Raw genomic sequence first — 56,951 nt, 5'->3', positions numbered from 1 at the left:
CGGCCTGCTCGCGGCCGCGGCGGCCGCGGCCGTCCTCGCCGGTTGCGGCACCAGCACCGTCGCCTCGGGCGCCGCGGCCACCGCGCCACTGCCCAGCGCGGCCGGCCCCGCCGAGGTCTCGGCCTCGCACCACGACGCCGACGTCGCGTTCGTGCAGGGCATGATCCCGCACCACGCCCAGGCCGTTCAGATGTCCCGGCTCGCCGCCGACCACGCCTCCTCCCCCCAGGTCACCGAACTCGCCTCGACGATCGAGGCGGCGCAGGACCCGGAGATCGCGCAGATGCAGGGTCTCCTGCGTGCCTGGGGTCTCCCGGCCGCCCCGACCACCGTCACCGGTGACCCGGCCGGGGCGAACCACGGCGGCGCCGGCCACGGCGGGATGTCGGGGATGATGACCGAGGACCAGATGCGGCAGCTCGGACAGGCCCGGGGCCCCGGGTTCGACCGGATGTTCCTGCAGATGATGATCGAACACCACGACGGCGCCGTCGAGATGGCCACGACCCAGCTGGCCAACGGTCAGAACGCCGAGGCCAGAGCCCTGGCCCAGAAGATCATCGACGCGCAGCGGGCCGAGATCGCTGCGATGCGCGACCTGCTCGCGACGACCTGACCGCGTCGGGCCCTGCGGCCCACCGCTGCTCGTTCCCGGCCGGGAGGAGCACCCTCCTCCCGGCCGGCCCCCACCCCTTGTCAAGGAGCAACTCCCGTGCGCCAGCCGCTTCGGCTCGCGATCCTGACCGCCGTCCTGCTCACCGGCCTCACCATGGCCACCGCCTGCGCCTCCGCCGCACCAGAGCCACCGGAGCCACCACCGGTCGCGACCGGAGCCGGGCCGGGTCCCGGACTGGGCCACGTCCATGCCGTGGATCTCAACCCGGCCGACGGCCTGATCTACGTCGCCGCCCACGAGGGCCTCTACCGCGTCGGCGCCGCCGGTGGGCTTGAACGGGTCGGCGCGCCAGGGCGGGATCTGATGGGGTTCACCATCGCCGCCCCGGACACGTTCCTGTCCAGCGGTCACCCCGGACCCACCGAGAATGCGCCTGACCCGCTCGGGCTGGTGCGCAGCACCGACGCCGGCGCCACCTGGCAGCCGGTGAGCCTGGCCGGCGAGGTCGACTTCCACGCTCTGCAGGTCAGCTCCGGCACCCTCTACGGCCTGGATGCCGGGCGCCGGATGCTGCGGGTCAGCAGCGACGGCGGCACCACCTGGCAGAGCCGCGCCACCGTGGCGGCCCTGGACCTCGCGGTCGACCCCACCGATCCCGCGATCGTGCTGGCCACCACCGCGGACGGTGTGGTGGCCAGCCGTGATGGCGGGGCGAGCTTCGGCGCCCCGAGCAGCCCGCTGCTGGCGTTTCTGTCCTGGTCGCCCGACGCCACGCTCTACGGGCTCGCCCCGGACGGGGCGCTGCACACCAGTTTCGACGCCGGCGCGACCTGGCAGCGGGTCGGTGTCGTGCCCGGCGGCCGCCCGCAGGCCGTCACCGGTCTGGCGGACGGGCGGGTGCTCGCCGCTACCGCGGGGGGCCTGTTCGACTCCCGCCACGGCGGACACACCTTCGTCCCGCTCGGCCGACCCACGCAGGGTTCGTGACGGACGTCGGTCCCGTCACCGTCGGGACCTTCGGCGGGCTCGAGGTGGCCATCAGCCGATGCCCCGGCCCCGGTGCCGCGAAGACACTGAGTGCGGTCGGTCGGAGGAAAGGGTCTGACATGCACCGCCGGCGTCGGTCGAGGAGGTCTGGAACATGATGTGGTGGTACGGCCCGGTATGAGCGGTTGGGGTTATGCGCTCATGACCGTCAGCATGGTGCTGTTCTGGGCGCTGATCATCCTCGGGGTGATCGCCCTGGTTCGCTACCTGGCCCGCGGCGACCGGAGCGGTGACCAGGCGGCGGCCCCTCGGGCCACCCCGGAGCAGGTGCTGGCCGAGCGGTTCGCCCGCGGCGAGATCGACGAGCAGGACTACCTCCGCCGCCGCGACCAGCTGCGATGAGCCCGGAGCCGATCAGCCGCCGCCGTGCGCTGGTCCTGGGCGGTCTCGGGGTGGCCAGCCTCGCGGCCGGAGCCACCGGGTGGGCGATCACCGCCCAGACCGGGGGCGGCGAGCTCGCGCCCCCTATCAGCGGCGCGCCGCTGGCGGAACCCCCGATCCTGGACAGCCGCGGCGGGCGCCTGCAGGTCGAGCTCACCGCCGCGTCCGGGGTGCGCCTGGCCGGGCGCGACACCGCCGCCTTGGGCTTCAACGGCACCTCGCCCGGCCCGACGCTGCGGGTGCGGCCCGGCGACGAGCTGGCCGTGCGGTTGACCAACCGGCTCGATCAGCCGACCAACCTGCACACCCACGGGCCGCGGGTCTCCCCGCAGGGCAACGGCGACAACCCGTTCATCCGCATCGACCCCGGCGCCTGGTTCGACTACCGCTACCGCATCCCGCCCGAGCAGCCGGCCGGGACGCACTGGTACCACCCGCACCATCACGGCACGGTGGCCGATCAGCTGTTCGGGGGGCTGGCCGGGGCGCTGCTGGTCGACCACGGCCCCGACCTGCCCGTCGACCACGATCGGGTGCTGCTGATCACCGACATCACCCTCGACGCCGGCGGCCGCGTCGTCGCGCCCGGCCCGATGGAGCGGATGATGGGCCGCCAGGGCGCGCTGGTGCTGGTCAACGGCCAGCACCAACCCGACATCCCCGCCACCCCCGGCGTCCCGCAGCGCTGGCGCCTGATCAACGGTTGCGTCTCCCGGGTGCTGGCGATCCGTCTCGACGGCCACCAGCTCACCCAGGTCGCCCTGGACGGCACGTTCCTGCCCGCCCCCCTCCCCCGGGACCAGGTGCGGCTCGCCCCCGGCAACCGGGTCGACGTGGTCGTGCGCCCCACCGGACCCGGCCGCTACCGGCTGCGCACCGACGCGGTCGACCGCGGCGGCATGGGCGGCATGATGGGCCGCGGCGGCGGCGAGGCGATCAGCTGGCCGGCCACCCTGGCCACGATGACCAGCGCCGGGACACCCGTCAGCGCGCCGCCGCTGCCCGCGGCGCTGCCCGCGGACATCCCGCCCAGCGGGTCGGTGACCCGCAGCCGCCAGACCGCGTTTCAGATGGGTATGGGCGCGGGCGGCATGCGCTTCACCATCGACGGCCGCAGCTTCGACCCCGACCGCGACGACCAGACCGTGCGCCTGGGCACCATCGAGGACTGGACCATCACCAACCCCGGCCCGCTGGCGCACCCGTTCCACCTGCACATCTGGCCGTTCACCGTCCTCGCCAGCAGCGACGGCGCCGCCCCCACCGGCACCGCCCAGGACGTGGTGCTCGTCCCCGCGGGCGGCTGGGTGCGGGTGCGTATCCCGTTCACCGCCCGTCCCGGACGCAGCGTCTACCACTGCCACATCCTCGACCACGAGGACCTCGGCATGATGGCCACGATCAACGTCCAGGAATAGCCGCCCGGCCGCATACGGGCCCGCCTCATCCCGCGGCCTCAGCGTCCCGGCCGCAGCGCGCGGGCGATCGGCACCCCGGGGCGGTAGGCCAGGTGCAGGTGGCTGGGCGCGTCGAGAACCGTGAGATCCGCGCGTCGCCCCGGCGCGAGCACCCCGACGTCGTCGCGCCGGAGCGCCCGCGCGCCACCGGCGGTCGCGGCCCACAGCGCCTCGGCCGGGGTCATCCGCATCTCCCGCACGGCGAGCGCGATCACCAACGGTATCGAGGAGGTGTAGCTGGTTCCGGGGTTGCAGTCGGTCGCCAACGCCACCGTGATCCCCGCGTCGAGCAGCCGCCGGGCGTCGGGGTAGGGCGATCGGGTGGCGAACTCCACGCCGGGCAGCAGCGTGGCCACCGTGGTGCCGGCGGCGAGCGCATCGACATCGGCGTCGGTCAGATGCGTGCAGTGATCGACGCTCGCGGCGCCGAACTCCACGGCCAGCGCCACCCCCGGTCCGGCGGAGAGCTGGTTGCCGTGGACCCGCAGCCCGAGCCCGGCCGCCGCACCCGCCCGCAGCACGCAGCGGGCCTCGTCGCCGTCGAACGCGTGCGGGCTCGTCGGCTCGCAGAACACGTCGGTCCAGCGCGCGTGCGGCGCGCAGGCCCTCAGCATCTCCCCGGTCACGAGCGCGAGGTAGTCGTCGCGGGCCGCCCCAGCGGGCACCACATGTGCTCCGAGGAAGGTCGTCTCGACCGTGACCTCGCGGGCCAGCCGCAGCGCGCGCAGCTCGTCGGCGACGGTCAACCCGTAGCCGCTCTTGATCTCCACCGTGGTGGTGCCCTGCGCCCGGAGCTCGGCGATCCGCCCGGCCAGCAGCGCGCGCAGCCGCGCATCGCTCGCCTCCCGGGTGGCGGCGACGGTGGCCGCGATGCCGCCGCCGTCGTAGCGGGCGCCCGCCATCCGCGCGGCGAACTCGGCCGACCGGTCCCCGGCGAAGACCAGGTGGGTGTGGGTGTCGACGAAGCCGGGCAGCACGGCCCGGCCGCCGAGATCGGTCCGGGTGTCCGCGGGCGGGGCCTGGGCGGCCGGGCCGATCCAGGCGATCCGATCGCCGTCGACGACGATCGCCGCGTCGCGCAGGAGGCCCAGCGCCGAGCCGTCGCCCGCCCACGGATCGTTGGTCACCAGCTCGGCGATACCGGTGATCAGCCTGCTCATCCGCACTCCCGCAGCGGCTCGATCGCGGCGCGCAGCAAGGCGCCGACGTCGCCGAGCCGGTGCCGCCCACCCTCGACCACCGGCTGCCCGTCGACGATCACGGTGTCGACATCGGCGGCCGTCGCGGCATACAGAATCTGGTCCGGCGCCGCACCCGCGGTGCGCGCGGTGTCGCAGCGCACCGCGACGAGGTCGGCGCGCGCGCCCACCTCCAGTCGGCCCGCATCCGGCCAGCCGAGGCAGCCGTGGCCGGTGAGCGCCGCCAGCAGCTCGTCCGGGGCGAACCGGCCGCGCTCCCCCGACGCGAGCCGCTCATGCATCTCCAGCGCCCTCGCCTCCTCGAACGGGTCGATCAGCGCGTGCTGGTCGGTACCGAGCGCGAGCCGCACCCCGGCGTCGCGCAGGGCGCGGGCCGGCCCGATGCCGTCGGCGAGATCCCGTTCGGTGGTCGGACAGAGGCAGACGGTCGCGCCGCTGTCGCCGAGCAGCGCGATATCGGCGCCGGTTAGATGCGTGGCGTGCACCGCGGTCGTGCCCGGCCCCAGCACCCCCTCCGCCGCCAGCAGCCCGGTGGGTGTCGCGCCGTAGTACCCGAGGCAGGCCTCGTTCTCGGCGGGTTGTTCGGACAGGTGCACGTGCAGTGGTCGGGCGCGGGCGATCTCGGCGACGGTCCGCAGGGCCGGGCGCGGAACGGCCCGCACCGAATGCACGCCGACGCCGATTCGCATCCCCGGCCCGGCCGCCAGCTCGGCGACCCGCTCTGCCCACGCGTGCGGATCGCCGTCGGAGAAGGGCCGCTGCACCTCGTCGAGCGGCAGGTGACCGCCTGGCCCGAGCCCGCCCGCGAGATAGCAGATGTCGATCAGGGTCAGCCGGACCCCGGCGTCCGCGGCCGCCTGCCGCAGCGCGGCCGCCATCGCGTTCGGCTCGGTGTAGGGCACCCCGCCGGGGCCGTGGTGCAGGTAGTGGAACTCCCCGACGGCGGTGAACCCAGCCAGCGCCATCTCGGCGTAGGTGGCGCGGGCCAGGGCCAGGTAGGTGTCCGGGTCGAGCCGCCGGGCGAGGGCGTACATCCGCTCGCGCCAGGTCCAGAACGTGCCGCCGCAGCCATGGGTGCGCCCGCGCAGCGCCCGGTGGAACGCGTGGCTGTGGGCGTTGGCGAGCCCGGGCAGCGCGATCCCGGGCAGCCGGGCGGCCCCCCCGGCGTCGGCGTCCGCGGTGATCGTCGCGAACCGCCCTTCGACGATCTCGAACACCACGTCGGTGGCCGGACCCCCGGGCAGCAGTGCCTCCGCCGCGAACCAGCGGCTCACGGCTCCGCCATCGGGATCCGCAGTCCGTGCGCCGCCGCCGCCCGCTCGGCCTGCGGGTATCCGGCGTCGACGTGGCGCAGCACACCGGTGCCCGGATCGTTGGTGAGCACCCGCTCGATCTTCGCCCTGGCCAGCTCGGTGCCGTCGGCCACGGTGACCTGGCCGGCGTGGATGGACCGCCCGATGCCGACGCCGCCGCCGTCGTGGATCGACACCCAGGTCGCTCCCGACGCGGTGTTGACCAGCGCGTTGAGCAGCGGCCAGTCGGCGATCGCGTCGGAGGAGTCGGCCATCGCCTCGGTCTCCCGGTACGGCGAGGCAACCGAGCCCGCGTCGAGGTGGTCCCGGCCGATGACGATCGGGGCCGACAGCTCGCCCGCGGCGACCATGTCGTTGAACCGCGCCCCGGCGCGGTCCCGCTCGCCGTGGCCGAGCCAGCAGATCCGCGCCGGAAGGCCTTGGAAGACGACTCGCTGCCGCGCGGCCTCGATCCACCGGTGCAGGTGGTCGTCGTCGGGAAACAGGTCGAGCACCGCCGCGTCGGTGGCGTGGATATCGGCCGGGTCACCCGACAGCGCCACCCAGCGGAACGGGCCCTTGCCCGCGCAGAACAGCGGCCGGATATAGGCGGGCACGAATCCCGGGAATGCGAACGCCCGCTCGTATCCGCCGCGGCGGGCCTCGTCGCGAATCGAGTTGCCGTAGTCGAACACCTCCGCGCCCGCGTCGAGGAAACCGACCATCGCCTCGACGTGGCGGGCCATCGACTCCCGCGCCCGGTCGGTGAACTCCTCGGGCTTGCTCCGCGCGTAGTCGTCCCAGTCCTCGGTCGAGACACCCTCGGGCAGGTAGGACAGCGGATCATGGGCGGAGGTCTGGTCGGTGACGATGTCGACGCGAACGCCGCGGCGCAGCAGCTCCGGTAGCACGACGGCGCAGTTGCCGACGACCCCGACCGATGCCGCCCGGCGCTGCGACCGCGCCCGCTCGCACCGGGCGACCGCCTCGTCGAGGTCGGAGGCGAGCTCGTCGAGGTAGCGGGCGCGCAGCCGGCGGTGCAGGCGTTCGGGTTCGACGTCGACGATCAGACAGACCCCCTCGTTGAGGGTGACGGCGAGCGGCTGCGCCCCGCCCATCCCGCCGCAGCCGCCGGTGACGGTGAGGGTGCCGGCCAGCGTGCCGGCGAACCGCTTGGCGGCGACCGCGGCGAACGTCTCGTAGGTGCCCTGCAGGATGCCCTGAGTGCCGATATAGATCCACGAGCCGGCGGTCATCTGCCCGTACATGGTCAGCCCGAGCCTCTCGAGCCTGCGAAACTCCGGCCACGTCGCCCAGTCCCCGACGAGGTTCGCGTTGGCGATGAGCACCCGCGGCGCCCATTCGTGCGTGCGCAGCACACCCACCGGCCTGCCGGACTGCACCAGCATCGTCTCGTCGTCGCCGAGGGTGGTGAGGGTGCGCACCATCGCGTCGAAGCAGGCCCAGTCGCGGGCCGCGCGGCCGGTGCCGCCGTAGACGACCAGGTCGTCCGGACGCTCGGCGACCTCCGGATCGAGGTTGTTGCGCAGCATCCGCAGCGGGGCCTCGGTCTGCCAGGAGCGGGCGGTGAGCGCGGTGCCGCGCGGGGCCCTGACCGGGCGGGCGCCGTCCATTTCTGCCTCCCTTCGGCCGGCTCGTGAGCGGCGAGTACCGCTGGGGCGTTACTCGCCGCTCACGGGCGCGTCAGCGCAACGGGCCGGTGACCGACTCGGCCGCGGCGAGCGCCGCGCCCGAGGACACATAGTCGACCGCGGCCTCGATCTCGGGCGCAAGGTGGCGGTCGGGACCGGGGCCGCCGGCCCGGGCGCGCAGCCCGGCAACGACCGCGCCGGTGGCCGGCGCCGGGGCCAGCGGATGGCGCAGATCCAGCCCCCGCGCCGCGGTGAGCAACTCGATCCCCAGTACCCGGGTCAGCCCGTCCACGCCGCGCCGCAGCTTGCGGGCGGCCGCCCACCCCATCGAGACGTGGTCCTCCTGCATGGCGCTGGACGGGATCGAGTCCACCGACGCCGGTACCGCCAGCCGTTTGAGCTCGGACACGATCGCGGCCTGGGTGTACTGCGCGATCATGTGCCCGGAGTCGACGCCGGGGTCGTCTGCCAGGAAGGCGGGCAGCCCATGGCTGCGGGCGACGTCGAGGAACCGGTCGGTGCGTCGTTCGGCGATCGAGGCGATGTCGGCGACGGCGATCGCCAGGAAGTCCAGCACGAAGCCGAGCGGGGCGCCGTGGAAGTTGCCGTTGCTCTCCACCCGCCCGTCGCGGGTGACGACCGGATTGTCGATGGCCCCGGCGAGCTCCCGGGCGGCGACCTGCTCGGCGTGCGCGAGCGTGTCCCGCGCGGCCCCGTGGACCTGTGGGGCGCAGCGCAGCGAATAGGCGTCCTGCACGCGGGTGCAGTCCGGGGTGCGGTGGCTGGCCATGATCGCGGAATCGGCGAGCAGCACGCGCAGGTTCGCGGCGGCGTCGGCCTGTCCGGGATGCGGCCGCAACGCCTGCAGATCGGCCGCGAACACCGCGTCGGTCCCGAGCAGCGCCTCGACGCTCATCGCGGCCGCGAGGTCCGCGGTGCGCAGCAACCGGTGCAGATCGTGGCAGGCCAGCACCAGCATGCCGAGCATGCCGTCGGTCCCGTTGATGAGGGCGAGGCCTTCCTTCTCCCGCAGCACCACCGGCTCGATGCCGGCCGCGGCGAGCGCCTCCGCGGCCGGACGGCGCGTCCCGCAGGCGTCGCGGACCTCGCCCTCCCCGGTGAGCGCGAGCGCACAGCACGCGAGCGGGGCCAGATCTCCCGAGCAGCCCAGCGAGCCGTATTCGGGGACGATCGGGGTGATGCCCGCGCTGATCAGCGCCGCGTAGGCCCGCGCCGTCTCCGGCCGGATCCCGGTCCGCCCGGTGGCCAGCGTCGCCAGGCGCAGCAGCATGAGCGCGCGGACCACCTCACGCTCCACCTCGGGCCCGGACCCGGCCGCATGCGAGCGGACCACGCTCTGTTGCAGGCCCGCACGCAGCCGAGCCGGAATATGCCGGGTGGCCAGCGCTCCGAATCCGGTCGACACGCCGTAATGCGCGTCGGCATCGTCGGCCAGCGCGTCGATGACCGCCCGGCTGCGGGCGATCTCGGCCTCCGCCTCGGGGGCCAGCGCCACGGGCGCTCCGTCCCGGGCGACAGCGACGATCTCCGTCGCGCACAGCGGGCCGGTTCCGACGGTCACGGCGTTCATCTGTCCATAGGACACCCAACCCGTCGCCGCCGCCAGGCTCCGGAAATCCGGCCCAATATACAAGAAGGGCCGGAGCGGAATTGCTCCGGCCCTTCGTCAGTCCCTCAGCTGGCCCGTCCGACGTCGAACGGGTCGGCGACCTTCACGCTACGCGAACGCTTCTTCTTCGGGGCTTCGGCGGCGGGCTGCGGCGCTGCCGGCGGTGTGACATCGCGCCGCTCGTATGCCTCGAGGATCTCGCCGCGGATTCGTCCGCGCGAGGACACCTCGAATCCGTTCTCCCGGGCCCACGCACGGATCGCCTCGTTACGCGCCCGAACCTCGGCCGCCGTCGCCCCGGCGGCCGAGCCCGCCGCCTGCCTCGACGCGACCACAGTGGACGCACCCACCCGCCGCCGCGATCCGCCGCGCCCCGTGTTCCGCGCGGCGGCAACGAAGGGAGCCAACGCTTCGTCGAGCTTCCGGCGGTTCACCTCGGACAGGTCGATCTCATATGTCCGACCGTCCACAGCGAACTCGACGGTCTCCGACGCATCCGATCCATCGAGGTCGTCGACCAGGCGGACCACAACGTTTCGCGCCATCCAACACATCCATTCTCGAACTTGCGTGAGACACGCCACACACTCGCTTGCAGTCAAAGCGAGCGTATCAGGACTCGCGTCTTCGCAATCCTGGGGTTCGGCGATCCGGGAGCCGACAACCGATGGGCGGATATCTATTCTTTCGGCCGGTCGAGCAACCGGATTCCGATCCCGAGACCGTTCGTTCCGGCCGCCGGCCGGCTCGGCCCGGCTCGACCCCCGCCCCGCCCGCGCCGCCGGCGGCTCAATGGGGCAGGGGAAGCAGGTTCACCCACCCGGTGCAGAGCACCAGCGCGAGGAAACCCATCACCGCCCCGAATCCGGCGCCCATCATCAGCGCCTCCCGGTCCCGGATGCGCGCCCCGACGAGCGCGAACAGCAAGGAGAGCAGGGCGATGACGGCGAGCAAGATCCCGAAGACGAGCTGTTCCGCGCGGGAAGGGTCCATCGGTTCCTCCCGAAGCCTGCATGGATCGGCGCGAGATTCGGCCTTCCCGGACAACGGTCCCGCGAAACGCCGCGGAGCGCATCAGCTCGCCCCAAACGCCTGGTTGCGCCCGCCTGTGTTCTCTGTCACGATCGGGCCACGCGCACACGCGCCCCGAGCCACCACCCAGCCGAACCGCGGGATGGCCAGAAACGGCCTCCCGCGGTTCGCGCATCCGACCAGCCGCGGCGCGTTTCGGACCGCGCCATCCGGGTTATCCGATCGGCGAATCGATCGGCCGTCTGCGGGGAGAGCGCCATGCCGCAATGCGAGGTATGCGGAAACGACTACGACATGGCCTTCGAGGTGCACGCCCAGGGGGCCGTGCACGTGTTCGACAGCTTCGAGTGCGCGATCCACCGGATGGCTCCCGTGTGCGAGCACTGCGGCTGCCGGGTCGTCGGGCATGGGGCGCAGGCCGACGGACGGTTCTTCTGCTGTGCGCACTGCGCGCGTGCGGCGGGCGTGGGCGCCGAGATCCGCGACCGGATGTGACCCGCGGTCCCGGATCTCGGGGCTCAGCTGCTCGTGCCGAAGTCCTCCGGGGAGGCGCTGTCGAGGAACCGCCGGAACTGCTCGAGCTCGTCGGCCTGCTCCGGGGCGCCGGTCGCGGTGTCACCGGACTCGCCCACGAGCGCGTCGGCGTCGATCACCTCCGCATTGGCCAGCGCGGCCTCGTCGAGCACCACCTCCTCGGCCTGGATCGGCACGTCGAGGTGCAGGGCCAGGGTGACGGCATCGCTGACCCTGGCCGACACCCGGGTGCCCTCGTCGAGGACGAGCTCGGCGTGGAAGATGCTGTCGCGCAGCTCGGTGATCCGCACGTGCTCCAGTCTGCGACCGGCCGAACTGATGACGTTCGCGATCAGTTGATGGGTCACCGGACGGGGCGTGGTGACGTGCTGCCGCTCGAGCTCGATCGCGGTGGCCTCGGGCAGGCCGACACAGACCGGAAGGACCCGGTGTCGGCCTGCCGTTTCCTGAAGCAGCAGCACCGGATGTGACTCGCGGGGGTCCAGACCGACCGCCACGACGCGCATCTCCTGCACAGCATTCACCTCTCCCAGGAAACCGTACGCGTATACCCCCGATCCGGGTCGGCCAACACGCGAGTTTCCGGACCCGGGGTTGGACCGTAGCGGGCCGGGGTAGCCGGGCACAGGTGATCGCAGCCGCCGGGAGGATGAATGAGCACAGTGCCGGAGGGCCTGCCACGGGTCGTCGTCGTCGGTGCCGGTTTCGCCGGGCATCGGGCCGCGCACGAGCTGTCGCGACGCCTGGCCGGGCGGGCAGAGGTCGTTCTGGTCAACTCGACCGACTATTTCCTGTACCTGCCGCTACTGCCGGAGGTGGCCACCGGCGCCCTGGACCCGCGGCGGATCTCGGTGTCGCTGACCGCGACCCTGCCCGCGGTGCGGCTGTGTCTCGGCGTGGTCGACGCGGTGGACCTCGCGGCGGAAACCATCGGATACACCGATCCCGAGGGCGTCTCCCACCGGCTGCGCTACGACCGGCTGGTGCTCGCCATGGGCAGCGTCAACAAGCTGCTGCCCATTCCGGGCGTCGCCGAGTACGCTCACGGGTTCCGCGGGATCCCCGAGGCGCTCTACCTGCGCGATCACGTGACCCGCCAGGTGGAGCTGGCCGCGGCCACCGACGACCCGGACGAGCGCCCCGCGCGCTGCACCTTCGTCGTGGTCGGCGCCGGGTACACGGGCACCGAGGTCGCCGCCCAGGCCTGCCTGCTCACCAGGGACCTGGTCCGCGGGCGCCAGGAGCTTTCCGGGCAGCCGATGCGGTGGCTGCTGCTGGACCTGGCCGACCGGGTACTGCCCGAGCTGGACGAGCGGCTGTCGGCGACGGCGGACCGGGTGCTGCGCGAGCGTGGAGTGCAGGTGCGCACCGGCACCTCCGTGGACAAGGCCACCGCCGAGGGGGTGCGGCTGAGCGACGGCGAGTTCGTGCCGACACGGACGCTGGTCTGGTGTGTCGGGGTGCGCCCCGACCCGCTCGCCGAGCTGCTCGGGCTTCCGTTGGAGCAGGGCCGCGTCGTCGTCGACAACCAACTGCGCGTGCTCGACCAGGCGAACGTGTGGGCCTGCGGTGACGCCGCCGCGGTCCCCGACCCCTCCCGGCCAGGCCGGCTCACCGCGATGACCGCCCAGCACGCCACGCGCCAGGGCCGGCTCGCCGGGCGCAACGTCGCGGCGTCGCTGGGCTATGGCACCGCGGTGCCCTACCGGCATCGCGACCTCGGCTTCGTCGTCGACCTCGGTGGTCGCGACGCCGCGGCCAACCCGCTGCACATCCCGATGTCGGGGTTGCCGGCCAAGACGATCACCCGCGGCTACCACCTGGCCGCGATGCCCGGTAACCGGATACGCACCGCGGTGGACTGGGTGCTCGAGGCCCTCCTCCCCCGCCAGCGGGTGCAGCTGGGGCTGATCCGCTCACCTGCCGTCCCGCTCGACACCGCGTCTCCCGAGCTCCCCCGCACCGCCGGCGACGGGACCCGGTCAGCCGGGGGTGACGACAACGAGCCCGCGTGACACGTCGGCGCATCCCCGCATCGGCGGCGGCGCCGGCCTCGGTATCGTCGCCGGCGACGAACGATGCGTGAATCGCGCGTAGCCGGAGAGGAATTCTCCCGGTCTACCGCGCGTCTGCTACGCCAATCGGACTCTCGACCGAACCGAATTTGTGCTGGGATGACAAGTTCGGGCGCGAAGAATTAACCAGAGTTGCGAAGAGATCGAGAAGGGTCCAGAGCAGCATCGGATCCATGACGGCTGGGCATTCGCCGGCTGGATGGTCGCTGGCTGGGAACTCGTCAGGGGGGCCCGCCGGGCCGCAACCCGGTACCGGGAACCGCTCGGCCCGGCTCCGCGAGGCTGAGCGGGCCGAGAACTTCCCGGTCGCGCTGCGGGTGCTCCCGGCCCGGTTTCGGACCCATCTGCGTGCCGTCTACGACGTCGTCCGGGTGATCGACGACCTCGGCGACGAGGCCGACGGCGACCGGACCGCCCAGCTGGAGGCCTTCGCGGAGGATCTCGCGCTGGTCTGGGCGGGCGGAACCGCCGCGCCGCGTTCGCCGGTCCTGCGCAGGCTGGCCCCCACCGTCGACGTCTGCGGGCTGCCGCGCGAGCCGTTCGACCGGCTGATCGCGGCGAATCTGCAGGATCAGCGGGTCACCCACTACGAGACCTGGTCCGACCTGCTCGGCTACTGCGAGTTGTCCGCGGTGCCGATCGGCCGGCTGGTGCTCGCGGTGTTCGGCGAACGCGGTTCGGTACCCGATACGGCGACGATCCGGGCGTCCGACGAGGTGTGCACGGCGCTGCAACTGCTGGAGCACTGGCAGGACGTCGCCGAGGACCGCCTCCGGGGGCGCACCTACCTGCCGGCGGAGGATCTGGCGGCCTTCGGTGTCGGCGCCGACGACCTCGACGCGCCCAGCGCCGGGCCGGCGCTGCGCAGACTGCTCGCCTGCGAGACCGCCCGCGCGGTGGCGCTGCTCGATTCGGGTGCCGGCGTCGTGCGCCGGATGCGGGGCTGGGGCCGGCTCGCCGTGGGCGGCTATGTCGCCGGTGGCCGGGCCGCGGCCGACGCGCTGTGCCGCCAGGAATGGGACGTGCTGCGCCGGTCGCCCGCCCCCCGACGCCGTGATGTCGCCCGTCATCTCGTCGCCGAACTGACCCGGAGCCCTCGATGACGCCACCACGCCACGCGCCGAGCTCCTTGCAGGGGGCCTACGCGGCGTGCGAGTCCATCACCCGCAGCGAGGCGCGCAACTTCTACTACGGAATCCGGCTGCTTCCCCCGGCGAAGCGATCGGCGTTGTGCGCGGTCTACGCCCTGGCGCGGCGCATCGACGACATCGGCGACGGGGACCTGCCGGCCGCCGAGAAGGCCCGCGCGCTGGCCGAGGTCCGCACCGCGCTGCGCACCCCGCCGGACCCGGCCGATCCGGTCCTCACCGCGGTGACCGACGCCGCGGACCGCTACCCGATCCCGATGGGCGCCTTCGACGAGCTCGTCGACGGAGTCGAGCGCGACGTCCGGATGGACACGGCGGGGCTGACCTACCAGAGCTTCGAGGACATGGTCGGGTACTGCCGCTGCGTGGCAGGCTCGGTCGGGCGGCTGTGCCTGGGCATCTTCGGCTCCCGGCCGCATCCGGACGCGGACCGCTACGCCGATGCGCTCGGCATCGCGCTGCAGCAGACCAACATTCTGCGCGACATCCGCGAGGACCTGCTCAACGGCCGGATCTACCTGCCCCGCGAGGACCTGGACCGATTCAGTGCCGAGCTCGTCACCGACGAGCTCGGCGCGCTGGTGGACAAGACCGGCGGCCTGGCGCAGCTGATCACGTTCAGCGCCGCCCGCGCGCGCGAGTGGTACGCCGACGGGCTGCGCCTGATCCCGCTGCTGGACCGGCGCAGCGCCGCCTGCGCCGCCGCGATGGCCGGCATCTACCGCAGGTTGCTGGAGGACATCGCGGCCGACCCGTCGTCGGTGTACCGCCGCCGGCGGTCGCTGTCGGGCTGGCAGAAGGCCGGCGTGGCGGCGCGGGCGCTGTCCGGGCTGGGCGCGGTGCCGGGAGGCGCGACGCCATGAGCCTGCGCGTGGGTGTGATCGGCGGTGGGCTGGCCGGGATCACCGCCGCCCTGCGGTGTGCCGACGCGGGGTGCGCGGTGACGCTGCTGGAGTCCCGGCCCCGCCTCGGCGGGCTGGCGGCGTCGTTCCGTCGCGGCGACCTCGACGTCGACACCGGACAGCATGTGTTCCTGCGCTGCTGCACGTCCTACCGGGCGCTGCTGGAGCGGCTCGGGGTCGCCGACCAGGTGGTTCTGCAACATCGGTTGGACATCGAGGTCCGCACCCCCGGCCGCAGGCCGAGCCGGTTGCGCCGCAACCGCCTTCCGGCGCCCCTGCACCTCGCGGGGGCGCTGCTTCGTTACCGTCCGCTTCCGGTCCACGACCGGCTGCGGCTGATCGGCGCGGCGCTGGCGATGCGCGCGCTCGACCCGGCCGACCCCGCGACCGACGCGCGCAGCTTCGCCGAATGGCTGCGCGAGCACGGCCAGAGCGACCGCGCCGTGACGGCGCTGTGGGATCTGGTCGGGGTGGCGACGCTCAACACGACCGCGGACCGCGCCTCGCTGGCCCTGGCCGCCACCGTCTTCCAGCAGGGCCTGCTCACCGACCCCGCAGCCGGTGACATCGGCTGGTCCCGGGTGCCGCTGGGACGGCTGCACGACGACGCCGCGGGAGGCGCGCTGCGGGCCGCGGGGGTCGACGTGCGGATCTCGACGAAGGCCTGCGGCCTGGCGGCGCGGCCGCCGGGCTGGCGGCTCGCCGTCACCCGGGGAGTGGACAACAAGGAGGAGCTGGTGTTCGACCGCATCGTCTGCGCCGTGCCCCCCACGGCCGCGGACCGGCTGCTGCCCCCCGAGACCCTGCGGTGCCCACCCGGATGGGCCGAGTCCCTGGGCAGCTCGCCGATCATCAACGCCCACGTCGTCTACGACCGCCGCGTGCTCGACGCCGACTTCGTCGCCGCGCTCGACTCGCCCGTGCAGTGGGTGTTCGACCGGACGGCGGCCGCCGGGCCGCACCGCGACCGGCCGCCGGACGCGCAGTATCTCGCGGTCTCGCTCTCGGCCGCCGACGACGTGATCACCAGGCCGACGGCGCAGCTGCGCGCCCAGCTGCTGCCGGCGCTGGCCGCGCTGCTGCCGGCCGCCCGCGACGCCGCGGTGCTCGACTTCTTCGTCACCCGCGAACCGCACGCCACGTTCCGCGCGGCGCCGGGCAGCGCGGCGCTGCGCCCGCCCGCCCGCACCGCACTGCCGGGCCTTTTCCTCGCGGGGGCGTGGACCGACACCGGATGGCCCGCGACGATGGAGGGCGCGGTGCGTAGCGGCGAGGCCGCCGCGGACGCCCTGCTCGCCGGCGCGGGCTCGGTCGTCACCGGGGCGGCTGCATGACCGGGGGCCCGCGCACCGAACCGATCGACGCCCGCGCGGTGCTCGGCCGTTGCCGCGACGCCGTCGCCCCGGCACTGCGCGCCGCCGTCGCCCGGCTGGACCCGGCCAGCCGCGAACAGGCCACCTACCACCTCGGCTGGACCGAGCTCGACGGCCGCCCCGGCGCAGGCGGCGGGAAGGCGGTGCGCCCCGCACTGGCGCTGATCTCCGCCGCGGCGGCGGGCGCGCCGATCGCGGCCGGGCTGCCCGGCGCGGTCGCCGTCGAGCTGGTGCACAACTTCTCGCTGCTGCACGACGATCTCATGGACGGCGACACCGAGCGCCGCCACCGGCGCACGGTGTGGGCCCAGTGGGGTGCGGCGGCCGCGATCCTCACCGGGGACGCGCTGCTCGCCCTGGCCCACGAGGTGCTGCTGGAGGCGGGGTCGCCGGATGCGGCCGAGGCCGCGCGGCTGCTCGCCGCGACGGTCCGGGAGCTGATCCGCGGCCAGGCCGAGGACGTCGCCTTCGAGCAGCGCGACGACGTCACCGTCTCCGAATGCCTCGCCATGGCCGCGGGCAAGACCGGTTCGCTGCTGGCCACCAGCGCGGCCGTCGGGTCGATCCTGGCCGGCGGGCCCGCCGGTCTCACCGCGGCCCTGCACGGCTACGGCGCCGAGCTCGGGATGGCGTTCCAGCTCGTCGACGACCTGCTCGGGATCTGGGGTGACCCGGCGGTGACCGGCAAACCGGTGCTCTCGGACCTGCGCTCCCGCAAGATGTCACTTCCGGTGACCTATGCGGTGCACCACGGCGGGGCCGCAGGGCGCGAGCTCGCGCGCTGGTTGGCCGCGCCCGGCCCGGCGGGGGAGGTCACCGACGAACCGCAGCTGCGCCGGATCGCCGCGCTGGTCGAGGACGGCGGTGGCCGGGACTGGGCCGCGGCCGAGGCGCGCAGACGAATGGCTTTGGCGGAGAAGGCACTGGCCGGCGCCGAGCTTCCCGACCGACCCCGGGCGGAGCTCGTCGCGCTCGGCCGCTACCTCGTGGACCGGGAGTTCTGATGACCCTGACGACAGGCCGCGGCACCGGCCCGGCGCCGGCCACGACCGTGGCCGGGGCGCTCGAGGCGGCCACCGGTTACCTGCGGGCTCAACAGGTTCCGCAGGGCTGGTGGAAGGGCGAGCTCGAGACGAACGTGACCATGGACGCCGAGGATCTGCTGCTGCGCGAGTTCCTCGGCGTCCGGCAGGAACAGGAGACCGCCGAGGCGGCCCGCTGGATCCGTTCCCAGCAGGGCATCGACGGCAGCTGGGCGAACTTCCGCGGCGGCCCCGGGGACCTGTCGACCACCGTGGAGGCATGGGTCGTGCTGCGCCTGGCGGGCGACGAGCCCGAGGCGGAGCACATGCGCCGCGCCGCGGATTTCGTGCTGGCGGGCGGCGGCCTGGAACGCAGCCGGGTGTTCACCCGGATCTGGCTCGCCCTGTTCGGGCTGTGGTCGTGGGAGGAGCTCCCCGACATGCCCCCGGAGCTGGTGTTCCTGCCACCCTGGTTCCCGCTCAACGTCTACGACTGGGGGTGCTGGGCCCGCCAGACCGTGGTGCCGCTCACCATCGTCGCCACGCTGCGCCCGTCGCGCCCGCTCCCGTTCGGGGTCGACGAGCTGCGCACGGGCGCGCCGCGGCCCCCGCAGGCGCGGGCGTGGACGCTGGCCGGCGCGTTCGAGCGCCTGGACTCGGTGCTGCACCGTTACTCGCGCAATCCGATCCGGCCGCTGCGGCGGCTGGCGATGCGCCGGGCCGCCGAATGGGTGCTGGCCCGCCAGGAGGCCGACGGCTCGTGGGGCGGCATCCAGCCGCCGTGGGTCTACTCGCTGCTCGCTCTGCACCTGCTCGGTTATCCGGCCGACCATCCCGCGATGCGCGCGGGGCTGCGCGGGCTCGACCGGTTCCTGATCCGCGAACAGACCGGCGACGGCTGGGTGCGCAGGCTGGAGGCCTGCCAGTCCCCGGTCTGGGACACCTGCCTCGCCGTCACCGCACTGCTCGACGCCGGCGCCGCGCCCGACGACCCGGACGTGCAGCGCGCCGCGGACTGGCTGCTGGACGAGGAGATCCGGGTGCCCGGCGACTGGGCGGTGCGCCGCCCTGATCTCGAGCCGGGGGGCTGGGCCTTCGAGTTCGACAACGACGGCTACCCCGATATCGACGACACCGCCGAGGTGGTGCTGGCGTTGCGCCGGGTCGCACATCCGGACCACGAGCGGTTGCGCGGGGCGATCGACCGGGCGGTGGCCTGGAACATCGGCATGCAGTCCCGCGACGGCGGGTGGGGCGCCTTCGACGCCGACAACACCCGCGAGGTGATCACCAAGCTGCCGTTCTGCGACTTCGGCGCGGTGATCGACCCGCCGTCGGCGGATGTCACCGCGCATGTCGTGGAGATGCTCGCCGCCGAGGGCCGCGCCGACGACCCCGCCTGCCGCCGCGGGGTGGCGTGGCTGCTGGATGCCCAGGAGCCCGACGGGTCCTGGTTCGGCCGGTGGGGCGCCAACCACATCTACGGCACCGGCGGCGTGGTCCCCGCGCTCGTGGCCGCCGGGATCCCCGCGTCGGCTCCGGCGATCCGGCGGGCGGTGGGATGGCTGGAACGCCACCAGAACCCCGACGGGGGCTGGGGTGAGGACCTGCGCTCATACACCGATCCGGCGTGGATCGGGCGCGGCACGTCCACGGCCTCGCAGACGGCGTGGGCCCTGCTCGCGCTGCTGGCCGCGGGCGAGCGGTCCGGGGCCGTGGAGCGCGGGGTGCGCCGGCTCGTCGACACCCAGCTCCCGGACGGGTCCTGGGACGAGCCGGAGTTCACCGGAACCGGATTTCCGGGCGCCTTCTACATCCGCTACCACCTGTACCGGATGGTGTTCCCGATCTCGGCGCTCGGCAGATACCTGCGAAGGGGGAGTCCACGATGAGCCCCGTTGCGGCGGCCTACCCCGAGACCACGCTGCGCAGCCCGGTGGTCTGCGCCCCGCTGAGCGTGGAACGGGCCGCCCTCGGCAAGCGGGTCGGCGACGTGCCGGTGCGGCACACCGGCGCCGGCCGCGACCGGTCGGCCACCGCGGCCGCGCAGCTCGCCGCGGCCGGGCCGCGGCCCGTCCTCGTCGCCGGGGTGGCGGGCGCGCTCACCGCCCCGCTGCGTCCCGGCGACCTGGTGGTGGCCGACGAGGTGCGCAGCGAGGGCGCCGAGCCGATCCGGCTGCCCACCGCCCGGCCGCTGGCCGCGGCGCTGCGGCGGCTCGGGCTGCGGGTCCACGTCGGGCCGGTCTTCTCCAGCCCGGTCCTCGTCGGCGGCGCCCGGCGGGCCGCGCTCGCCGCCACCGGAGCACTCGCCGTCGACATGGAGTCGGCGTGGCTCGCGCCGGCCGCGGGTGGCGGCCCGTTCGCGGTCGTGCGGGCCATCGTCGACACCCCGGAGGCGCCGCTGGCCCGGCCCGGGACACCGGGCCGCGGGCTGGCCGCGCTGCGGTCGCTGCGCCGCGCCGCACCCGCGCTGCGGGACTGGGCGCAGGCCGCCGGGCCGCGCGCGGTCGAGCTGGCCTCGCCGAGGTCGTTCTGCGCCGGGGTGGAGCGCGCCATCGACACCGTGGACCGGGCGCTGGACCGCTTCGGCCCACCGGTGTACGTGCGCCGCCAGATCGTGCACAACGCCCATGTGGTGCGCAGGCTGACCGACCGCGGGGCGGTGTTCATCCAGGAGCTCGACGAGGTCCCGCCGGGCGCGCGGGTCGTGCTCGCCGCGCACGGGGTCACCCCCGCCGTCCGCGAGCAGGCCACCGCCCGGGATCTGTCGGTCATCGACGCCACCTGCCCGCTGGTCACCAAGGTGCACGCCGAGGTGCGCCGGTTCACCGGCCGCGGGCACACGGTGTTCCTGATCGGGCACGCCGACCACGAGGAGGTGCAGGGCACCGTCGGGGAGGCGCCCGCCGACGTGGTCGTCGTGGAGGACGTCGAGGCCGCGCTGCGGGTGCAGCCCCGCGACCCCGAGCGGGTCGCCTACGCGATGCAGACCACGCTCGCCGTCGATGAGGCCGAACGGATCGCCGAGGTCCTGCGCGGCCGCTTCCCCGCACTCGTGGGCCCGCGCACCGACGACATCTGCTACGCCACCACCAACCGGCAGCGCGCGATGCGTGCGGTCGCGGCGAGCACCGACCTGGTGCTGGTCGTCGGGTCGGAGAACTCCTCGAACTCGCGGCGGCTCGTCGAGGTGGCCGGCCGGGAGGGGGCGGCGGCGCATCTGATCGACGACGTGGACGACCTGGAGCTGTCCTGGCTCGCGGGCGTGCGCCGGATCGGGGTGAGCGCGGGCGCCTCGGCGCCCGACCACCTGGTCGCCGAGCTCGTGTCCTGCCTGTCCGGGTTCGGCCCGACGAGCGTCACCGCGAACCCCACCGTGACCGAGGACGTCGCGTTCACGCTGCCCAAGGAGGTGAGTTGAGAAGTGGCGATGCCGCTGCGGCAGACCCTGCGACTCACGGCCTATCTCGCGAAGCAGAAGATCCGGCGCGTCGAGAAGTTCCCGCTGCTCGTCGAGCTCGAACCGCTGTTCGCCTGCAACCTCACATGCGCGGGCTGCGGCAAGATCGCCCAACCCGCGTCGCTGCTCAAACAGCGGATGCCGGTCGAACAGGCGGTGGCTGCCGTCGAGGAGTGCGGCGCGCCGATGGTCTCCATCGCGGGCGGCGAGCCGCTCATGCATCCGCAGATCGACGAGGTGGTGCGCGAGCTGCTCGACCGCCGCAAGATCGTGTTCCTGTGCACCAACGCGGTGCTGCTGCCCCGCCACCTGCACCGGTTCACCCCGCACCGCGACTTCGCCTGGATGGTGCATATCGACGGGCTGCGCGAGCGGCACGACGCGTCGGTGCGCCGCCGCGGCGTCTTCGACCAGGCCGTCGCGGCGATCAAGCTCGCGCAGAGCCGGGGTTTCCGGGTCATGACGAACACCACGTTCTTCGACACCGACACCCCGCAGGACGTCATCGACGTGCTGACCTTCCTCAACGACGAGCTCGGCGTGGACAACATGCAGATCTCGCCCGGGTACGCCTACGAGAAGGCCCCCGACCAGGAGCATTGGCTGGGCGTGGCGCAGACCCGCGAGCTGTTCGCCAAGGCGTTCGCCGACGGGCGGCGCCGCCGCTGGCGGCTCAACCACTCCCCGGTTTTCCTGGACTTCCTCGAAGGGAAACGCGAGTTGTCCTGCACGGCGTGGGGTATCCCGTCATATTCCCTGCTGGGATGGCAACGGCCCTGCTACCTGCTCGACGATGGCTACGCGGCGACCTATGAGGAGCTCATCCGGGAGACCGAATGGTCGGCCTTCGGGCGCGGCCGGGACCCGCGGTGCGCGAACTGTATGGCGCACTGCGGCTACGAGCCCTCCGCGGTGCTGGCCACGGTCGACTCGCTCCGCGAGTCGCTGCGGGCCGCGACGGGTGGCTGAACCGGGTGCGACCGAGGATCGATGCGGTGGGGTCGTTATCTCCGCGTTATCAGCCTCAGTATGCTTCCGGCAGACAACATCGACCCGGAGAGGTAGTACCCGCGCATGCCGGAGCATCGGATGACGATCCATCTTCCGCCCCTCGGATCGTTGCTCCGGCAGGCCGGACGACCACTGCTCGAGTCCACCCTCATCCCGCTCGGCCTGTTCTGGATCCTGTTCAACCACGTCGGGTTCGACGCCGGGCTGTTCGCCGCGCTCGGCTGGTCGGCCGCCGCGATCTGCAGCAGGCTGGTCCTGCGCAAGCGCCTTCCGGCGATCCTGCTGATCAGCACCGCGCTGCTGGTGGTCCGGACGGTGGTCGGGTACTGGAGCGGGAGCGCGTTCCTCTACTTCATCCAGCCCACCGCGCAGAACTTCGTCTTCGCGCTGATGCTGCTGCTCACGATCGGCTTCGACCGGCCGCTGCTGGCGAAGCTGGCCGACGACTTCTGTGTCTTCCCCGAGGCGCTGACCGGGCATCCGCGGATCAAGCACTTCTTCCGGCGGGTCTCGGTGCTGTGGGCGATGGTGTTCCTGGTCAACGGCGCGACGACGCTCGCGGTGCTGGCCACCCAGACCGTCGGGGACTATCTGATGGTGTCCACGGCCGGCTCGTACACGGTCGTGGCCATGGGCATCGGGCTGTCGCTGTGGTGGTTCCACCGGTCGCTGGCCGGCGAGGGCATCCGGCTGCGCATCGGTGCGCCCGCGGCGGCCTGAGCCGGTCAGACCCGCCCGGCCAGCGCGGCCAGCTCCCCGTCCAGATCCCGGCGGCCGAAGGCCTCCGCGCCGCGGCGCAGCGCGGCCAGCCGGGACGGCTCGGCGCGCAGCCCCCGGATCGCCGCCGTCACGTCGGCGGGCCGCGGGCAGACGACGGCAAGTCCTGCCCGCGCCATCATCTCCGCGCCGGCGCGGCCGTGTCCGGGCACGGGCGCGGCGAACAGCACCGGCCGTCCGACCGACAGCGCCTCGGTGGCGATCATGCCGCCCGCGGTCGTCAGGACCACGTCGGCCGCCGTGATCTGCTGCGCGACCCGGTCGGTCCAACCGTGCACGACCAGCCGGTCGCCGGGCTCACCGCGGGCCAGCAGCCGGGCGCGCAACCGCTCGTTGCGCCCGCACAGCACCACCGCGGCCACCCCGGGTCCGGCCGCCAGTACGGCCTCGACCAGCGGCTCGAGCCCGCCGAAGGCCAGCGAGCCACCGGTCACCAGCACGACGAAGGCGTCGGCGGGCAGACCCGCGGCCGCGCGCGCGGCGGCCTGGTCGCCGGGCCGGAAGCAGGGGCCGACGGCGGGCGGGACGATCCTGATGTGGCCCCGCGGGGCCACCGCCCGTGCCTGCGCCCGGGACTCGGGCAGCAGCGTCCAGGTCTCGTCGAGCTCGGGCCACACCCAGAACGGGTGCACCGCGACGTCGGTGACGACCGCCACGGCGCGGGCCGGCAGCCTGCCGCGGCGACGCAACCAGGCCAGCCCGCCGGAGATCATCGGATAGGTCGAGACCACCAGGTCCGGCCGCTGCGCCGCCACCAACGGCGCCAGCGCCCTGCCCAGCCGGGCCGCCACCATCCGCTTGCACAGCTGCGCGACGCCGGGGAAGCGCACGAGCAGGTCGTAGCCCGCACCATAGAGGCCGGGAGCGAACCGCATCGTCCCCGCGTACGCGCGGCGCAGCAGCCCGTCGCGCCACCGGCTGCCGCGGCCGGTCCGCTCGACCTCGCGGATCTGTGCCTGCGGCCAGAGCACGCGCATCCGCGCGGCCAGAGCACGGGCCGCCGCGACATGGCCCTGCCCGACCGGTGCCGACAACAGCAGGATCCGCCGGGGTTCGGCTCCTCCCATACGGCCACGCTAGCGCGCCGTCGATCACCGGGGGCTTCGTGAGCTCACCGACGCTGCTGCCGCAGACCACCCGGACCGCGAACCCCGCCGCCGCGCCGCCGCGCCGGTTGCTGCTCGTGACCGGCAGCCTCGGCGCGGGCCACCACGCCGCCGCCCGCGCGGTCGAGGAACGGGCCCGCCAGGTGTGGCCGGGCGTCGAGGTGAGCTGGACCGAGACGCTCGACGGGATGGGCCGGTACACCGGGCGCCTCTTCCGCGCCGTCTACGCGGGCTGCATCCGCCGCCTGCCTTGGCTCTACGAGCTCTACCTGTGGCTGCTCTGGCACGTGGCCCCGTTCCGCGCCGGTACCCGGGCGATCATCGGCGCCTGGAGCGGGCGCGGCCTGGCCCGGTCACTGGCTCGCCACGATCCCGACCTCGTCGTCGCCACGTTCCCCGAGGGCATCACCGGGCTCGGGTGGTTGCGCAGGCGCGGCAGGCTCGCGGCGCCCGCGGTCGCGCTGATCGTCGATCCGGCGCCGCATCCGCTCTGGGCCGACCCGGCCCTGGATCTGCACCTGGTCTCCACCGCGGCCGGGGCGCAGCTGCTGGAACGCGCGGCCCCCGGCGCCCGGGGCCGGGTGTCGGGCCTTCCGGTCACGGCTCGGTTCGTCCCGCCCCCCGAGAGCCCCGGGACGGCCCCGGCGGACCACCGGCCGCGGGCCTATGTGTCGTGCGGCTCGATGGCCTTCGGGGATGTCGCCGCGGCGTGCACCGCCGTCCTCGATGCGGGCGCGGACGTGCTGGTCAGCTGCAGCCGCGACGCCGCGGTGCGGCGGCGGCTGGACCGGTTGGCCCGCACGCACCCCCGGGGCGACCGGATGCGGGTCGTGGACTGGATCGATGACCCCGCCGGCGCGACCGGCGCCTGTGACCTGGTGGTGACCAACGCCGGTGGCGCCACCGCGGCCGAGACGCTGGCCTGCGCCCGCCCGCTGCTGATCTTCGCCCCGATCGCGGGCCACGGCAGGGCGAACGCCGCCGTGCTCGCGCGGGCCGGCCTGGCCACGGTGTGCCCGGGACCCGCCGAGCTCGCCGCCGCGGTCGCCGAGCTCATCGAGCCGCGGCGGCGAGCCGCCGTGCAGCGGGACCTGCGGGCCTTCCTCGCCACCTCCGACCTCGCGGCCGACGTCGCGGCGCTGGCCGGGCTCGCCGCCGGGCGCCGCGCCACCCTCGGCCCCCGGCTGCGCGCGCAGGACGCGTTGTTCCTGCACGCCGCGACCGCGCGGGTGCCCCAGCAGGTCGGCGCCCGGATCCTGGTGGAGGACCCGGCGCGCCGCGACGACTGGCCCGACCACCTCGTCGAGCTGATCCGCCGCCGGGTCCCGGAGATCGGCCTGCTGCGCAGGCGACTGGCCCCGCCGCGGCCGGGGCTGCCGCTGCACTGGGTCGACGACGATGCCGCCGACCCGGCCCGGCACGTCCGGCCGCGGATGGTCGAGATCGGTCCCGACGCCGACCATCCGAACTGGGACGACGCGGTCACCGCCTTCTTCGCCACCCCCGTCGACCCGGTGCGCACCGGCTGGGAGCTGCAGGTCGCCCGGGACCGCGCGGTGGGCCAGGTCGCCGTGCTGGCGAAGGTGCACCACGCCCTCGGGGACGGTCTGGCCGTCACCGACGCGCTGGTGCGGCTGCTCGCCGACGAGGAGTCGGTCCGCCGGGTCGGGCCCGCGACGCAGGCCGATCCGGTTCGGCCGACCGTCGCCGGGCGCCGCGCCGGGGCAGTGAACACCGTGCACACCCTGCGCCGCGCCGCGACGGTCGCGCGCGGGGTCGCGAACCTCGCGCTCGCGGGCCCGGCCGGGGCGTCCCCGCTGACCGGCGCGGTGGCCGGCCCCGGCCACCGGCGGGTCAGCGTCCGGCTGGACGGCACCCAGGTGCGGGCCAAGGCCAAGGTCCACGGGGTCGGCACCACCGTGCTGCTGCTGGCCGTCATCGCCGACACCCTGCACACGCTGCTCGCCGGGCGCGGCCCAGGCACCGCCGTTCCGGCCACCGTCCGGGCCATGGTGCCGATGACCACCCGCACCAGCACCGGGGTGGGCAGCCGCGCGGCGGGCAACCGCACGGCCGCGGTGTCCATCGATCTGCCCACCGGCCCGATGCCCGCCGCCGAACGGGTCGCCCGCGTGGCCAGTGCGGTGGCCAACGGGTTCTCGGCCGGCCAGCCCGAGGCCGCCGCGGCCGTGCTGACCGTCCTGGGGCTGCTCCCGGGCCGGGTGCAGGCCGTGGCGGTCCGCCAGGTCTACGGCAAGCGCTTCTTCCACCTGCTGGCCTCGGTGATGCCCGGCGTGCGCCGCCCGCTGCACTGCCGCGGCGGGCTGGTCTCGGAGGTCTACCCGGTGCTGCCGCTGGCCGACGGGGTCGCGCTGGCCGTCGGCGCCCTCAACTGGGGCCGGACGACCGGTATCGGTATCACCGCCGACCCGAGCATCATCGGTGAGATCGAGGAAATCCCGGACCGGATCGCCGGGTCGCTGCGCACCATGTAGGGAACGATCGTTGCTGCGGCGGCTCGGTGGCTGTCCTGATCGGGGCTGGGGGTGACGATGGACTCCACGGCATCAGGCGCAATGCTGTTCATCGCGGTGCCCGCGGCACTGCTCGGCGCCGCGGGCTTCGGCCTGGCCAGCGCGGCCCAGCAGCGGGCGACCAAGGAGGTGGCGGTCACCCGGACGCTCAGTCCGCGGCTGTTGGTCGAACTGCTGGACCGGCCGATGTGGCTACTCGGGCTCGCCGCCACGGTACTGGCCCTCGCGATGCAGCTGGTGGCGCTCGCGTTCGGCCCGCTCGCGGTCGTGCAGCCGCTGCTGGTCACCGGAGTGGCGTTCGCCGCGGGCTTCTCCGCGCTCATGTCGCGGCTGCGGCCCGATCCGCTCATCCTGTTCGGGGCGCTGTGCTGCGCCGCAGGTCTCGCGGCGTTCCTGCTGCTCGCCCGGCCGACGTCGACCGGCGCGGGGGAACCGTTCGAGCTGCGTTCGGGGTTGCCGCTGGCGATCGCGCTGCTCGTGGTGGTGGCGGCCTGCCTAGGGTACGCGGGCGTGGTGCAGCATTCCTCGCGGGTGCTCGCGCTGGCGCTGGCGACAGGGGTCATCTACGGCGTGACGGCCGGGCTGATGAAGATCATCACCGGACAGCTGCGGATGGGCCTCGACGAACCGTTCCGCCATCTGACCCTCTACGCCGTGTGCATCATCGGTCCGATCGGGTTCCTGCTCAGCCAGAACACCTTCCAGCAGGGCAGGCTGGTGTCCCCGGCCGTCGCGGTGATCACCAGCGTCGACCCGATCGTCGGGGTCATGATCGGCGTGGGCTGGTTGGGCGAGCAGCTGGACACCTCCCCCGCCCGGCTCGTCGGGGAATGCTGCGCCGCGCTGGTGATCATCGCCGGGATCGGGCTCATCTCCGCGCGGGGGTCGCATCTCCTGCACCGGCTCGACGCCGCGGACGACGCCCCGTTGCCCGGCCCGCGCTCCGACCGGGCACCCGGATGAGGCTCACCGGGCGCTGCGCGGTGGTCACCGGTGCCTCCTCCGGAATCGGGGCGGCGGTGGCACAGCGGCTGTCGGCCGAGGGCTGCGAGCTGCTGCTGGTCGGCCGGGACCCGCGGCGGCTCGACGCGGTCACCGCGCGCACCGGCGGCCGCCCGCTGCGGGCCGACCTCGGCACGCCGGAGGGCGTCGAGGCGGTCTGCGCGGCCGCGACCGGCAGGGTGGCGCTGCTGGTCCACGCCGCGGGTCTCGGCGCGGCCGGTCCGCTCGCCGGCCTCGAGGCCGCGGCAGCCGCCGAGCTGATGGCGGTCAACCTGGCGGCTCCGGTCCAGCTCACCCGCGCGCTGCTGCCGACGCTGCGCGCCGAGGGCGGGCACGTGGCGTTCGTGGCGTCCATCGCGGCGGTCGGCGTGGCGAACGAGGCGGTCTACTCGGCGACGAAGGCGGGACTGCGCGGCTTCGCCGACGCGCTGCGCGTCGAGTCCGGCCTCGGCGTGACCACCGTGCTGCCCGGCGCCGTCGACACCCCCTTCTTCGCCCGCCGCGGCCGGGCCTACGGCCGCCGGTTTCCCCGGCCGGTGACCGCGGGGCGGGTGGCGGACGCGCTCGTCGACGCCGTGCTGCGCGACCGGGCCGAGGTGTTCGTCCCGCGTTGGCTCGCCCTCGGCGCCCGGGTCCATGGGCTGGCTCCGGGGGCCTTCGCCCGGCTGTCGAGACGTTTCGGCTGAGCGCCGGACCGGGCGCTCGGCCCGCGCGTGGTCCCTCTCACAAGTTGCCGACACCAGCCGTCAGCAGGTCAAGACTTGCGCACGTGCAGCGCGCACGCGGGCGGCCCGGACGTCGCTCCGCAGATCCGTCACCGCCGACGAAGCCAGGAGGACGGCCATGAATCTCGAGCCCACGCACGTTTCCGCCGAGATCGAGGGTGCGAGGGGCCAGCAGGCGCAGCCCGGATGGGTCGACCGGCTGGTCGAGCTGCACGTTCTCGCCGAGAACGGCGACACGGCTGCGGCGGCCGAGGCGGGCATCTGGATCGCCTCGGACGGCGAGGCCCGCCGGGTATGGGAGGACGTGGCGCGAACCTGCGACCAGCTCCGCGCCGCGCAACAGATCGAGTAGGACCGGGCTCAGCCGGCCAGCGCCGCCCGCAGCCTCCTCCCGCGCTCGCGATGGGCGGCCCGCACGGCCAGCGCCTCGTCGAGATCGACGGCGACGAAGCGGGTGCGCGTGTTCGGCGCGGACTGGGCGACGATGTCGAGGTCCCCCGACAGCACGGTGGCCACCATCATGTAGCCGCCGCCGGAGACGGCGTCGCGGTGCAGGATGATCGGCTCCACGCTTCCGGGGACCTGGATCGAGCCGATCGGGTACGGCGCGTCCACGATGTTCGACGGGTCCTGGCCCGCGCCGAACGGCGGCTCCCGCTCGACGGTCTCCAGCTTCGCGCCGGCGTAGCGGAACCCGATGCGATCGGCGACCGGGGTGAGCGTCCAGGTCGTGCCGAGGAAGGTCTTGCGGCCGGCGTCGGTGAGCCGGTGGTCGTAGAGGCCCATCATCACCCGGATCTCCACGTCCTTGGCCAGCACCGGCCGCAGCTCCTCGGGCACCCGCACCCCGGCCGTGCCGTCCGCGGACGGGCCGACCGGCAGCCGGTCGCCCTCGGTCAGCGGCCTGCCCTCCAGCCCGCCCAGCGCCCCGAGCCCGTAGGTGGAGCGGCTGCCCAGCACCGCGGGCACGTCGATGCCGCCGGCCACCGCGAGATATGCCCGCGCGCCCGCGGTCAGGTAGCCGAAGTCGAGCACGTCACCCGCCCGCACCTCGAACGACTCCCACAGCGCTCGCTCCTCGCCGTTGACCCGCGGGGTCATGGTCGCCCCGGTCACCGCGACCACCGCATCGACGGTGAACGCCAACTCCGGCCCGAGATAGACGCATTCCAGCGCCGCCGCGCCGGCCTGGTTGCCCACCAGCAGGTTCGCCGCGCGCAGCGAGTACTGGTCCAGGGCGCCCGAGGGCGGGATGCCGACGTCGTAGTAGCCGGTGCGGCCCCCGTCCTGCACGGTCGTGGACAGGCCGGGCTTGCGGACCTCGATCACGGCAATACCTCCAGGAGGCGCGCGTTGTAGCCGTCGGGATCGTCGAGGAACTCGTGCAGGCTGAACTCCACCGGCTCGGTCCTGATCCGGAACGTCCCGGCCTCGGCCTCGGCGAGGTGGGCGTCGTAGCGTTCCCGGTCGATCGGCGAGAACCGGACGATGTCTCCCGGGCGGAAGAACACCATGAAATCGGCGAAGTCGGGCAGCTTCTGGGTCGGGTCGTAGATCGGCGCCGGGGTGATTCCGAACAGCTGGTAGCCGCCCGCGCCGCGCACCGAGTAGATGCAGGAGAAGCAGCCGCCGTAGCCGACGGTCTGTTTGGGGGTGTCGGTGCGCGGGCGGAGGTATTTCGGCACGATGATCTGCCGCTCCCGCGGCACCATCTGGAACATGAACGGCAGCCCGGCCACGAACCCGACCATCGAGGTGAACCACGGCGAACCGGAATGCGCCGCGATGAACTCCTCGACGCTGGAATAGCCGTTGATCCGCGCGGCGTATTCGATATCGGTCGTCTGCGGCTCCTGGTGCCGGTCGCGGAAGCGCATCAGCGTCTCGGTCGTCCACGGATCGCGGTACAGGACCGGGATCTCCACGACGCGGGTGGGCAGCGCGAGATCGTGCGCGTCACCGACCTGGTGCTCCAGATCGCGCAGCCGGTCGAGCAGCTCGCCGGGAGGGATCACGTCGGGGTCGTAGCGGACCTGGTAGGACGCGTTGGCCGGGCAGATCTCCAGCACCCCGTCGGGACGTTTGTCGCGCAACGCCTTCGTGATCGCCATGACCCGGAAGTTGGCCTGCAGGCTCATCTGCTCGGCCATCTCGACGAAGATGAACTCGTCGCCGCCCCAGCTGTACCGCGCGGCCTCGACCTCGCTCACGATGCTGCCTCCCTGCGGTCGCGTAACCACTGTTCAAGGGTTCCGGTGTGGAACGTGCCGGTGCCGAACCACGGCTCCTCGAGCAGATCGGCGAACAACCCGGCCGTGGTGGGGACGCCCTCCACCGTAAGCTCGCCGAGCGCCCGGCGGGACCGGCGGATCGCGCTGTGCCGGTCCTCGCCCCAGACGACGAGTTTCGCCAGCAGGGAGTCGTAGAAGGGCGGGACGGCGCTGTCGGGTTCGAGCCAGGTGTCCACCCGTACCCACGGCCCCGCGGGCAGCAGCACCCGGCCGACCCGGCCCGGCGCCGGGAGGAAGTCGCGCGCCGGGTCCTCCGCACACACCCGGAACTCGATCGCCCAGCCGCGGGCGGCGATCTCGTCCTGGCGCAGCCGCAACGGTTCCCCGGCCGCCACCCGCAGCTGCTCGGCCACCAGGTCGATCCCGGTGACCAGCTCGGTCGTCGGGTGTTCGACCTGGATGCGGGTGTTCGCCTCGATGAAGAAGAACTCGTGCGTCTCGTCGTCGACGAGGAACTCCACGGTCCCGGCGCTGCGGTAGCCGACGGCGCGGGCCAGCCGCACCGCGGCCGCGGTCATCGCCGTCCGCACGTCCGCGTCGATACCCGGCGACGGCGCCTCCTCGACCATCTTCTGCCGCCTGCGCTGCAGCGAGCATTCCCGCTCGCCGACGTGCACGACGTCCGCGCCGTCGCCGAGTACCTGAACCTCGACGTGCCGGGCGCGGCGGATGTAGCGCTCCAGGTACATCCGGCCGTCGCCGAACGCGCCGGCCGCCTCCTTCGAGGCCGTTCCGAACGCCTCGCGCAGGCCCGCCTCGTCGTCGACGACCCGGATGCCGCGCCCGCCCCCGCCCGCGGCGGCCTTGAGCATCAGCGGGTAGCCGATCTCCCCGGCCGCGGCCACCCCCGCCGCCAGGTCCGCCACACCTGCGGCCGTGCCGGGTATCGTCGGGATCCCCGCGGCGGCCGCCACCTGGCGGGCCCGGACCTTGTCCCCCATCTGGTCGATCACTGACGCGTCGGGCCCGACGAAGACCATGCCGGCGTCGGCGACCGCGGCGGCGAACGCGGCCCGCTCGGCGAGGAACCCGTAGCCGGGGTGCACGGCGTCGGCACCCGCGGCCCTGGCCGCCTCGATGATCGTGTCCGCGGCGAGATAGCTCTTGCCCGCGGGCGACGGACCGATCTCGACGGCGGTGTCGGCCAGCCGCACATGGGGCGCCGCCGCGTCCGCCGTGCTGTGCACCGCCACCGTCGCGATCCCGAGGTCGCGGGCGGCCCGGATGATCCGCACCGCGATCTCGCCGCGGTTGGCGACGAGCAGTCGTTTCACCCCGCCTCGATGACGGTTGGTTCGATCACCGCGACCGGCTGGCCCGCCTCGACGACGTCCTCGTTCTCGACGAGGAACTCGATCAGCGTCCCGGCCGCACCCGCCGCGACCTGGTGGAAGGACTTCATCACCTCGACCAGGCAGACGGTGTCGGCGGCGGTGACCAGCTGTCCTTCGGCGGCGAACGGATCGCTGTCGGGGTCGGGCCTGCGGTAGAAGACACCGGGGATGGGCGAGACGATCTCGTGGCGGGCCATGGGGCTCCTTCTCTGTGGGGGTGGCTGCGACGGGGTCAGGGGGCGGACAGGTAGGGCTGGAGGGCCTCGTTGACCGCCTTCGCGACCTCGACCGCGTTGGGGGTGTCGGAATGCACGCAGACGCAGTCGGCGCGTACCGGGATCTCGGTGCCGTCGACCGCGGCGGTGACGCCCTCGGTGACCGCGCGCACCGCGCCGCGGGCCGACTCGGCGGGGTCGAACGCCTCGTGCACCCGGGTGATGATCAGCGAGCCGTCGGGCCGGTAGTCGAGGTCGGCGTAGTACTCGGCGATGAACCCGCGCGCACCCCACACCCGCTCGTGGGCGGTGCCCGACATCCCCATCAGCGGCACCCCGAACACGTCGGCCGCGTCGGCGATCGCCTCGGCGACCTGTTCGTCGCGGGCCGCCATCCCGTACAGCGACCCGTGCGGCTTGATGTGCGACAGTTGCATGCCGCGCTCGCGCAGGAACCCCGACAGCGCGCCCACCTGGTAGATCACGGCAGCGGTGAGCTCGTCGCGCTCCAGTTTCATCTCGCGGCGCCCGAAGCCCTCCCGGTCCGGCAGCGACGGATGCGCACCGACCCGCACCCCGTGCTCCTGGGCCAGCGCGACCGTCCGGCGCATCACCCGCGGGTCGGACGCGTGGAAACCGCAGGCAACGTTGGCGAGCGTGATGAGCGGCATCAGTCCCTCGTCGTCGCCGCAGTGGTAGATGCTGAACGCCTCGCCCATGTCACAGTTGATGGCCACCATGGTCGGCTCCCTCCCGGCCGTCCTCCTCAGGCCGTTCTCGCAGTGTGGCCCGCGACACTGAGCGCCCGCCACACCTGCTGCGGGGTGACCGGCATATCGAGATGGGTCACCCCGAGGTGGGCCACGGCGTCGATGACTGCGTTGACCACCGCGGGCGAGGAACCGATCGCGCCGGACTCGCCGATTCCCTTGACGCCCATCGGATTCGTCGGCGAGGGCGTGATCGTCTGGTCGAGTTCGAAGGCCGGCAGGTCACTCGCCGCGGGAACGGTGTAGTCGGCCAGCGTCGCGGTCGTCGGGTTGCCGGCCGCGTCGTAGCGGGCCTGCTCGTAGAGCGCCTGCGCGATCCCCTGGGCGATGCCGCCGTGCAGCTGCCCCTCGACGATGGCCGGGTTCACCAGCGGCCCGCAGTCGTCGACGGCGACGTAGCGCACGATCCGCGTCCGGCCGGTCTCCGTGTCGACCTCGGCCACGCAGATATGCGTGCCGAACGGCCAGGTGAAGTTCGGCGGGTCGAAGTGGTGGTCGGCGGTGAGGTTGGGCTCCATGCCCTCGGGCAGGTCGGCGGCCAGCGAGGCGGCCAGCGCCACCTCCTGGATGGTCACCGCCGGCCCGGAGGTGCCGGCCACGCTGAACCGGCCGCCGGTGAAGTCGAGGTCGTCCTCAGACGCCTCCAGCAGATGTGCGGCGATCCGGCGCGCCTTGTCCGCGACCTTCCCCGCGGCCAGGTGCACCGCGACGCCGCCGACGGGCAGGCTGCGCGAACCGTAGGTGTCGCGGCCGAACGGGGCGATCGCGGTGTCGCTGTGGCGCACCTCGACGTCGTCGGGGTGCACGCCGAGCGCGTCGGCGGTGATCTGGGCCCACGCCGTCTCGTGGCCCTGCCCGTGCGGCGAGGTGCCGGTGACGACCTCGACCTTGCCGCTGGTCGTCATCCGGACGGTGGCCGCCTCCCAGCCGCCGCTCTGCAGCCGCACCCCGGCCGCGACCTTCGACGGCGACAGCCCGCCGCTCTCGGTGAAGTTCCCGATCCCGATGCCGATCTGGACCTGCTCGCCCGCCTCGCGGCGGCGTCGCTGCTCGGCACGCAGCTCGGCGTAGCCGACCAGCTCGAGCGCCTTGCTCATGCAGGCGTCGTAGTCGCCGGAGTCGTACATGACCCCGGAGGGCGCCGTGCGCGGCTCGTGGAACGGGGGGTGGAGGTTGCGCCTGCGGACCTCCGCGGGATCCATGCCCAGCTCGCGGGCGAGGTCGTCCATGATCCGCTCATGGGCGTAGGCGGCCTCGGAGCGCCCGGCCCCCCGGTAGGCGTCGGTCGGGGTCAGGTTGGTGAACACGCCCTGGCATTCGAAGGAGTAGGCGCCGAAGTCGTAGAGCCCGCAGTAGGTGAACGCGCCGAACACGGCGATGCCCGGGGTGAGCAGCTGCAGGTAGGCGCCCATGTCGGCGAGCAGGTTCACCCGCATCCCGAGGATGCGGCCCTCGCGGGTGGCCGCGACGGCGATGCGCTGCACCTGGCCCCGGCCGTGGGTGGTGGCGACGTGGTGCTCGGAGCGGGTCTCGGTCCATTTCACCGGCCGGCCCAGCCGCCGGGCCAGTGCGAGCGCCAGCGCCTCCTCGGCATAGATGTTCAGCTTCGAGCCGAAGCCACCGCCGACGTCGGGGGCGACCACCCGGATCTTGCTGTCGGAGACGCCGCAGATCATCGCGAGCAGGTCGCGGACGAAATGCGGCACCTGGGTCGAGGTGTAGACGGTGAACCCGCCGCCGACCGGGTCGGGGTCGACCACGACCGCGCGCGGTTCCATCGGCGACGCGAGCACCCGCTGCTGCAGGTAGCGACCCTCCACCACGACGTCGGCCCGCGCGAACGCGGCGTCGACGTCGCCGACCGCGAGCGGCCATGTGTAGCAGTGGTTCGTGCCGAGCTGCTCGTGGACCAGCGGCGCGCCCTCCTGAAGGGCGGCCTCGACGTCGACGACGGCGGGCAGCTCGTCGTAGTCGACCTCGACGAGCTCGAGCGCGTCGCGGGCCGTCGCGGCGTCGGTGGCCACCACGACCGCGACGGCCTCCCCGACGTGGTTGACCTCTCCGCGGGCCAGCGGCAGGTGCTCGGGGATCTTGATGTCCTCGGTGACCGGCCAGCCGCAGGGCAGCCCGATCGCGAAGTCGTCGGCCAGATCCTCGCCGGTGAGCACCGCGACCACCCCCGGCAGCGCCCGCGCCGCCTCCGCGCCGATCCCGCGGATCCGGGCGTGCGCGAGCGGGCTGCGCACCAGCGCCATGTGCAGCGCGGCGGGCAGCGCGATGTTGTCGGTCCAGGTCGCACGCCCCGTGAGCAGAGCGGCGTCCTCGCGGCGGCGCACGCTCTGCCCCACGAAACGTCCGGGGCGAGGCCCCCCGGAGCGCTCGGCGGTCTGGGTCATGGCACGGCTCTCCTCGGGTCGCGGTCCCCCCAGGGTGATCACGAACACGTCCGCCCGCTAGTGTCCAGAGCGGCACATTTGTGTCCCCGATCGCTCCGATCGGGCCACCGCCTTCGGCGCGAGGAGCCGATGCCCGCCACCCTGTGCAGCCTGGTCGAGGACCGCACGCTGGGCCTGCTCCCGGCGTGCCCCCGCGAATGGCTCGACCGTCCGATCAGCTGGGTACACATCAGCGAGCTGGCCGACCCGACCACCTATCTCGACGGCGGCGAGCTGCTGCTCACCACCGGCCTCGGGCTCGGCGCGGACACCGACCACGACGCGTTCGTGCGCAGGCTGGTCGAGCGCGGCGTCGCCGGGCTCGGGTTCGGCACCGGGCTCAGCCATGCGGTCGTGCCCGCGGCGCTGCGCGAGGCGACCCGCGCGCACGGCCTGCCGCTGCTGGAGATCCCCGAGCGGACCCCGTTCATCGCGATCAGCAAGGCGGTGTCCGCCGCGCTGGCCGCCGACGCCTACGCCGAGGTGGTCCGGACCGACGAGGCGCAGCGCGCGCTGACCGCCGCGGCGTTGGAGCCCCACGCCCCGGTCCGGGTGCTGCGCACGCTGGCGCGGCGGCTCGACGCCTGGGTGCTGCTGCTCGACGCGTCCGGCGCGGCCGTGCACGCCGTCGGCTGCGCGGCCGACGAGCATCTCGCCGAGCTGGCGGACGAGGTCGACCGGGTCTGCCGCCACCGCGGCCCGACCAGCGTCACCGTCACCGGGCGGGGCGGGCAGGTCGTGCTGCAGCCGCTGCGGCTGCACGGCCGCGGCGTGCTCGCGACCGGGCGGCCGCACGGCTTCGCCCCCGCCGATATGCAGATCATCGGCTCGGCGGTCTCGCTGCTCACGCTGCTGCACGCGGGCCCGTCCTCGGTCACCGCCGTCCGGCGCGACCTGCACGCCGCGCTGCTGCGGATGGTGCTCGCCGGTCGCGCCGAGGCCGCCCGGTCGATCGTGGCCGGGCTCTCGGAGCAGCTGCCCCCGGCGCCGCTGCACGTCGTCGCGCTCGCCGGGCCGGCGCAGGCTCGCCGGGAGCTGCTCGAGGGGTGCGAGGCGCGGGGACCCGACCGGCCGCCGCTGTTCGTGGCCGCGCTCGGGGACACGCTCGTCGCACTGGTCCCGGCCGGGGACGCTGCGGACGCGGGAGCCCTCGGCTGGCTGACCGCCCAGGCCGGGCAGCAGCCCGGCCTCGGTGTCGGCATCTCGAACCCGGTCGGCGACGACGCCGCCGGCCACGGCCACCGGCAGGCCTGCCAGGCGGCGGAGGCGGCGCTGCGCGCCGGCGCGCCGGTGGTGCGTTTCGCCGAGCTCGCCGGCACCGCGCTGCTCGACCTGGTCCGCCCGGTCGAGGCGGCGGCGTTCGCCGAGGCGCTGCTCGCGCCGCTGGCCCGCCACGATGCCCGCCACCGCGGCCAGCTGATCCGCTCCATGCGGGAGTGGCTCGCCCAGCACGGCCAGTGGGAGCCCGCCGCGGCCCGGCTCGGGGTGCACCGGCACACGCTGCGCAAGCGGATGCGCCGGGTCGAGGAGCTCACCGGCCGCAGCCTCGACTCACCGGGCTTCCGCGCCGAGCTGTGGCTGGCGCTGCAGCTGACCGGCGACCGCTGAGCCTCCCGGGCGTCAGCCGACGGCGTCCAGCGCGCCGCCCAGGGCGTCGGCGAGTAGGTCGAGGTGGGCATCCGCGAAGGTCAGCGGCGGGGAGACGGCGATGGCGGCGGCCATCGGCCGGACCAGCACCCCGCGCTCCCGTGCGGCGCGCGCGATCCGCGCGGGCAGGTCCGGCTCGGCGCGCAGCCGCTGCGGGTCGAGGCCCACCGCGCCGAGCACCCCGACGCCGGCGCGGACCTCGGCGACCAGCGGGTGGTCGGCGACGGTGCGCAGCGCCTCGTGCAGCGGGCCCTCCAGCGCGTCGGCGCGCTTGAGCAGCCCGTCGCGCTCCAGCACGTCGAGGTTGGCCAGCGCCGCGGCGCACGCCGTCGGATGTCCGGAGTAGGTCGCCCCGTGCCGGAACGGCGCCGCGCCCGGCTCCCAGAACGGGGCGGCCACCCGCTCGTGCGCCACGACCCCACCCAGCGGCAGGTAGCCGCTGGTCACGCCCTTGGCGAAGACGATGAGGTCGGGCACGATCCCGAACCGGTCCAGGCCGAACCAGTCGCCGAGCCTGCCGAAGCCGCAGATCACGCTGTCCGCGATGAACAGCACGCCGTGGCGGGTGCAGATCTGCCTGGCCCGTTCCAGATAGCCGGGCGGCGGCGGGAGCACCCCGCCCGCGCCGATCACCGGCTCGGCGAAGAACGCCGCGACCCGCTCCGGGCCCAGCCGTTCCAGCTCGGCCTCCAGCGCGTCCACGTCGTCATAGGGAACCCGCACGGCATCCGGGACGAGCGGGCCCGCCATCCGGTTGGCCGGGATCCCGGCGAGCGTGGTCCCGAAGCCGTAGGTGCCGTGGTAGGCGTGTTCGCGGCTGATCAGCACGGTACGCTCGGGCGCACCGGTGCGCGCGAAGTACTCGCGGGCGATCTTGGCGGCGGTGTCGATCGCATCGCCGCCCCCGTTGACCAGGAACACCTTGCCGCCGGGAACCGGAGCGAGCGCGGCCAGCCGGCGGGCCAGTGCGAGCGCCGGTTCGTTCGCGAAGTCGCCGAAGGTCTGGTAGGTCGCCAGCCGCCGCATCTGGGCGGTGACCGCGTCGATGATCTCCGGCCGGCCGTGCCCGGCGTTGACGCACCACAGGCTGGCCGTCGCGTCGAGATGGCGGCGGCCCGCGTCGTCCCAGAGCCAGACATCGTCTCCGCGGGTGATGACGAACTCGGTGCCGGCGACCGCATCCATCGCGGCGAACGGATGCCAGTACGCGGCGGGCGGCTGGGACATGGGAGGACCTCCGGTCGGCAGCGGACCGGGCCAACATACCGACGGAAGTGGCCCGGGACGGGTGACAATCACGGTCTCCTGACCGAACATCACGTCAACTCTCGACAGCGTCGCCAAATATATGTACGGTCATTCGGGCAGCATTCGGATGGACGGCCTGAGACATACGGAGATCGGCATGGACGGCGGTCGGCTCGTTTTCAAGCAGTACTACCTGGGATGTCTGTCCCAGGCCTCATACCTCATCGGCGATCGCGGCACCGGTCGTGCCGTCGTGGTCGACCCACAGCGCGACGTGGGCGAGTACCTCGCCGACGCCAAGGCCGAAGGCCTGCGCATCGAGCGGGTACTCGAGACCCATGTCCACGCGGACTTCCTCTCGGGTCACCTCGAGCTCGCCGCGGCGACCGGCGCCCGGATCGGCTACGGCTCGGCCGCCCAGGTCGAGTTCGAGATCGACCTGCTGGAGGACGGCGAGAAGATCTCCCTCGGCGAGGTCGAGCTGGAGATCATGCACACGCCGGGACACACCCCGGAGTCGATCTGCATCCTGGTCCGGGAGAAGGCCGGGGACGCCACCCCGTACGCCGTCCTGACCGGCGACACCCTGTTCATCGGCGACGTCGGCCGCCCCGACCTGCTGGGCGCGCGCGGCTGGTCGAAGGAGGACCTCGCCAAGGCGCTCTACCGCTCGACCCGCGAGAAGCTGCTGACGCTGCCGGACGAGACCCGCGTCTACCCCGCGCACGGGGCGGGCTCCGCCTGCGGCAAGAACCTCTCGACCGAGACCAGCAGCACCATCGGCGACCAGCGCCGCTCGAACTACGCGCTGGCCCCGATGAGTGAGGCGGACTTCGTCGACGCCGTGTGCGAGGGCCAGACCACCGCGCCGATGTACTTCGCCTTCGCCTCGGTCCGCAACCGTGAGGCCCGTCCGACCCTGGACGAGACGGCCCCGGTGCCCGCGATGACCGTCGCCGAGGTGCGCGAGGCCCGCGACGCCGGCGCGGCGGTCCTCGACACCCGCGACCCGCAGGAGTTCGCGACCGGGCACCTCCCGGGCTCGGTCAACGTCAACCTCGGCGGCCGCTTCGCCGAGCAGTCCGGCCAGGTGCTCGCCGCCGACCAGGACATCGTGCTGGTCACCGAGCCCGGCACCGAGGTCGAGGCCCGCAACCGGCTCGCCCGCATCGGTTTCGACCGGGTCGTCGGCCACCTCGAGGGCGGCCCTGCGGCACTGGGCGCGGACGCCCAGCCCTCCAGCCGGCTCACCGCCGAGCAGCTCGCCGGCGTGCTGGACGGCGTCCAGGTCGTCGACGTCCGCGGGCCGGGCGAGATCCGCGCCGGGGGCACGGTGCCGCACGCGCTGCAGGTGCCGCTGCCGGCGCTGGTCGGGCGGCTGGGCGAGATCGACCCCGCTCGCCCGACGGTCGTCATCTGCGCCAGCGGCATGCGTTCGTCGGTCGCGGCCTCGCTGATGCGCACCCGCGGCTTCGCCGACGTGTCCGACCTGCTCGGCGGGTTCACCGCCTGGAACGACGGCAACCGGCCGGTCGCCGTCGTCGAACCGGCCTGATCGGCCTACGGCGGATCTCCCATGATGACGTTGGCGGTGCGCTTCCAGGTCAGGTAGCGCACCGCCAGGTTCGCCATCGTGGCCAACCGGTTGCGGTTGCTCATCAGCGCCAGGATGTGCAGGCCCAGCCAGCCCGCCCAGGCCACGAAGCCGCGCAGCCGCACTCGCCCGGGCAGTTGCACGACGGCGTCGCTGCGGCCGATCGTGGCCATGATGCCCTTGTCCCGGTATCGGAACGGTTCGGTCGGTTTGCCCTCGAGCAGCCTGCGGATCTGTCGGGCGGCGTGGCGCCCGCCCTGGATGGCGGGCTGCGCCAGCTGCGGCTCGGCGCCGTCCACCTTGGCCGCCACGTCGCCGACGGCGAACACGTCCGAGTGACCGACCACCCGCATATCGGGTTCGACCTGGATGCGCCCGCCGCGCCCCTGCCGCAGCCCCCACGCCGACACCCGGTCATGGGCCCGCACGCCGGTCGCCCAGATCGTGACGGCCGAGGGCACGCACTCCCCGTCGCTGAGCACGACACAGTCGCGACGGACCTCCTTGACCGCCACCCCCAGGCGCAGGTCGACCCCCCGTTCCCGCAACGCGTCGGCGGCATAGCGCCGCAGCCCGGGCTCGAACGGGGCCAGCACGTCGTCGGCCATCTCGACCAGCACCACCCGCGCGCGCTGCGGGTCCAGCTCGGGATAGGCCAGCGGCAGGCCGGTGTTGCGCAGTTCGGCAAGGGCCCCGGCCATCTCGACCCCGGTCGCGCCCCCGCCCACGACCACGACCACGGGCTCCACCGCACCGTCGCGACCCTGCGCGACGGACTCCAGATTCGACAGCACCCGGTCGCGGACGCCGATCGCGGCCCGCCGGGAGTAGATGGTCCGGGCGTTCTCCTCGGCCCCGGGGATGCCGAAGAAGTTGGCCGTGACGCCACAGCACAGGATCAGGTAGTCGTAGCCGACGTCGGCCCCGCTGTCGAGCCGGACCCTCCGCCGCGCGGTGTCCACCCCGGTGACGGCCGCCCGCCGGAACCGGGTGTTGGGGAACCGGGCGGCAAAGGCGCGCAGCGAGTAGGTGATGTCGCCGGGATTCACGCCCCCGGTCGCCACCTGGTAGAGCAGCGGCTGGAAGGTGTTGAAGGGGTCGCGGTCCAGCAGCAGCACGTCCACGTCGACGTCGCGGAGCTCGCGAACCGCGGCCATCCCCGCGAACCCCGCCCCTACCACGATCACCTGGGGTCGCGGGCCCCGCGGTGCCTGGTCAGTACCCACCTGGTTGCTCCTTCGCCCCGTTGCACCCGGCCACGCCAACCTACTGGAGCCGCGGGTGCGCCCCCGGCGTCGCAGCGGCCGACACGCCGTGACGAGAATGGGATCGTCGTCGACCCGGAGGGTGCGGAATGTCGATCCTGGAGCGGTTCTCCCTGGCCGGACGCGTGGCCATCGTCACCGGCGCCTCGTCCGGGCTGGGGGTCGCCTTCGCCCGGGGCCTGGCCGAGGCCGGCGCCGACGTCGTGCTCGGTGCGCGGCGCGCCGAGCGTCTGGCCGACACCCGCGCACTGGTCACCGACGCCGGCCGGCGCGCGCTGGCCGTGGCCACCGACGTCGCCCGCCAGCCCGACTGCCAGGCCCTCGTCGACGCCGCGATGGCCGAGTTCGGGCGGGTCGACGTGCTGGTGAACAACGCGGGCATCGGCACCGCGGTCCCGGCCACCCGGGAGACCATCGAGCAGTTCGAGCGGGTCATCGACGTCAACCTCAACGGCTGCTACTGGATGGCCCAGGCCTGCGGCAAGGTCATGCGGCCGGGCAGCAGCGTCATCAACATCTCCAGCGTGCTCGGGCTGACCACCGCCGGGCTCCCCCAGGCCGCCTACTCGGCGAGCAAGGCGGGCCTGATCGGCCTGACCCGCGACCTGGCCCAGCAGTGGGGCGGCCGCAAGGGCATCCGGGTCAACGCGCTGGCACCCGGCTTCTTCGCCTCCGAGATGACCGACCAGTACCGGCCCGGCTACCTCGAACAGCAGCTGCACCGGGTGCCGCTGGGCCGCACCGGCGACCCGGCGGAGCTCGCCGCCTCCGTGGTGTTCCTGGCCGGCGACGCCGGCGGCTACATCACCGGGCAGACCCTCGCCGTCGACGGCGGTATGACGATCGCCTGAGCCTTCTGCGCGGACCGGCGATCAGCTGTAGCAGTACGAGTCCGAGGACGCGTCACCTCCCTGCAGCCGGATCTGGTGCACCCGCAGGCCCCGGAAGTCCTCGTCGTGCGGGAAGAACCGCTCGTCAATGCTGATCCCGCCGCTGGGATCGGCATCCAGCTTCGCCATCCAGGCGCCGACCCCGCCGGGGTAGAACTGGTCGTCCCAGGCGCCGTAGAGGGAGTTGGTGAAGTAGACCCGCCTGCCGTCCCTGCTGACCTCCACCATCTGCGGTGCACCCGACAGGGGGGTGTCCGGCGCCGCCGGATGCGGCCTGCGCTCCACGATGCCGCCGAGGCGCACCGAGCCGGACTGCTGGGGATGCGCCGGATCGCTGACGTCGAACTGCTTCATCTCGCCGGTGCCCCAGCAGGAGACGTAGAGGAACCGGTCGTCCACCGAGAGGTCGATATCGGTGATGATCGGCGGCACCGCCCCGAACGGCTTGAGCGCCGGCGGCAGCAGGTCGGGATCGGCGGGCTCGGCCGGGATCGAGATCACCTTCTCGACCTTCCACTCGCCGTTGCCGCGGTACCAGCGCCAGATCGAGCCCGACAGGTCCTCCGTCGAGATGACGACGCCGACGAAGCCCCAGGTGGCCTCCGGGTCGTGCGAGGGCCGCACCTCCAGCACCATCTGGTGCTGCGCGCCCAGGTCGACCCGCTGCGTGTGGGCGCCCTTGGCCAGGTCCCAGAAGTGCAGCGCGTGCCCGTACTTGCCGTCCAGCAGCAGCTCGGGCACGAGCCCGTTCTCGACCATCGACGGGCTGCCCCACTCGCCGCTGATCAGCACGTTCTGGTTGAGGTGCCACCAGGCGTCGTAGTGCATGTGCTGCGGGCCGCGGTCGGTCTCCCAGGCGCGCAGCACGTCGAAGGTGTTGTGGTCGAGCAGCGCGATGCCGCCCGGGCCGTCGTCGTCGCCCTCGCCGCCGCCGAGGCAGGTCAGGAACACCCCGTCCGGGCCGCAGTGCATCGTATGCGGCCGCGAGTAGTGGGCGTTGGCCGACAGCTCGTGCGCGTCGACCGTCTTGGTCAGCGTGGGGCTGCGCGGATCCGGGTGGGTGTCCAGGACGTAGATGCTCGACGAGCGCAGCCCGGGCACCAGCAGGTAGCGCCGCGCCAGCCCGTCGGTACCGTGGCCCTCGTGCTTGAGCGCGCTGCTGCACGCGTTCCAGCCGAAGTGGTGCAGCTCGTCGCCGTAGCCCGGCATCTCGGTCCAGCCGACCACCTGCCCGTAGGTCTGCGAATCGGGACGCACATCCAGGACGGTCATCGCGTCGTGCCGCGCCGCCGCCCTGTCGAAGGCCACGACATAGGCCAGCTCCTCGGCCGGTGCGGCCGCCGCTTCGGCCGCCGAACGGTAGAAGGTGGGGTCTGTCGTCGGGTGAGCCATCCGGGCCTCCTCGTCAAGGACGGGTGATGGATGACGGTCAGGGTGCTCCTCCGGCTGCCCGCGCGCAACGATCCTCATTTCGGTCGAATCCCCAGGTAGACGCATCTGCCCTTACGATCGACGGTATGTCCGAGACGGAGAACGGGGTCGGCAGGGCGCTCGAGATGATCATCGCTCACCAGGTCCGCGGCTACCGCAGAGCCCTGGGCGTGTCGATCACGGAGCTCGCCCGGCAGACCGGGATCTCCAAGGCGATGCTCTCGAAGATCGAGAACGCCCAGACCTCGTGCAGCCTCTCCACCCTCTCCCGGCTGGCGACCGCGTTCGAGGTGCCGGTCACCTCGCTGCTTCGCGGGGTGGACACCGAGCACGAGGCGGTCTACGTCCCGGCCGGGCACGGGGCTCAGATCGTGCGCCGGGGCAGCAACGTCGGCCACCTGTACCACCAGCTCGGGACGCTGCGCGGCCAGCACAAGCGGATCGAGCCGCTGCTGGTCACGCTGTCCGAGGCCACCGAGGTCTTCCCACTCTTCGAGCACCCGGGCACCGAGTTCCTCTACATGCTCGAGGGCAGCATGGTGTATCTACACCGGGGCGCGCGCTACAAGATGCGTCCCGGCGACGCGCTGCAGTTCGACGGCGAGGGCTCGCACGGTCCGATCGAGCTCATCGAGCTGCCGGTTCGCTTCCTCAGCGTCATCGCCTACGGGCACCTCCGGACGGAGTAGCCGCACGCGGGCCGGCGGGTGAGCGGCGCACGCGCCGCCGAGTGACGCTCGTGTGCCACCGGTTCGTGGCCGACAGGTCTCGCGGTGGTGTTCAATGTCAATTAACAGTGAACATCGCGGAGGTGGCGAATCGGATATGGGTGACATCCGGGTCCTGTTCATCGAGCACCAGGACGACTGCCCGCCCGGGTACGTCGGCGAACGCGCCGCGGAGCTCGGCTTCGGCGTCGAGGTGGTGCGCGCCCGCGACGGGCGGCTGCCGGATCCGCGGGAGTTCTCCCTCGTCGTGCCGCTCGGCTCGGCGGATGCCGCCTACGACGACACCCTGTCCTACCTCGAGGCCGAGCACGCGCTGCTGGCCACCGCCGTCGAGGCCGGCGTGCCGGTACTGGGCATCTGTTTCGGCGCCCAGCTGCTCGCCAGGGTGCTCGGTGGCACGGTCGCGCCGCTGCCGTCCGGGCCCGAGATCGGGTGGCTGCGCATCGACACGACCGAGCCGGAGCTGGTGGCGCCGGGACCCTGGCTGGTCTGGCATCTGGACGGGATGACCTGCCCGCCGGGCGCGACCGCGATCGCGCACACCGCCGCGGGTCTGCAGGCCTTCCGGCACGGCCCGCATCTGGGGGTGCAGTTCCACCCCGAGGCGCTACCGGCCAGCGCGGACTCGTGGGCGCGCAGCTACGCCGCGACGCTGGTGGCGCTCGGCATCGACGCGGCCGAGCTCGCGGCGCGAACGCGCGCGCTGCAAGGTGACGCGCGCGTTCGCGCACACGAGCTGTTCGACCGGTTCTGCGCCCGCAGCTTCGGTTACGCGCCCGTCGAGGCGAGCAGCTGGCCGACCACCACCATCGCGACCCCGCCGGCCAGGACCAGATAGGGCAGCGGCCCGGCGCGGCGCACCAGCCGGACCCCGTTGCCCTGGGCGGGCAGGTCGAGATCGGCGTACATCGAGTCCGGGAACCGGCCCTTGTCCTGGACGAAGTGGCGGAAGCAGAACACCGGAACGATCAACGCCGCCGCGACCAGCCCCGACCACAGTGCGCCCCCGCCCCACACGTTCGCGCCCCAGCCGAGCAGCAGCGCGTTGACGAAGGCCAGCACGGTGCCGCCGGCGATCAGCACGGTGGGCGCGCGGAACGGCCGCGGCGTCGCGGGGTTGTCGACCCGGTGCAGCCATCCGGCGTTCAGGTTGAGGAAGTTGAAGATCATGTAACACACGGTGGAGCAGGCGAGGACGAAGACGTAGTCGCTCATCAGCAACAGCACCAGGTTGAACACCAGGTCGGTCCACATCGCCCTGGTGGGTGCCCCGTGCCGGTTCGCCGTGCCGAGGAACCGGGGCAGCCAGCCGTCGCGCGAGCCCTGGAACAGGGTGCGCGAGGACCCGGCCATCGTCGTCATGATCGTCAACAGCAGGGCGAGGATCAGCATGACGACGAGCAGGCTGCCCACGATCGCCCCGCCGCCGACCAGGCTGGTCATCGCCTCGGCGACCCCGGTCCCGTCGACGATGCCGGGTTCGAGCAGCCGCTCGACGCCGAGCGCGCCCTGGAAGCTGACCGGAACGAGAATGTAGATGACCAGGCAGGCCATGCCGGCGGCGAGGATCGCGCGCACGGTGTCCCGCCCGGGGTTCTTGAACTCTGCCGTGTAACAGATCGAGGTCTCGAACGCATATGCCGACCACGCGGCCAGGAACAGCCCGCCGGCGAACAGCGTCCAGCCGTCGAGGTTCCACGCCCCGCTGATCGGCACGAACGGGGTGAAGTTCGCCCGCACCACATCGCCGGTCAGCAGCGGCACGACACCGACCACCAGCAGCGGGATGAGCACCGCGAGGCCGATCACGGTCTGCACCCTGGCCGCCCGCAGGATGCCGTGGTGTTGCACCGCGAACACGAGCAGCAGCAGGGCCGCCGCGATCAGGAACTGGGCGTTGACCCGCAGCGCCAGTCCCTGCTGGATACCGCCGAGATCGACGAGCGTGACCTGCCAGGTGTTGATCACGGCATCGGGCGGGAAGAGCGCGGTCAGCACGTAACCGGCGGCCAGCCCGGAGCCGATGGCCAGCACCGGCGACCAGGCCAGCCAGTTGCACCACACCGAGACGGGCGCGATGAACTTCGAGTAGCGGGCCCAGGCCAGCGCCCCGTAGACCGACGCCCCGCCCGACTTCTGGGGGAACAGACCCGCGATCTCCGCCCACACGAACGCCTGGATGAGGCCGAAACTGATCGACACCGCCCAGACCAAAGCCGACGGCGCCCCGATCGTCGCCGCGATACTGCCGATGGAGAACAGCACCAGCGCGGGTACGCCGCTGGCGAGCCAGAAGGCGCCCCGCCAGGTCAGCGTCCGCTGAAGGCTGCCTCGGTCCTCGAGTACGTCCGCGGCCGACGCCCTGGCGCCCGCGGAACCCGACGTCTGTGTCATGGCATTCCTCGATGGATTCGTCCGGCCATGCGTCGTGGATGTCCTGCTTTTCCGCGCGCCGCCGGGCGGCACGCGCACGTCGACGACACCACTGCGGCACAGCGGGGCCGGCCTCATCGGCCGGCCCCGCTGTCCGTCTAGTGCCCGAGCGGCTGTTCCCAGCCCTCCAGCCTCGGCGGCGTCCACGACTCACCGACGGTCGGCGAGTCCGCGATCCAGGACCCCAGCGAGGGCTGTGGGAACTTGGCGTGCTTGTGCTTGAGCCACACGCCGTAGGAGTTGCCCTCCTGCAGATGCTTGATCAATACCTTGCGGGCGTACTCGTCGCCCCTACCCTCGGGAATCTCGAAGTGGATCTTGAGGAACGCGTTGGTGTAGCGGTCGAAGACGGCCGGGACGCCGTCCTCCTCCATGAGGTTGATGTCCTCCAGCCAGTTCAGGTCCTCGCCCGGTGTCGCGGCGGCGAGATCGATGTCCTCGACCAGCGAGCGGTCGAACTGGTACGGGAAGGTCTTTCCGGTCAGCTCCTCGGTGTCGATGCCCTTGCGGGTGGTCAGCTTGCGGGACGAGAGGTCGAACGGCTCAGACATCGCGGCCTCCCTCGTTGGCGACGTGCTTGGCCAACAGGGACTTGATCTCGGACAGCGCCCGTTCCTCGGTCACCCCCGGGACGTAGGTCGTGCCCGCGAGCGGAACCTTGGCCATCGCCGCGGCCTCGGTGGTGAGCGCGCAGAGGTCCTCGGGTTCGAGGCTGTGGATGTTGGTCTTGCCGCACGCGCGGGCGAGCATCTGCACCTCGAGGGTGAGCGTGTGCAGGAAGTTGTAGACCCGCTCGGCGGCCTCGTCGACGACCAGCCGCTTGCGCAGCTCGGGGTCCTGCGTCGCGACGCCGACCGGGCAGCGGCCGGTGTGGCAGTGGTAGCAGCTGCCGGCCTTCACCCCGATGGTGCCCTCGTAGTCGGTGACCCCGGGGATCTCCTTGTTGCAGTTGAGGGCCATCAGCATCGAGTGGCCCATCGCCACCGCCTTGGCCCCGAGGGCAAGGCACTTCGCCACGTCGCCGCCGTTGCGGATGCCGCCCGCGACGACGAGGTCGATCTCATCGGCGAGGCCGACGTCCTCCAGGGCCCTGCGAGCCTCGGGGATCGCGGCCATCAGCGGGATGCCGGTCTCCTCGGTGGCGATGTGCGGGCCGGCCCCGGTGCTGCCCTCGGCGCCGTCGAGGTAGATGATGTCCGGCCCGCATTTGGCGGCCATCCGCACGTCGTCGTACACCCGCGCCGCCCCCAGCTTGAGCTGAATGGGCACCTGGTAGTCGGTGGCCTCCCGGATCTCCTGGATCTTCAGCGAGAGGTCGTCGGGCCCGAGCCAGTCGGGGTGGCGCGCCGGGCTGCGCTGGTCGATCCCGGCGGGCAGCGAGCGCATCTCGGCGACCTGCTCGGTGACCTTCTGGCCCATCAGGTGCCCGCCGAGGCCCACCTTGCAGCCCTGGCCGATGAAGAACTCAACTGCGTCGGCCAGCATCAGGTGGTGCGGGTTGAAGCCATACCGGCTCTGGATGACCTGGTAGTACCACTTGGTCGACAGGTCGCGCTCGGGCGGGATCATCCCGCCCTCGCCCGAACAGGTGGCGGTACCGGCCATCGAGGCGCCCTTGGCCAGCGCCATCTTCGCCTCGAGCGACAGCGCCCCGAAGCTCATCCCCGTCACGTAGATCGGGATGTCCAGCTCCAGCGGCCGTTTGGCGAACCGCGCCCCGAGGACGGTCTTGGTCTCACACTTCTCCCGATACCCCTCGATCACGAACCGGGTCAGGGTGCCGGGCATGAACATCAGCTGGTCCCAGTGCGGGATCGGCTTGAACATCGAGAACCCACGCATGCGGTAGCGGCCGAGCTCCGCCTTCGCGTGGATGTCGTTGATGACTCGGGGGGTGAAGATCGGGCTCTCGCCGATCACGTTCGGGTTCGACGCGCCGTTCTGCGGGCTCATCGACACACTCCTGGCTCGTGCGGGCCCGGCGGGCGGGGCCGCGGGTGGTGGGCGATGGTGGTCAACGGTGGTCAGAGGACGAGCTTGCGCTCGCTGGGCTCGAGGTTGTCGTAGTTCCACAGCTTCCGGCCGCAGGTGAACTTGCGGAACGTGTCCGGCCGGTCCATGCCGTAGATGCGGAACTTGCGATCGATGAGCTCGTCGTCGGCCGGGGTCATCTCCGCCTCGACGCAGTCGACGCCGAGGGAGGCCACCTTCCCGGCCACGTAGATCGACCCGTCGTACATCGAGTCACCGAGACCGCCGCCCGCGTCGCCGCAGATGATCTGGCGACCGCGCTGCATCATGAACCCGGTGGTGGCGCCGGCGTTGCCGCCGACGATGATCGTGCCGCCCTTCTGGTCGATGCCGGTGCGGGCGCCGACGTGACCGCGGATCACGAGATCGCCGCCGCGGATGGCCGCCCCGGTGAGCGAGCCGGCGTTCTTGTCGATCACGACGACGCCGGACATCATGTTCTCCGCGACCGACCAGCCGACCCGCCCGGTGATGTGGATCTCCGGGCCGTCCACCAGCCCGCAGCCGAAGTAGCCGAGGCTGCCGTTGATCCGGATCCGGCAGCAGGTGAGGATCCCGACGGCGATCGAATGCTTCGCCCCGGGGTTGTCGATCGTCACCTCACGGATGCCCTCGCCGTAGACCAGCCGCCGCAGCTCCAGGTTGATCTGGCGGGGGCTCAGGTCCGCCGCATCGAAGCCGGCCGTGTCGCCGTCGATCTTGGCGATCTTGGGCGCCACCGCATCCGGTTCGGCGAGCCCGCGGATGTCGTAGCGGACACCGCGCTCCCCTGCCGTCACCGCGACCACACCATCACCTCACGCTCGTAGGGGTCGTAAGAGTCGATCTCCTGCGGGAGGATCGCGCGGATCGCGCTCTCCTCGGAGGCGAGCGCGACCATGTTCTCGCCCTCGTGCAGGACCAGCGGCTTGGCCGCCATCTCGTCCTTGGCCATGCCGAGGCTGTCCTCGGTCACCACCAGGTAGGTGAACACGCCGTCCAGGTCGTCGAGGCTCTCCTTCATCGCGCTGTCCAGGCTCATCCCGGCGGCGAGCCGCTCGGCCAGGTAGACGGCGATGATCTCGGAGTCGCATTCGGACTGGAACCGGTGCCCGGACCGCTCCAGCCGCCTGCGCCACTGGTGGTAGTTGGTCAGCTGACCGTTGTGCACCACCGCGACGTCGGAGAACGGGTAGGCCCAGTACGGATGTGCGCCCGCGATATCCACATCGGACTCGGTCGCCATCCGGACGTGGCCGATCCCGTGCGTCCCGCGGAAGTCGTCGAGCTTGTAGGTGTCTGAGACGGTGCGGGCGTCGCCGAGGTCCTTGACGATCTCCAGCGAGTGGCCCAGGGAGAGCACCTCGCAGCCGGGGATGTTCTCGACGTAGTCCGCGAGGGGCTTGAGCTCCCCCTCGTAGCGGAACGTCGCGCGGTAGGCGTAGGCCGACTCGCTCTGCACCCGGTCGACGTTCGCGCCGATCTTCGACAGCCGCGACTCCACCTCGCGGCGGCTGCGCTCCAGCCGCTCGCTGAAGTCGAAGTCCTGGGAGTCGTTCGGGTCGGCGAGCTTGAACCGCATGACGAGCATTTCGCTCGGCTCGCCGTAGAGCGCATAGCCCGCGGAGTCCGGACCTCGATGCTTCATCGACTGGAGCATCTGCGTGATCTCACGCCCGATGTCCCCGGGGCCGTCCAGATGAATGATTCCTGCTATCCCGCACATGGCAGTCCTCCTTGTCCACCTCAGGCCCTGATCAGGGCAGGATGTCCAGGTATTCCTTGATGTCCCATTCAGTCACGGTGGCGCAGAACCGCTCCCATTCGTCGCGCTTGTAGTGTTCGAAGACGGTGTACATCTCGCCGGGCAGCGCGGACTTGACCACCTGGTCGCGCTCCAGCGCCGCCAGCGCGTCGCCCAGGTTCATCGGGATCTTGTGCACGGCCTGGCCGGTGGTGACCTCGTAGCTGTTGCGGTTCTCCGGGGGACCCGGGTCGATATTGCGCGCGATCCCGTCGCCCATCGCCTGGAGGAGTGCGGCGAAGGACAGGTAGGGGTTGACCGAGGAGTCGGTCGCCTTGTACTCGAAACGGCCGGGCGCGCTGACCCGCACGGTGGTGGTGCGGTTCTGGAATCCCCAGTTGGCGTAGACGGGAGCCCAGAAACCGGTGTCCCACAGCCGGCGGTAGGAGTTGACGGTCGGCGCGGTCACACAGACGAGCGCGTCGAGATGCTCGAGGATTCCGCCGAGCGCGCTGAGCCCGATCTTGCCCGGAATTCGGGGGTTGTCGGTATCGGGCATGAACATGTTCATCTCGCCCTGCCAGAGCGAGATGTTGTGGTGGCAGCTGTTCGCCGAGACGCCCATGAACGGCTTGGGCATGAAGCACGGGAAGGCGCCCATCTCGCGCCCGACCTGCTTGCAGATCTGCCGGTAGGTGGTGAGCCGGTCGGCGGTGAGCTCGGCACGGTCGAACTGCCAGTTGAGCTCGAGCTGGCCGGGGCCGTCCTCGTGGTCGCCCTGGATCATGTCCAGCCCCATGGCCTTGCAGTACTCGAGGACCCGGTGGATCAGCGGCTGCAGCTCGGCGAACTGGTCGATGTGGTAGCAGAACGGTTTCGTCTTGCCCTCGACCGAGGGCGTTCCGTCCGGGTTCAGCTTGAGCCACATCATTTCCGGCTCGGTGCCCACCCGCAGGTGCAGGCCGGTCTCGCGCTCGAACTCGCTGTGAATCCGGCGGAGGTTTCCGCGACAGTCCGAGGTCAGGTACGAACCGGGATTCAGCTCCTCCTCCCGACCGCGGAACAACGTACAGAAGACGCGGGCGGTCTGCGGATCCCAGGGCAGGATCTGGAAGGTTTCGACATCCGGCAACCCGACGAGCTCCCAGGCGTCGGGGCCGTATCCGATGTAGTCACCCTTGCGGTCGATGAAGAGATTCGCCGTCGATCCGTAGACGAGCTGGAATCCCTTTTCCGTCATCCGCTCCCAGTGCTCGGCCGGGACGCCCTTTCCCATGATGCGTCCGGTGACCGAGACGAACTGGTAGTAGATGTACTTGACTCCCTTCTCGTCGATCTGGCGCCGAACCTGCCGGACGGCCTCGTCCCGGCCGTCCTGGTGGACGAAGTTTTCAAGATCTGTGGGCATGGGCGGCCTCCTGGGTCGAAACTGGGCAGACCTGACGTGAGAGCGGCCACAGAGAGTAGACCGCGTTTCGTGACGGGAGACAACACCCATTCGCCAGAATGTCATTCGTCCGAACATCAGTTCGGCTCGCCCGACCGAGCCCCGCGGAGGGAGTCTGTCCACCGGCAGTAGACATCGTTTCCTGTGACTCGTATGCTCTCCGTCACAGCTGCCCCCCTCCCATATGCCAGAGCCTGGAGGCACGCGTGCACCCAACCAACGGCCGTGTGAACGGACATCACCGCCGAAACGGAACCCCGCGGTACTCGGCATGGAGCCTGGTCCAGCACGGCCTGACCGGCGCCGAGTGGTCGCGGGCGTGGCGGGCCCATCCGATGCGCAAGAGCTACGACGTGGTGATCGTCGGCGGCGGCGTTCACGGCCTGGCCACCGCCTACTACCTGGCCACCAATCACGGCATCCGTAATATCGCGGTGCTGGAGAAGGGCTATATCGGCGGCGGCGGATCAGGCCGCAACACCGCGATCCTGCGCTCGAACTACCTCACCCCCGAGGGCGTGCGGTTCTACGACCGCTCGATCAAGCTCTACGAACGGCTGGCCGCCGACCTGAACTTCAACGTCATGTTCTCCCAGCGCGGCCACCTCACCCTCGCCCACAACGACGCCTCGCTGCGCACCATGCACTGGCGCGCCGAGGTCAACAAGCTCCAGAACGTCGACTCCGAGGTCATCGGACCCGACAAGATCAAGGAGCTGGTGCCCTACCTGGACACCTCGACCACCACCCGCTACCCGATCCTCGGTGCGCTCTACCACCCGCCCGGCGGCATCATCCGCCACGACGCCGTGGTCTGGGGCTACGCGCGGACCGCCGACGCGAACGGGGTGCACATCCACCAGAAGACCGAGGTCACCGGCATCGACGTCGAGGGCGGCCGGGTCACCGGGGTGCAGACCGACCAGGGCCGGATCGCCACCCCGGTCGTGGTCAACTGCACCGCGGGCTGGGCCACACTGATCTCGGACATGGCCGGGGTGCGCATGCCGGTGCAGACGTTCCCGCTGCAGGCGGCGGTCACCGAGCCGGTCAAGCCGTTCCTGGACACCGTCGTGGTCTCCGGCACCCTGCACGTCTACGTCAGCCAGACCGATCGGGGCGAGCTGGTGTTCGGCGCCAGCGTCGACCCGTTCGCGTCCTACTCGATGCGCGGTTCGCTGGAGTTCACCGAGGGCGTCGCGGGACACGTGCTGGAGCTCATGCCGGCCGTGTCGAAGATGCGGTTGCTGCGACAGTGGGCCGGGCTGTGCGATATGACCCCGGACTACTCCCCCATCATGGGTCCGACCGAGGTCGAGGGCTTCTACGTCGACGTCGGCTGGGGCACCTACGGGTTCAAGGCGGGCCCGGTGTCCGGCGAGGCCATGGCCGACTGCATTGCCAACCAGCGCCCGCCCGAGATCATCTCGGCCTTCGGCATCGACCGCTTCCTGCAGGGACGCCTCGTCGGTGAGAAGGGCGCCGCGGCGGTCGGCCACTGACCGCCGACCCCAGCGGACGAGAAGGTGATCCACCGATGATGCTGCTGACATGCCCCTGGTGCGGGCCACGCAACTCCACCGAGTTCCGTTTCGGCGGCGAGTCGCACCCGCGCCCCCGCCCCGACGCCGCCACCCCCGAGGAATGGCGCGACTACCTCTACTTCGCCACCAACCCGCGGGGCTGGTCCCGCGAGACCTGGTACCACGGCTCGGGTTGCCGCCGGTACTTCGCGATCGAACGACACACCGAGACCAACGAGCATCGAGCAATCGACGAACGACGCGCCGCGGAGGCACGCCGATGACCCAGGAGCAGATCGCCCTCGCCGGCACCGGGGCCATGCGCCTCGGCCGCCAGGAGGGCGAGGTGATCGACCGGCGACGCACGATCACCTTTCGCTGGAACGGAAAGCAGCAGCTCGCCCACCCTGGCGACACCATCGCCTCGGCGCTCGCCGCTGCGGGAGAGCGGGTGTTCTCCCGCAGCTTCAAGTACCACCGCCCACGCGGCATCCTGACCGCCGACCACCTCGACCCGGGATGTCAGCTGCAGGTCGGCGACGAGCCCAACGTGCGCGCGGCACACCGGCTGGTCGAAGCCGATATGGACGTACGGTCGCAGAACACCTGGCCCTCGCTGCGATTCGACGTCAAGGCCGCCAACGGGCTGGTCGGACGGTTCCTCTCGGCCGGTTTCTACTACAAGACCTTCATCAAGCCCGAGCGGCTCTGGCCGGTCTACGAGAAGGTGCTCCGGCAGTTCGTGCACGCCGGGTCGATCTCTCCGGACACCGCCCACGACTACTACGACAAGCGCTACGCCCATCCGGATGTGCTCGTCGCCGGGGGCGGCCCCGCCGGGATGTCCGCCGCGCTGGCCGCGGCCCGCGCCGGCGCCACCGTCCTGCTCGTCGACGAGCAGGGCGCGCTCGGCGGCCGGCTGCGCTGGGGTGGCCCGGCGGAGCTGCACGAGCTGCACCGGCTCACCGCCGAGATCGCCGCCGAACCGGGAATCGAGGTGCTGACCGACTCGGTCGTCGGGGGCCGGTTCGACGACAACTGGGTCGCCGTCGTACAGCGCAACCTGCCCAATGTGGTGGAACGGTTGGTGAAGGTGCGGGCCAAGTCCTTCGTGGTCGCGCCGGGGCTCATCGAGCGCCCCTACGTGTTCGAGGGCAACGACCTGCCCGGGGTGATGCTGTCCACCGCGGCCCGCAGGCTGATCAACCTCTACGCCGTCAAGCCGGGTGAGCGCGCCGTCGTGCTCACCGCGAACCCGGAGGGCGACGGCGCCGTCGCCGACCTGCAGCGCGCCGGGGTCGACGTGGCCGCCGTCGTCGACGCCCGCCACGGCACCACGGTGACCCGTGCCCGCGGACGTTCGGGCGTGCAGTCGGTGGAACTGTCCGACGGCCGCCGGATCGACGCCGACCTGCTCGTCACCGCCGTCGGCTGGACCGCGCCCACCTCGCTGCTCAACATGTCCGGGGACAAGCCCGTCTATGACCCCCGCTCGGCCCGGTTCCGGCCCGATCCGGCGCGTCTTCCGGACACCGTCCTCGCCACCGGGCGGATCGTCGGGGACGGCTCGTTCTCCGAGATCGCCGCGCACGGCGCCGCGATCGGCCGGGAGGCCGCCCGGCGCGCCGCGGGGATCCGGGCACGCTGGCAGACGCAGGTCCCGACCCGGACGCCCGGCGAGCCCGTCGCGGAGGTTCCGGCCAAACCGGTCGAGATCCCCGATCTCACGCCCGCCGCCCACCCGGAGCTGTTCCGCGGCCACACCCATGGCTTCGTGGATTTCTCCGAGGACGTCTCGTCGAAGGACCTGTTCACCGCGGTCGCCGAGGGCTACGACTCCGTCGAGCTGGTCAAGCGCTACACCACGGTCACGATGGGTCCGGGGCAGGGCAAGCTCGAGACGGTGAACGCGGTGGCGGTCGTCGCCGAGGCCACCGGCCGGACCATCGCCGAGACCGGCACCACGACCTGGCGGCCGATGTACGCCCCGGTCACCCTCGGCGCGCTCGCCGGCCGGATCTTCGAGCCGGTCCGGCACTCCCCGATGCAGGCCTGGCACGAGCGTCAGGGTGCGGTTCCGCTGGTGGCCGGGCAGTGGATTCGTCCCGAACACTATGGCGACCCGGCGGCCGAGGTGCGCACGGTGCGCAACGCGGTCGGGATCATCGACGTCACCCCGATCGGCAAGCTCGACCTGCGCGGTCCCGATGTGCCCGAGCTGCTCAACCTGCTGTATGTGAACAAGTGGAACAACCTGGGCGTCGGCCGGGTCCGGTACGGGGTGATGTGCGCCGAGGACGGGGTCGTGCTCGACGACGGCGTCACCGGCAGGCTCGGCGAGCAGCACTACCTGATGAGCACCACGTCCTCGGGCGCGGGCACGGTGTGGGAGTGGGTGGAGAACTGGCTGCAGACCGAGCACCCGGACTGGCAGGTGCACGTCACCCCGGTCACCACCGCCTACGCCAGCATCAACGTCGCCGGGCCCCGGTCGCGCGAGCTCGTCGGGCGGCTGGCCGAGGGCGTCGACCTCTCGCCCGAGGCGTTCGGCTATATGAACGTGCGCACCGGCACGGTGGCCGGCGTGCCGGACTGCGTGCTGTGGCGGATCGGGTTCACCGGTGAGCTGAGCTATGAGATCCACGTGCCCGCCGCCTTCGGACTGCACGTCTGGGAGGCGCTGATGTCGGCGGGTGCCGATCTCGGGGTCGCCCCGTTCGGGATCGAGGCCCAGCGGATCCTGCGGCTGGAGAAGGGGCATTTCATCGTCGGCCAGGACACCGACGGCCTCACCCAGGCCTATACCGCCGGGCTCGGCTCGCTGGTCAAGCTCGACAAGCAGGACTTCATCGGCAAGCCGGAGCTGACCTGGCAGGCCGAGCGCGGCGGCTATCCGCTGCTGGTCGGGCTGCAACCGATCGACGGCCGGATCGTGCCGGCCGAGGCCAGCCAGATCATCGCCGGGGGCCGGATCGTCGGGCGGATCACCTCCAGCCGGATGTCGCCGACGCTGGGCCGGTCGATCTGTCTCGGACAGGTCGAGGCCGGCCTCGCCAAGCCCGGCGCCGTCGTGACCGTGCGGCTGATCGACGGCCGAAACATCCCGGCGGCCGTCACCCCCCAGCTCGCGCACGTCGACCCCGAGGGAGAGCGGCAACGTGTCTGATCCCAACACGCCCACCCCCAACGCGCCCACCCCCATCGCGCGCAGCCCCATCGCGCCCATCAATCCCCGCGTCGAGAACGGCTGGGAGGTCAGCGACGCGCGCAGCACGGCGGCGCTGACCATCGCCGACGAGACCCCGCTGGCCAAGGTCGCGGTGCGGGCACCGTTCGCCGGTGCGATCGCCGGACTGCTCGGCGTGGGGTTCGGCCGGGCGGCCCGCGGCCCGGCCAGTCTCCAGGCCGACGGGCTGCCCGAGGCGCTGGTCGTCGGCTCCGGGCCCGGCGAGTGGCTCGTCCTCGCCGCGCCCGGTACGTCACCCGCGGTGCGCCAGCGGCTCGAGGCGCTCATCGCGGGCACCGGGGAGTTCGCCTCGGTCGTCGACCTCACCCACGGCAGGGCGCTGATGCGGCTGCGCGGCGAGGACTCGCCCGCGATGCTCGCCAAGGTCTGCGCGATCGACCTGTCCGACGACGTCGTCGGGAACGGCGCGGCGTTCCGATCCTCGGTGGCCCGGCTCGTCACCGACATCGTCCGCGACGACTGTTTCGATGCGCGCTCCGCTGGCGCTGCCCGCGGCGACGGCGTGCGGTCCTACCTGCTGCACTGCGAGCGCTCGTCAGGGCAGTACCTGTTCGACGCGCTGCTCGACGCCGGAGCCGAGTTCGGGATCGAGGTCACCGGTTCTGTCCGGGCAGCGGGCTGACGGCGGGTCGTCGCCGCGGTCAGTAGGCCGCGGCGATGATCCGTGCCCGCTCGCGCAGGATCTCGACGGCGGCGGCCATCTCCGCCTCGCCGAACCGGCTGG

51 protein-coding genes (2 of these 51 cut by a window edge) are annotated in these 56,951 nt (G+C 72.7%); 27 read left to right on the top strand and 24 right to left on the bottom strand.

The window, feature by feature from the left end; genetic code table 11:
* From G567_RS0114125 to G567_RS0114110, 4 genes are all read left to right on the top strand, one after another.
* A protein-coding gene (locus G567_RS0114125; RefSeq protein ID WP_028930513.1) for a DUF305 domain-containing protein crosses the window boundary here: on the top strand, positions 1-616 show its 3' portion. Its footprint begins 20 nt before the window's first position; the window shows 616 of its 636 coding nt (coding positions 21-636); the start codon falls outside the window, past its left edge; the stop codon is at positions 614-616.
* 96 nt (positions 617-712) lie between these two features.
* On the top strand, positions 713-1,603 hold the full coding sequence (locus tag G567_RS28785; RefSeq protein WP_037057194.1) for a F510_1955 family glycosylhydrolase: 891 nt from the start codon (positions 713-715) through the stop codon (positions 1,601-1,603).
* Positions 1,604-1,804: 201 nt separating this feature from the next.
* Positions 1,805-2,005 carry an SHOCT domain-containing protein gene (locus G567_RS0114115; RefSeq protein WP_211223928.1) on the top strand — a complete coding sequence of 67 codons (201 nt, stop codon included), beginning with the start codon at positions 1,805-1,807 and terminating at the stop codon, positions 2,003-2,005.
* Positions 2,002-3,462 carry a multicopper oxidase family protein gene (locus G567_RS0114110; protein ID WP_028930511.1) on the top strand — a complete coding sequence of 487 codons (1,461 nt, stop codon included), beginning with the start codon at positions 2,002-2,004 and terminating at the stop codon, positions 3,460-3,462. The genes G567_RS0114115 and G567_RS0114110 overlap by 4 nt, the downstream gene beginning before the upstream one ends.
* Positions 3,463-3,500: 38 nt before the next feature.
* Here the strand turns inward: G567_RS0114110 and hutI are convergent, their stop codons facing one another.
* From hutI to G567_RS0114080, 6 genes are all read right to left on the bottom strand, one after another.
* On the bottom strand, positions 3,501-4,661 hold the full coding sequence (gene hutI, locus G567_RS0114105) for an imidazolonepropionase (RefSeq protein ID WP_028930510.1): 1,161 nt from the start codon (positions 4,659-4,661) through the stop codon (positions 3,501-3,503).
* The gene (locus G567_RS0114100) at positions 4,658-5,974 is read right to left on the bottom strand and encodes a formimidoylglutamate deiminase (protein ID WP_028930509.1); all 1,317 of its coding nucleotides are present in this window, start codon (positions 5,972-5,974) and stop codon (positions 4,658-4,660) included. The genes hutI and G567_RS0114100 overlap by 4 nt, the downstream gene beginning before the upstream one ends.
* Entirely contained in the window at positions 5,971-7,626 is a 1,656-nt protein-coding gene (gene hutU, locus G567_RS0114095) for a urocanate hydratase (protein WP_028930508.1), read from the bottom strand. Before hutU ends, G567_RS0114100 begins: the two co-directional genes overlap by 4 nt.
* A gap of 70 nt (positions 7,627-7,696) precedes the next feature.
* On the bottom strand, positions 7,697-9,235 hold the full coding sequence (hutH, locus tag G567_RS0114090; RefSeq protein ID WP_028930507.1) for a histidine ammonia-lyase: 1,539 nt from the start codon (positions 9,233-9,235) through the stop codon (positions 7,697-7,699).
* 104 nt (positions 9,236-9,339) lie between these two features.
* The gene (locus tag G567_RS28780; RefSeq protein ID WP_084796141.1) at positions 9,340-9,819 is read right to left on the bottom strand and encodes a histone-like nucleoid-structuring protein Lsr2; all 480 of its coding nucleotides are present in this window, start codon (positions 9,817-9,819) and stop codon (positions 9,340-9,342) included.
* Positions 9,820-10,063: 244 nt separating this feature from the next.
* Positions 10,064-10,267, bottom strand: a complete 204-nt coding sequence (locus G567_RS0114080) for a hypothetical protein (RefSeq protein WP_028930506.1) — start codon at positions 10,265-10,267, stop codon at positions 10,064-10,066.
* A 297-nt stretch (positions 10,268-10,564) separates the two neighbouring features.
* On the opposite strand from G567_RS0114080, the gene G567_RS0114075 reads away from it, so the two are divergent.
* The gene (locus G567_RS0114075; RefSeq protein WP_028930505.1) at positions 10,565-10,801 is read left to right on the top strand and encodes a hypothetical protein; all 237 of its coding nucleotides are present in this window, start codon (positions 10,565-10,567) and stop codon (positions 10,799-10,801) included.
* Positions 10,802-10,824: 23 nt separating this feature from the next.
* Here G567_RS0114075 and G567_RS0114070 read toward each other — a convergent pair whose 3' ends face one another.
* Positions 10,825-11,346: a bifunctional nuclease family protein gene (locus tag G567_RS0114070; RefSeq protein WP_051233033.1), complete on the bottom strand. Its 522-nt coding sequence runs from the start codon at positions 11,344-11,346 to the stop codon at positions 10,825-10,827.
* 147 nt (positions 11,347-11,493) lie between these two features.
* On the opposite strand from G567_RS0114070, the gene G567_RS28775 reads away from it, so the two are divergent.
* The 9 genes from G567_RS28775 (at position 11,494) to G567_RS0114025 (ending at position 22,551) form a co-directional block, all read left to right on the top strand.
* Positions 11,494-12,855: an NAD(P)/FAD-dependent oxidoreductase gene (locus G567_RS28775; protein ID WP_051233010.1), complete on the top strand. Its 1,362-nt coding sequence runs from the start codon at positions 11,494-11,496 to the stop codon at positions 12,853-12,855.
* Between the two features lie 233 nt (positions 12,856-13,088).
* Complete coding sequence (gene hpnC, locus G567_RS28770; RefSeq protein ID WP_084796140.1) at positions 13,089-14,018, top strand: squalene synthase HpnC; 930 nt, start codon at positions 13,089-13,091, stop codon at positions 14,016-14,018.
* Positions 14,015-14,926 (top strand): presqualene diphosphate synthase HpnD, encoded by a 912-nt coding sequence (gene hpnD / locus G567_RS0114055; RefSeq protein WP_028930503.1) that lies wholly within the window; start codon positions 14,015-14,017, stop codon positions 14,924-14,926. The genes hpnC and hpnD overlap by 4 nt, the downstream gene beginning before the upstream one ends.
* On the top strand, positions 14,923-16,299 hold the full coding sequence (gene hpnE / locus G567_RS0114050) for a hydroxysqualene dehydroxylase HpnE (RefSeq protein ID WP_028930502.1): 1,377 nt from the start codon (positions 14,923-14,925) through the stop codon (positions 16,297-16,299). The genes hpnD and hpnE overlap by 4 nt, the downstream gene beginning before the upstream one ends.
* Positions 16,296-17,342, top strand: coding sequence for a polyprenyl synthetase family protein (locus tag G567_RS0114045; protein ID WP_028930501.1), 1,047 nt, complete (start codon positions 16,296-16,298; stop codon positions 17,340-17,342). Before hpnE ends, G567_RS0114045 begins: the two co-directional genes overlap by 4 nt.
* A complete protein-coding gene (gene shc / locus G567_RS0114040; RefSeq protein WP_028930500.1) occupies positions 17,342-19,252 on the top strand; it encodes a squalene--hopene cyclase in 1,911 nt (636 codons plus the stop codon). The genes G567_RS0114045 and shc overlap by 1 nt, the downstream gene beginning before the upstream one ends.
* The gene (gene ispH / locus G567_RS0114035; protein ID WP_051233008.1) at positions 19,249-20,781 is read left to right on the top strand and encodes a 4-hydroxy-3-methylbut-2-enyl diphosphate reductase; all 1,533 of its coding nucleotides are present in this window, start codon (positions 19,249-19,251) and stop codon (positions 20,779-20,781) included. The genes shc and ispH overlap by 4 nt, the downstream gene beginning before the upstream one ends.
* A 3-nt stretch (positions 20,782-20,784) precedes the next feature.
* A complete protein-coding gene (hpnH, locus tag G567_RS0114030; protein ID WP_028930498.1) occupies positions 20,785-21,789 on the top strand; it encodes an adenosyl-hopene transferase HpnH in 1,005 nt (334 codons plus the stop codon).
* A gap of 120 nt (positions 21,790-21,909) precedes the next feature.
* Positions 21,910-22,551, top strand: a complete 642-nt coding sequence (locus tag G567_RS0114025; protein ID WP_245585650.1) for a VC0807 family protein — start codon at positions 21,910-21,912, stop codon at positions 22,549-22,551.
* Between the two features lie 5 nt (positions 22,552-22,556).
* Here the strand turns inward: G567_RS0114025 and G567_RS0114020 are convergent, their stop codons facing one another.
* Complete coding sequence (locus G567_RS0114020; protein ID WP_037057190.1) at positions 22,557-23,675, bottom strand: MGDG synthase family glycosyltransferase; 1,119 nt, start codon at positions 23,673-23,675, stop codon at positions 22,557-22,559.
* A 38-nt stretch (positions 23,676-23,713) separates the two neighbouring features.
* Here G567_RS0114020 and G567_RS28765 point away from each other — a divergent pair, with 38 nt between their 5' ends.
* From G567_RS28765 to G567_RS0114000, 4 genes are all read left to right on the top strand, one after another.
* The gene (locus tag G567_RS28765) at positions 23,714-26,209 is read left to right on the top strand and encodes a wax ester/triacylglycerol synthase domain-containing protein (RefSeq protein ID WP_051233007.1); all 2,496 of its coding nucleotides are present in this window, start codon (positions 23,714-23,716) and stop codon (positions 26,207-26,209) included.
* 81 nt (positions 26,210-26,290) lie between these two features.
* Positions 26,291-27,211: a DMT family transporter gene (locus tag G567_RS0114010; protein WP_245585649.1), complete on the top strand. Its 921-nt coding sequence runs from the start codon at positions 26,291-26,293 to the stop codon at positions 27,209-27,211.
* The gene (locus G567_RS0114005; RefSeq protein WP_028930494.1) at positions 27,208-27,936 is read left to right on the top strand and encodes an SDR family NAD(P)-dependent oxidoreductase; all 729 of its coding nucleotides are present in this window, start codon (positions 27,208-27,210) and stop codon (positions 27,934-27,936) included. The genes G567_RS0114010 and G567_RS0114005 overlap by 4 nt, the downstream gene beginning before the upstream one ends.
* A gap of 157 nt (positions 27,937-28,093) precedes the next feature.
* Positions 28,094-28,327 (top strand): hypothetical protein, encoded by a 234-nt coding sequence (locus G567_RS0114000; protein ID WP_028930493.1) that lies wholly within the window; start codon positions 28,094-28,096, stop codon positions 28,325-28,327.
* A gap of 8 nt (positions 28,328-28,335) precedes the next feature.
* Here G567_RS0114000 and G567_RS0113995 read toward each other — a convergent pair whose 3' ends face one another.
* The 6 genes from G567_RS0113995 to G567_RS0113970 are packed head-to-tail and all read right to left on the bottom strand — an operon-like array spanning position 28,336 to position 34,981.
* Positions 28,336-29,304: a 5-oxoprolinase subunit C family protein gene (locus G567_RS0113995; RefSeq protein ID WP_028930492.1), complete on the bottom strand. Its 969-nt coding sequence runs from the start codon at positions 29,302-29,304 to the stop codon at positions 28,336-28,338.
* Positions 29,301-30,185 (bottom strand): 5-oxoprolinase subunit B family protein, encoded by an 885-nt coding sequence (locus tag G567_RS0113990; RefSeq protein WP_037057187.1) that lies wholly within the window; start codon positions 30,183-30,185, stop codon positions 29,301-29,303. The genes G567_RS0113995 and G567_RS0113990 overlap by 4 nt, the downstream gene beginning before the upstream one ends.
* On the bottom strand, positions 30,182-31,540 hold the full coding sequence (locus tag G567_RS0113985; RefSeq protein WP_028930490.1) for an acetyl-CoA carboxylase biotin carboxylase subunit: 1,359 nt from the start codon (positions 31,538-31,540) through the stop codon (positions 30,182-30,184). The genes G567_RS0113990 and G567_RS0113985 overlap by 4 nt, the downstream gene beginning before the upstream one ends.
* Entirely contained in the window at positions 31,537-31,797 is a 261-nt protein-coding gene (locus tag G567_RS0113980) for an acetyl-CoA carboxylase (protein ID WP_028930489.1), read from the bottom strand. The genes G567_RS0113985 and G567_RS0113980 overlap by 4 nt, the downstream gene beginning before the upstream one ends.
* Before the next feature lie 35 nt (positions 31,798-31,832).
* Complete coding sequence (locus G567_RS0113975) at positions 31,833-32,555, bottom strand: LamB/YcsF family protein (RefSeq protein WP_028930488.1); 723 nt, start codon at positions 32,553-32,555, stop codon at positions 31,833-31,835.
* A gap of 26 nt (positions 32,556-32,581) precedes the next feature.
* Positions 32,582-34,981: a xanthine dehydrogenase family protein molybdopterin-binding subunit gene (locus G567_RS0113970; RefSeq protein ID WP_028930487.1), complete on the bottom strand. Its 2,400-nt coding sequence runs from the start codon at positions 34,979-34,981 to the stop codon at positions 32,582-32,584.
* A gap of 129 nt (positions 34,982-35,110) precedes the next feature.
* On the opposite strand from G567_RS0113970, the gene G567_RS0113965 reads away from it, so the two are divergent.
* Complete coding sequence (locus G567_RS0113965) at positions 35,111-36,628, top strand: PucR family transcriptional regulator (RefSeq protein ID WP_028930486.1); 1,518 nt, start codon at positions 35,111-35,113, stop codon at positions 36,626-36,628.
* 12 nt (positions 36,629-36,640) lie between these two features.
* Here the strand turns inward: G567_RS0113965 and G567_RS0113960 are convergent, their stop codons facing one another.
* The gene (locus tag G567_RS0113960) at positions 36,641-37,894 is read right to left on the bottom strand and encodes an aminotransferase family protein (protein ID WP_028930485.1); all 1,254 of its coding nucleotides are present in this window, start codon (positions 37,892-37,894) and stop codon (positions 36,641-36,643) included.
* A gap of 178 nt (positions 37,895-38,072) precedes the next feature.
* Here G567_RS0113960 and G567_RS0113955 point away from each other — a divergent pair, with 178 nt between their 5' ends.
* Positions 38,073-39,470, top strand: a complete 1,398-nt coding sequence (locus G567_RS0113955; protein ID WP_037057185.1) for an MBL fold metallo-hydrolase — start codon at positions 38,073-38,075, stop codon at positions 39,468-39,470.
* A gap of 5 nt (positions 39,471-39,475) precedes the next feature.
* On the opposite strand, the gene G567_RS28760 is transcribed toward G567_RS0113955, so the two are convergent.
* Positions 39,476-40,735 (bottom strand): NAD(P)/FAD-dependent oxidoreductase, encoded by a 1,260-nt coding sequence (locus tag G567_RS28760; RefSeq protein WP_037057183.1) that lies wholly within the window; start codon positions 40,733-40,735, stop codon positions 39,476-39,478.
* 128 nt (positions 40,736-40,863) lie between these two features.
* On the opposite strand from G567_RS28760, the gene G567_RS0113945 reads away from it, so the two are divergent.
* Positions 40,864-41,625: an SDR family NAD(P)-dependent oxidoreductase gene (locus G567_RS0113945; RefSeq protein ID WP_028930483.1), complete on the top strand. Its 762-nt coding sequence runs from the start codon at positions 40,864-40,866 to the stop codon at positions 41,623-41,625.
* A gap of 21 nt (positions 41,626-41,646) precedes the next feature.
* On the opposite strand, the gene G567_RS0113940 is transcribed toward G567_RS0113945, so the two are convergent.
* Positions 41,647-43,056, bottom strand: coding sequence for a selenium-binding protein SBP56-related protein (locus G567_RS0113940; protein ID WP_028930482.1), 1,410 nt, complete (start codon positions 43,054-43,056; stop codon positions 41,647-41,649).
* A gap of 125 nt (positions 43,057-43,181) precedes the next feature.
* Between G567_RS0113940 and G567_RS28755 the strand changes: the two genes are divergently transcribed.
* Positions 43,182-43,784, top strand: coding sequence for a helix-turn-helix domain-containing protein (locus G567_RS28755; RefSeq protein WP_037057180.1), 603 nt, complete (start codon positions 43,182-43,184; stop codon positions 43,782-43,784).
* 136 nt (positions 43,785-43,920) lie between these two features.
* Positions 43,921-44,661, top strand: coding sequence for a type 1 glutamine amidotransferase (locus G567_RS28750; protein WP_051233005.1), 741 nt, complete (start codon positions 43,921-43,923; stop codon positions 44,659-44,661).
* Here the strand turns inward: G567_RS28750 and G567_RS0113925 are convergent.
* From G567_RS0113925 to G567_RS0113900, 6 genes are all read right to left on the bottom strand, one after another.
* Positions 44,592-46,217 (bottom strand): trimethylamine N-oxide permease, encoded by a 1,626-nt coding sequence (locus G567_RS0113925; protein WP_028930481.1) that lies wholly within the window; start codon positions 46,215-46,217, stop codon positions 44,592-44,594. The two genes, G567_RS28750 and G567_RS0113925, sit on opposite strands and share 70 nt — an antisense overlap.
* Before the next feature lie 137 nt (positions 46,218-46,354).
* Entirely contained in the window at positions 46,355-46,807 is a 453-nt protein-coding gene (locus tag G567_RS0113920; RefSeq protein WP_028930480.1) for a hypothetical protein, read from the bottom strand.
* Positions 46,800-48,209: an FMN-binding glutamate synthase family protein gene (locus G567_RS28745; RefSeq protein WP_084796135.1), complete on the bottom strand. Its 1,410-nt coding sequence runs from the start codon at positions 48,207-48,209 to the stop codon at positions 46,800-46,802. The genes G567_RS0113920 and G567_RS28745 overlap by 8 nt, the downstream gene beginning before the upstream one ends.
* Before the next feature lie 71 nt (positions 48,210-48,280).
* The gene (locus tag G567_RS28740) at positions 48,281-49,075 is read right to left on the bottom strand and encodes a GltB/FmdC/FwdC-like GXGXG domain-containing protein (protein ID WP_051233003.1); all 795 of its coding nucleotides are present in this window, start codon (positions 49,073-49,075) and stop codon (positions 48,281-48,283) included.
* Positions 49,063-49,914, bottom strand: coding sequence for a class II glutamine amidotransferase (locus G567_RS0113905; protein WP_211223927.1), 852 nt, complete (start codon positions 49,912-49,914; stop codon positions 49,063-49,065). The genes G567_RS28740 and G567_RS0113905 overlap by 13 nt, the downstream gene beginning before the upstream one ends.
* A gap of 109 nt (positions 49,915-50,023) precedes the next feature.
* Entirely contained in the window at positions 50,024-51,418 is a 1,395-nt protein-coding gene (locus G567_RS0113900) for a glutamine synthetase family protein (RefSeq protein WP_028930478.1), read from the bottom strand.
* A 266-nt stretch (positions 51,419-51,684) separates the two neighbouring features.
* On the opposite strand from G567_RS0113900, the gene G567_RS0113895 reads away from it, so the two are divergent.
* Genes G567_RS0113895 through G567_RS0113880 form a run of 4 tightly spaced genes read left to right on the top strand, consistent with a single transcriptional unit; the run spans position 51,685 to position 56,849 of the window.
* Positions 51,685-52,959, top strand: coding sequence for an FAD-dependent oxidoreductase (locus tag G567_RS0113895; protein ID WP_211223926.1), 1,275 nt, complete (start codon positions 51,685-51,687; stop codon positions 52,957-52,959).
* Positions 52,960-52,994: 35 nt separating this feature from the next.
* Entirely contained in the window at positions 52,995-53,264 is a 270-nt protein-coding gene (locus G567_RS0113890) for a sarcosine oxidase subunit delta (RefSeq protein WP_028930476.1), read from the top strand.
* Positions 53,261-56,146, top strand: coding sequence for a 2Fe-2S iron-sulfur cluster-binding protein (locus G567_RS0113885; protein ID WP_051233001.1), 2,886 nt, complete (start codon positions 53,261-53,263; stop codon positions 56,144-56,146). The genes G567_RS0113890 and G567_RS0113885 overlap by 4 nt, the downstream gene beginning before the upstream one ends.
* Positions 56,139-56,849 carry a sarcosine oxidase subunit gamma gene (locus tag G567_RS0113880; RefSeq protein ID WP_028930474.1) on the top strand — a complete coding sequence of 237 codons (711 nt, stop codon included), beginning with the start codon at positions 56,139-56,141 and terminating at the stop codon, positions 56,847-56,849. The genes G567_RS0113885 and G567_RS0113880 overlap by 8 nt, the downstream gene beginning before the upstream one ends.
* Positions 56,850-56,868: 19 nt before the next feature.
* Here the strand turns inward: G567_RS0113880 and G567_RS28735 are convergent, their stop codons facing one another.
* Positions 56,869-56,951, bottom strand: the final stretch of a protein-coding gene (locus G567_RS28735) for an IclR family transcriptional regulator (protein WP_161631705.1). The gene runs 625 nt beyond the window's last position; the window shows 83 of its 708 coding nt (coding positions 626-708); its start codon lies off the right edge, out of view — the gene reads right to left on this strand; it ends in the stop codon at positions 56,869-56,871.

Origin of the sequence: Pseudonocardia asaccharolytica DSM 44247 = NBRC 16224 (assembly GCF_000423625.1) — a bacterium.
GTDB classification, from domain to species: Bacteria; Actinomycetota; Actinomycetes; order Mycobacteriales; family Pseudonocardiaceae; genus Pseudonocardia; species Pseudonocardia asaccharolytica.
This window is presented reverse-complemented; position numbering and strand designations above follow the sequence as displayed.

Coding starts and splice junctions, on each gene's coding strand:
- G567_RS0114115 (WP_211223928.1), top strand. CDS start 1,805: ATGACCGTCAGCATGGTGCTGTTCTGGGCGCTGATCATCCTCGGGGTG.
- G567_RS0114110 (WP_028930511.1), top strand. CDS start 2,002: ATGAGCCCGGAGCCGATCAGCCGCCGCCGTGCGCTGGTCCTGGGCGGT.
- hutI (WP_028930510.1), bottom strand. CDS start 4,661: ATGAGCAGGCTGATCACCGGTATCGCCGAGCTGGTGACCAACGATCCG.
- hutU (WP_028930508.1), bottom strand. CDS start 7,626: ATGGACGGCGCCCGCCCGGTCAGGGCCCCGCGCGGCACCGCGCTCACC.
- hutH (WP_028930507.1), bottom strand. CDS start 9,235: ATGAACGCCGTGACCGTCGGAACCGGCCCGCTGTGCGCGACGGAGATC.
- G567_RS28780 (WP_084796141.1), bottom strand. CDS start 9,819: ATGGCGCGAAACGTTGTGGTCCGCCTGGTCGACGACCTCGATGGATCG.
- G567_RS0114080 (WP_028930506.1), bottom strand. CDS start 10,267: ATGGACCCTTCCCGCGCGGAACAGCTCGTCTTCGGGATCTTGCTCGCC.
- G567_RS0114075 (WP_028930505.1), top strand. CDS start 10,565: ATGCCGCAATGCGAGGTATGCGGAAACGACTACGACATGGCCTTCGAG.
- G567_RS0114070 (WP_051233033.1), bottom strand. CDS start 11,346: ATGCGCGTCGTGGCGGTCGGTCTGGACCCCCGCGAGTCACATCCGGTG.
- G567_RS28775 (WP_051233010.1), top strand. CDS start 11,494: ATGAGCACAGTGCCGGAGGGCCTGCCACGGGTCGTCGTCGTCGGTGCC.
- hpnC (WP_084796140.1), top strand. CDS start 13,089: ATGACGGCTGGGCATTCGCCGGCTGGATGGTCGCTGGCTGGGAACTCG.
- hpnD (WP_028930503.1), top strand. CDS start 14,015: ATGACGCCACCACGCCACGCGCCGAGCTCCTTGCAGGGGGCCTACGCG.
- hpnE (WP_028930502.1), top strand. CDS start 14,923: ATGAGCCTGCGCGTGGGTGTGATCGGCGGTGGGCTGGCCGGGATCACC.
- G567_RS0114045 (WP_028930501.1), top strand. CDS start 16,296: ATGACCGGGGGCCCGCGCACCGAACCGATCGACGCCCGCGCGGTGCTC.
- shc (WP_028930500.1), top strand. CDS start 17,342: ATGACCCTGACGACAGGCCGCGGCACCGGCCCGGCGCCGGCCACGACC.
- ispH (WP_051233008.1), top strand. CDS start 19,249: ATGAGCCCCGTTGCGGCGGCCTACCCCGAGACCACGCTGCGCAGCCCG.
- G567_RS0114025 (WP_245585650.1), top strand. CDS start 21,910: ATGACGATCCATCTTCCGCCCCTCGGATCGTTGCTCCGGCAGGCCGGA.
- G567_RS0114020 (WP_037057190.1), bottom strand. CDS start 23,675: ATGGGAGGAGCCGAACCCCGGCGGATCCTGCTGTTGTCGGCACCGGTC.
- G567_RS0114010 (WP_245585649.1), top strand. CDS start 26,291: ATGCTGTTCATCGCGGTGCCCGCGGCACTGCTCGGCGCCGCGGGCTTC.
- G567_RS0114005 (WP_028930494.1), top strand. CDS start 27,208: ATGAGGCTCACCGGGCGCTGCGCGGTGGTCACCGGTGCCTCCTCCGGA.
- G567_RS0114000 (WP_028930493.1), top strand. CDS start 28,094: ATGAATCTCGAGCCCACGCACGTTTCCGCCGAGATCGAGGGTGCGAGG.
- G567_RS0113980 (WP_028930489.1), bottom strand. CDS start 31,797: ATGGCCCGCCACGAGATCGTCTCGCCCATCCCCGGTGTCTTCTACCGC.
- G567_RS0113975 (WP_028930488.1), bottom strand. CDS start 32,555: ATGGTGGCCATCAACTGTGACATGGGCGAGGCGTTCAGCATCTACCAC.
- G567_RS0113970 (WP_028930487.1), bottom strand. CDS start 34,981: ATGACCCAGACCGCCGAGCGCTCCGGGGGGCCTCGCCCCGGACGTTTC.
- G567_RS0113965 (WP_028930486.1), top strand. CDS start 35,111: ATGCCCGCCACCCTGTGCAGCCTGGTCGAGGACCGCACGCTGGGCCTG.
- G567_RS0113960 (WP_028930485.1), bottom strand. CDS start 37,894: ATGTCCCAGCCGCCCGCCGCGTACTGGCATCCGTTCGCCGCGATGGAT.
- G567_RS0113955 (WP_037057185.1), top strand. CDS start 38,073: ATGGACGGCGGTCGGCTCGTTTTCAAGCAGTACTACCTGGGATGTCTG.
- G567_RS0113945 (WP_028930483.1), top strand. CDS start 40,864: ATGTCGATCCTGGAGCGGTTCTCCCTGGCCGGACGCGTGGCCATCGTC.
- G567_RS0113940 (WP_028930482.1), bottom strand. CDS start 43,056: ATGGCTCACCCGACGACAGACCCCACCTTCTACCGTTCGGCGGCCGAA.
- G567_RS28755 (WP_037057180.1), top strand. CDS start 43,182: ATGTCCGAGACGGAGAACGGGGTCGGCAGGGCGCTCGAGATGATCATC.
- G567_RS28750 (WP_051233005.1), top strand. CDS start 43,921: ATGGGTGACATCCGGGTCCTGTTCATCGAGCACCAGGACGACTGCCCG.
- G567_RS0113925 (WP_028930481.1), bottom strand. CDS start 46,217: ATGACACAGACGTCGGGTTCCGCGGGCGCCAGGGCGTCGGCCGCGGAC.
- G567_RS0113920 (WP_028930480.1), bottom strand. CDS start 46,807: ATGTCTGAGCCGTTCGACCTCTCGTCCCGCAAGCTGACCACCCGCAAG.
- G567_RS28745 (WP_084796135.1), bottom strand. CDS start 48,209: ATGAGCCCGCAGAACGGCGCGTCGAACCCGAACGTGATCGGCGAGAGC.
- G567_RS0113905 (WP_211223927.1), bottom strand. CDS start 49,914: ATGAAGCATCGAGGTCCGGACTCCGCGGGCTATGCGCTCTACGGCGAG.
- G567_RS0113900 (WP_028930478.1), bottom strand. CDS start 51,418: ATGCCCACAGATCTTGAAAACTTCGTCCACCAGGACGGCCGGGACGAG.
- G567_RS0113890 (WP_028930476.1), top strand. CDS start 52,995: ATGATGCTGCTGACATGCCCCTGGTGCGGGCCACGCAACTCCACCGAG.
- G567_RS0113885 (WP_051233001.1), top strand. CDS start 53,261: ATGACCCAGGAGCAGATCGCCCTCGCCGGCACCGGGGCCATGCGCCTC.